The sequence below is a fragment of the Variovorax sp. GW822-FHT04E09 genome, from assembly GCF_058800845.1.
The window spans coordinates 166,006-219,281 of sequence record NZ_JBXAMR010000006.1 but is presented as its reverse complement, the minus strand read 5'-3'; the positions used below and the strand labels follow the sequence as shown (position 1 = coordinate 219,281).

The window sequence follows — 53,276 nt, the reverse complement described above, 5'->3', positions numbered from 1 at the left end:
GCAAGGGCCGGCGCCTGAAAGAGACCGCGGCCCTCGCGCGCGCCGCGCTCGCGTCGCCGCACGACGAGCTGCGCTGCAAGGGGCTGTGGGTGATCGGCTGGCTCGGCGGCACGACCGACATCGCCAAGGTCGTGCCGCTGCTCACGCACGATGCCGTCGCCACGAACCGCCGATGGGCCGCGAGCGCGCTGATGCAGATCGTGTTCAACCGCCGCAGCGCTGCGCCCAAGGCGCTCGAGCCCTTGCGCCAGGCGCTCGACACCGAGACCGATCCGGTCGTGCTGGGCGGCATCCTGGTCGCGGTGCAGGAGATCGCGGGCAAGAAGTTCGGCCTGAGCTCGAGTTCACACGAGCCGCCCTCCGAAGAGAAACTGCAGGCCGCCTTGGCCAAGGCGCGGCGCATGTTCGCGCGCGCGGCTGCGGCCTGACTGGATCAGGGCGCGGGCGTGCCCAAAGGCTTGGCTTCCTTGCGGATCTGCAACCACTCGGGGTGGATCTGCCGCGCCATGCGCTGCGGCTCGCGCTCGTCGAGCGCCGCCGGCGCGAGCCCGAAGCCGGCCAGGTCGCCGCGCGTCCACAGCCAGTAGCCCGCGTTGGCGGCGAGCAGGGCGATGAGGACCAGGCGCAGCTTCATGCCCTCACTCAGAAAGACATGCCGCGCGGGCGCACGCTCACTTCGTCGCTCGAGATCAGTTGCAGGCCGGCGTCGGTGCGCACCTGCAGCTCACCGCCCCAGGCCACGCCTTCGCACAGGCCGGCGGTGCCGTCGCTGAGCGTCACCTCGCGCCCGCGCAGCACGTCGCGCGCCGCAAAGCGCTCGGCAAAAGGCGCGAAGCCGTTCGCCTCGAAGGCAAGCACGCTGCGCACCAGCGGCTCGGCCAGCGACAGCAGCACCTCGGGCGCGGACGCGTCGGGCTGCCACTGGCGCAGCCAGGCCGGCGGCGTGCGCATGCCGTCGCCCTCGCGCGGGCCGATGTTGATGCCGATGCCGACCACGAGGTAGCGCGCGGCATCGGGGCGCGCCGTCTGCGGCATCGCCGTTTCGATGAGGATGCCGACCAGCTTGCGGTCGTTCACCCAGATGTCGTTGGGCCACTTGAGGCCGACCTGGTGCGCGCCCGTCGGGTCGAGGCTTTCGGCCACGCTCACGCCCACGGCGAGCGACAGGCCCGACCAGTCGGCCGGCGCCAGCGGCATGCCGAGCGAAAAGGTGAGGGAGGCGGGCGCCTCGGGCTGCTGCGCGCTCTGCCAGGGGCGGCCGAGACGACCGCGCCCGGCCGTCTGGCGCTCGGCCACGAGCAGCACGGGGTCGGTGCGGCCGGCGCGCGCGCGGCGCATCAGCTCGGTGTTGGTGGAATCGATTTCGGCCACGGCCTCGACCGCGAAGCCGGGCAGCAGCGGCGCGACCGTCGCGGCGATCCGGTCTTCGAACCAGGCACTGGCCGGCGTCGTGGCCATCGTCAGTCTCCGGCGGCGGCCGGGGCGTCGCCCTTGGACTTCTTCTTGCCGTCGGCCTTTTTCTTGTCGGCCTTCTTGTCCGATTTTTTCTTCTCGGCTTTCTTTTCAGCCTTCTTCGCTTCCTTGGCCTCGGCCTTCTTCTTCTCGGCTTTTTTCTTGGCCTTCTTCTTTTTCTTCTTGTCTTTTTCCTCGTCCTCGTCCTTGGGCGTCAGCAGCGTGCCGCGGCACATCTCGGAGCCGCACCAGCACGGGAACTCGGACAGCAGCTTCTCGGTGTACGGCTCGTCGATGATCAGGCCGTAGTCGTAGTTCAGTTCCTCGCCGGCGGCGATGTTTCTCAGGGCCTTGATATAAACGCGCCCATCGACTTCGTCGGCCTCGCAGTTCGGCTCGCACGAGTGATTGATCCAGCGCGCGTCGTTGCCCTTCACATTGCCGTCGATCACGCGGCCGTCGTCGATGTGGAAGTAGAAGGTGTGGTTCGGCTGGGTCGGGTCGTGCGGGTGGCGGCGCAGCGCCTCTTTCCAGCTGATGACCTCGCCCTTGTATTCGATCAGCGTTTCACCTTCGGCCAGGTCCTGCAGGGCGAACACGCCGTTGCCGTGGACGTCCGAGCGGCGCATCTGGATGCGCCGGCCACCGGAGCGCGTGGCGGCGGACCGGGCCTCGGGCTCGGTCACGGGGACGGCTTCCTTGTCGCGGCCGGCGGAAAGTGGGGATTTGGAAGGCATCGCCGAAGTCTGTTAGGTTGAATATGCACACATGCGTGTGCGCGCGTGCGCACGCGGAAGCCGCAGAGTATAGAGAGCCCTCAGATGACAAAGACTTTGGTAATCGCAGAAAAGCCGTCGGTGGCCCAGGACATCGTCCGGGCCCTCACGCCGGTGGCCGGCAAGTTCGACAAACATGACGAGCATTTCGAGAACGACACCTACGTCGTGACCAGCGCCGTGGGCCACCTGGTCGAGATCCAGGCCCCGGAGGAATTCGACGTCAAGCGCGGCAAGTGGAGCTTCGCCAACCTGCCGGTGATCCCGCCGCACTTCGACCTCAAGCCGGTCGACAAGACCAAGACGCGCCTGAACGCCGTGGTCAAGCAGGCCAAGCGCAAGGACGTGACGCAGCTCATCAACGCCTGCGACGCGGGCCGCGAGGGCGAACTGATCTTCCGCCTCATCGAGCAGTACGCCGGCGGCAAGAGCCCGCTGGGCAAGCCGGTCAAGCGCCTGTGGCTGCAGTCGATGACGCCGCAGGCCATCCGCGACGGCTTCGATGCGCTGCGCACCGAAAAGCAGATGCAGGGCCTGGCCGACGCCGCGCGCTCGCGCTCCGAGGCCGACTGGCTCGTGGGCATCAACGGCACGCGCGCCATGACCGCATTCAATTCGCGCGACGGCGGCTTCTTCCTCACGACCGTGGGCCGCGTGCAGACGCCGACGCTGTCCGTCGTCGTGGAGCGCGAGGAGCAGATCCGCAAGTTCGTCTCGCGCGAGTACTGGGAAATCCACGGCAGCTTCGCGGCCAAGGCCGGCCAGTACCCCGGCAAGTGGTTCAACCCCGACTGGAAGAAGGCCAACGCGCCGCTGCTGGCCAACGGCGAGCCCGATGCCGAGCAGCGCGCCGACCGCGTGTGGAGCGAGCAGGAAGCCCGCGCCATCGCCGACGCCTCGCGCGGCAAGCCCGCCACGGTCACCGAAGAGAGCAAGCCCACCACGCAGGCCTCGCCCGCGCTGTTCGACCTGACCTCGCTGCAGCGCGAGGCCAACGGCCGCTTCGGCTTCAGTGCCAAGACCACGCTCGCGCTGGCCCAGAGCCTGTACGAACGCCACAAGGCGCTGACCTACCCGCGTACCGATTCGCGCGCGCTGCCGGAAGACTATCTGCCGGTGGTCAAGCAGACGATGGAAATGCTCGCCGGCAGCGGCATGAAGCACCTGGCGCCGTTCGCGCAGCAGGCGGTCGACGGCAACTACGTCAAGCCCAACAAGCGCATCTTCGACAACGCCAAGGTGTCGGATCACTTCGCCATCATCCCGACGCTGCAGGCCCCGAGCGGGCTGAGCGAAGCCGAGCAGAAGCTCTATGACTTCGTGGTGCGCCGCTTCCTGTCGGTGTTCTTCCCGAGCGCCGAGCACCAGGTCACCACGCGCATCAGCACGGTGGAACAGAATGGCAAGAAGTACCCCTTCCGCACCGACGGCAAGGTGCTGGTGAAGCCGGGCTGGCTCGCCATCTACGGCAAGGAAGCCCAGGACGACGAGAAGGAAGACGACAAGGACGGCAAGCGCCTCGTGCCGGTGAAGCCGGGCGAGATCGTGCAGAACGAGTCGGCCGACCTCAAGGGCCTGAAGACGCGCCCGCCCGCCCGCTATTCCGAAGCCACGCTGCTGGGCGCCATGGAAGGCGCCGGCAAGACCATCGACGACGACGAGCTGCGCGAAGCCATGCAGGAGAAGGGCCTGGGCACGCCAGCCACGCGCGCGGCCACCATCGAAGGGCTGATCGCCGAGAAGTACATGCTGCGCGAAGGCCGCGAGCTCATCCCGACCGCCAAGGCCTTCCAGCTCATGACGCTGCTGCGCGGCCTGGGCGTGGAAGAACTGTCCAAGGCCGAGCTGACGGGCGAGTGGGAGTACAAGCTCGCGCAGATGGAGAAGGGCGCGCTCAGCCGCGACGCCTTCATGCGCGAGATCGCCGAGATGACGGAGCACATCGTCAAGAAGGCCAAGGAGTACGACCGCGACACCGTGCCGGGCGACTACGCCACGCTCGCCACGCCCTGCCCGAACTGCGGCGGCGTGGTGAAGGAAAACTACCGTCGCTACGGCTGCACCGGCAAGAGCGGCACGGGCGAGGACGCCTGCGGCTTCTCGTTCGGCAAGTCGCCGGCGGGGCGCACCTTCGAGGTGGCCGAGGCCGAGCAGCTGCTGGCCAACAAGCACATCGGCCCGCTCGAGGGCTTCCGCTCCAAGGCGGGCTGGCCCTTCACCGCCGAGATCATCCTCAAGTACGACGGGGAAGAAGCGAAGAACTGGAAGCTCGAGTTCGACTTCGGCGACGACAAGAACGAAGACAGCGGCGAGATCGTCGACTTCAGCCAGCAGGACACCGTGGGCCCGTGCCCGGTCTGCGGTGCGCCGGTGTTCGATCACGGCAGCAACTACGTCTGCGAGAAGTCGGTGCCGACGAACGAGCAGCCGACCCCGAGCTGCACCTTCAAGACCGGCAAGATCATCCTGCAGCAACCGGTCGAGCGCGACCAGATGGAAAAGCTGCTGGCCACCGGCAAGACCGACCTGCTCGACAAGTTCGTGTCGATGCGCACGCGCCGCGCCTTCAAGGCCTTCCTCACGTGGAACGCCGAAGAAGGCAAGGTGACCTTCGAGTTCGCGCCGCGCGAAGGCGGCAGCAAGTTCCCGCCGCGCAAGACCTTCGGCAAGCCGGCCGCCAAGACCGCGGCGGCCAAGAAGGTGGCGGCGAAGAAGACGCCCGCCGCCAAGAAGGCACCGGCCGAGAAGAAGGCAGCCAAGCCGCGCAAGCCGGGCGCGGGCCTCAAGCCCAGCGACTCGCTGGCCGCGGTGATCGGCGCCGAACCGGTGGCGCGCACCGAGGTCATCAAGAAGCTGTGGGACTACATCAAGGCCAACAACCTGCAGGATGCGACCAACAAGCGCGCGATCAACGCCGACGCCAAGCTCAAGCCGGTGTTCGGCAAGGACCAGGTGACGATGTTCGAACTCGCGGGCATCGTGGGCAAGCACCTCTCGGCGCCCGACGCGGCCTGACGACGCATGCAGCGCAGACACCTCGCGGCCCTGTGTGCCGCCGCGCTGCTGGGCGGCGCGGGCCTGGCCCAGGCCGCCGCGTGGCCTGACAAGCCCGTCAAGCTGGTCGTGCCTTTCCCACCCGGGCAGGCCACCGACATCTTTGCCCGCGCGCTCGCCGAACAGCTCGGCAAGCGGCTGGGCCAGCCCGTGATCGTCGACAACAAGGCGGGCGCGGGCAGCAACATCGGCACCGAGTTCGTGGTGCGCGCGCCGCCCGACGGCTACACGCTGGTGGTGGCGGGCAGCGCGATGGCGGTGAACCAGACGCTCTACGCCAAGCCGGGCTTCGACCCGCGCAAGGACCTGGTCGGCATTTCGCTGATCGCGAAGGTGCCGCTGGTGTTCCTGGCCACGCCCGAGAGCGGCATCCGCACGCTGGCCGAGCTCACGGCGCGCGCCAAGGCCGAGCCCGGCAAGCTCAGCTACGCGAGCGCCGGCATCGGCGGCACGCAGCACCTGTCGGGCGAGATGTACAAATCGGCGGCGCATGTGTTCATCACGCACATTCCGTACCGGGGCAGCGGGCCGGCGCAGGCGGACTTCCTGGGCAACCAGGTGCCGCTGATGGTCGACTCGGTGACGGCCGCGCTGCCGCACATCAAGGCGGGCAAGGCGGTTGCGCTGGCGGTGACGTCGGCCACGCGCTCGTCGCAACTGCCCGAGGTGCCTGCGGTGCGCGAGACCGGCGTGGCCGGCACGAAGAACTTCGAAGCCGTGGGCTGGCTCGGCCTGATGGCACCGCGCGGCACGCCGTCCGAGGTCGTGGCGCGGCTGAACCACGAAGTGACCGACATCTTGAAGAGCGAGCAGATGGCGCGCTTCATCCGCGACCGGGGCTCCGAGCCGGCGCCGACGACCGGTGCCGAGTTCGACCGCTTCGTGGCGAGCGAGATCGGGCTCTGGGGTGCGGCGGTGAAGGCCTCGGGCGCGAAGCCCGAGTAACCCCTGCTCAGTTCTGCGCGACCGGCGGCAGCGCCGTCGCTTCCCCGCTGCGGTCGACCTCGGCCAGCAGCCAGTGGCGGAAATGGTCCAGCGTGGCCAGCTGGCCACGCCCCTCGGGGTAGCAGAACCAGTAGCCCTCGCTGCCCCGGTAGCCGCCGTTGGGCAGCGGCTCTTCCACCAGCCCCGACGTGATCTCGTCCTGCACCAGGCAGCGCGGCACCAGCGCGACGCCCATGCCGGCCATGACGGCGCGGATCATGGTCTGGAACTGGTCGAACTGCAGCCCGGCCAACGGGTCGAGCCCGCGCACGCCGTGCGCCTCGCTCCAGTGCAGCCACGACTGCGGCACGCTCACATGGCGCAGCAGGGTGCAGCGCGCCACGTCCTGCGGCGTGCGGATGGGGGCCTCGGCCTGCGCGGCGCGCGGGGCGATCAGCGCCACGTCCTGCCCCGCGAGGTAGTGCGAACGCGCGCCGGGCCAGTGGCCGTCGCCGAACAGGATGGCGCAGTCGAGCTCGGGCCGCTCGAAGTCGTAGCCGTGCACGAAGGGCACGAAATGCAGCGTGATCTGCGGGTGCCGCTGCTGGAAATCGGGCAGGCGCGGAATCAGCCACTTGGCGCCGAAGGTGGGCAGGGTCGACAGGTGCAGCGCGCCACCGCCGTCGCCGCTGGTGATGAGCTCCAGCGTGGCCGCCTCCAGCTGCGCCAGCAGGGCGCGCACCGCCTTCTCGTAGCGCTCGCCGGCCGGCGTGAGCGCCAGGCGCTTGCGGCTGCGCTCGAACAGCGGCGCGCCGATCCAGCGCTCGAGCTCCTGCACCTGCTTGCTGACCGCGCCCTGCGTGAGGTGCAGCGCCTCGGCCGCACGCGACACGCCACCGAAGCGCACCACGGTGGAGAAGGCGCGCAGCAGGTTCAGGGGCGGGTTGAGGCGTCGCAGCGGCATGGGGGAGCCCATCAAGTCATTCCAGATTGGAATGATATCGGGTATATCCTTTGCTTCAGGTGAGCTGCAGCTTTGCACATTCACTCATCGTTCCATTGGAAGAACCCTCATGCAACGTCGTCATTTCCTCTCCACCCTGGCTGCCGTTTCTTTCGCCCCAGGAATATCCTTTGCCCAAGGCAAGCCGATCCGCCTGGTCGTGCCTTTCCCGCCCGGTGGCGCCACCGACATCACGGCCCGCGTGCTCTCCGAGCCCCTGGCCAAGATCCTCCAGCAGCCCGTGGTGATCGACAACCGCGCCGGCGCGGGCGGCTCGATCGGCATGGCCGAGCTGGCGCGCGCCACGCCCGACGGCCTGAGCTTCGGCGTGGCCACGCTGTCCACGCACGGCGTGAACCCGGCCGTGTACCAGAAGCTGCCCTACGACCCGATCAAGGGCTTCGCCGCCGTGACCGAGCTGGTGAAGGCGCCAGGCGTGATCGTCATCAACCCGGCCGTGCTGCCGGTCGGCAGCTTCGCCGAGCTCGTGAAGTACCTGAAGGCCAACCCCGGCAAGGTGTCGTACGCGTCGCCGGGCAACGGCACCATCGGCCACATGTGGGGCGAGCTGTTCAAGAGCAGCACCGGAACCTCGATGGTGCACATCCCCTACCGCGGTGCGGGCCCGGCCATCAACGACGTGCTCGCGGGCCAGGTGCCGGTGTACTTCGACCAAGTGGCCTCGTCGCTGCCGCACGTGAAGGCCGGCAAGCTGAAGGCGCTGGCCGTGTCCTGGAGCGGCCGCCTCGACGTGTTGCCCGAGGTGCCGACCTACGGCGAGCTGGGCTACGCGGCCAGCAACGACCCCTCGTGGTTCGGCATGATCGCGCCCGCCGGCACGCCGCCCGAGCTGGTGCTGCGCATGCAGCAGGCCGTGGCCACGGCGCTGAAGGACCCCGCGGTGCGCGAGCGCCTGGCGCTGCAGGGGCTGTACGCCTCGGGCACCACGCCGGCCGAGTTCACGAAGCAGATCGCGAGCGAGATCGAGAAGATGAAGAAGGTGGCCGCCTTCGCGCGCATCCGATTGGACTGACCGACACCGCCTATGCATCCAGTCCTGAAACTGATTCAAACCCGCGCCCAGGTGACGAGCGTCGCCGGGCACACTCCGCTGGTGCTGGACTCTCCGCACAGCGGCACCGTCTACCCCGAGGACTTCCGGCCCGTGTGCGAGCTCGCCACGCTGCGCCGGGCCGAGGACACCCACGTCGAGAAGCTCTACGCTTTCGCGAGCGACATGGGCGCCGCCTGGATCGAGGCGCACTTTCCGCGCAGCTACCTCGACGCCAACCGCGACATGACCGAGGTCGACACCACCATGCTCGACGGTCCGTGGACCGACCCGGTGTCGACCGACCCGCGCGTGCTGTCGAAAGTGCGCCTGGGCAAGGGCCTGATCTGGAAGCTCACCGACGAGGGCCTGCCGATCTACGACCGGCCGCTTACCGTGGCCGAGGTGCGCCAGCGCATCGACCAGTGCTGGCGCCCGTACCACGCGGCGGTGGCGCAGGCCATCGACGAAGCGCATGCGCGGCACGGCTACAGCATCCACATCAACTGCCACTCGATGCCCGCCATCGCGGGCAGCCACGCCACCGACTTCCCGGGGCTGGCGCACGCCGACTTCGTGATCGGCGACCGCGACGGCAGCACGGCCGACCCGGCGCTGTCGCACAAGTTGTGCGCGCACCTGCGCGCATGCGGCTACAGCGTGGACTACAACCACCCGTACAAGGGCGTGGAGCTGGTGCGCCGCCACGGCGACCCGGCGGCGAACCGGCACAGCATCCAGGTCGAGATCAACCGCAAGCTCTACATGGACGAGGCCACGCTGGCGCTCGACGAGGCCGGCGCCGCGCGGCTGCAGGCCGACCTGCGGTCGATGGTCGAAATGCTGCTGGCGACCGACCCGCGCGTTGCGGGCTGAACACCGCCGCCCCTGCGGCGGCTGGTGTCTTTGTTACAGGGCGGCCGGAGCCCCCGGCCTATAGTGGGACGTCCTTAGTTTTCTGGAGTCCTGCCGTGAAGTCGATCCTTGCCGCCCTCGCCGTCCTTGCGACCGGTCTGCTGGTCTCGGGCTGCGCCGGCACCGCGCCGTCGCCGTCTTCTTCCTCCACGTCTTCATCGGGCAGCGGCGTGACGGTGTTCGGCACCATCGACGCCGGCGTCAGCGGCACGACGAACAAGTCGTCGCGCTGAGCCAGAGCCTCAGGCGACTGTCGCCAGGTAGCCCCGCAGCGCATCGCGCAACTGGCGTGACAGCGTCTGCAGGTCGGGCCGCCCGCCCGTGCCGATGTGGGTGTGCGCGACCAGGCCGTAGATGATGGTCTGGCACACGCGCGCCGCTTCCTTCTTCTGCGGGCCGTCGGCCCCCACGTCGCCCGCCGCGTCGAGCACGCCCACCCATTCGGCCACGAAGCGGTCGTACATCTTGCGGTAGGCCTCGGGGCTGGAGAGGTGGCGCTCCAGCAGGTAGTGCGCGCCCCAGGCCACGGGCTGCGCGCGGTGCGCGTCGAGCTGCGCATCGATCACCTCATCGACGATCTCGCGCCACGGCCGGCCTTCGTTCGCGGCCACGACCGCACGCATGTCCAGCAGCAGCGCCTTGGAGCGCAGGTGCAGGCACACGCGCGCCAGGTCTTCCTTGTTCTCGAAGTATTCGTAGAAGCTGCCCAGGCCCGTGCCCGCCACGGCCACGATCTCGCGGATCGTGATGGCGGCGTAGCCCTTCTCGACCAAAAGCCGAACAAAGGCTTCCTGCAGCGCCTGCGAGGTGTGGCGCGCGCGGGACTGGCGCGGCTTCCTCCTCGGGGCGGCGGCGGGTGCACGGGCGCCGGTCATGGCCGCCGAACCCGAACACCTCGCGGGCGGGTTGTTCCTAGAATTTTTGATCCCATCGAAAGGCATTCTGCAATGACCTCGCACGACCGTGCCCCCGAGACAACGCCCCCCGCCGTCTACACCGGCGAGGGCGACACGTGGCAGCCCGACGCGCTCTCGCGCGGCCCCTGGGACCCGCGCGCGCAGCACGGCGGTGCGCCTGCCGCCTTGCTCGCCCACATCGCCGAACGCGCGGCGCCCGGCCCGGGCTGGCAGCTGGCGCGGCTCACGCTGGAGCTGGTGAAGCCGGTGCCGGTGGCGCCGCTGGTCACGCGCACGCAGTCGCAGGCCTCGCGCGCCACGGTGCGCGTGGGCATCGACCTGCTCGCGGGCGACACGGTGGTGGCCCGCGCGCATGCGCTGCTGCTGAAGACCTCGCCGCTGACGCTGCCGGCGAACCTGCCCGCGGGCGATGCGCCGCGCGAACTGCGCCCGCTGCCCGAAGACTGCACCGAGCGCCTGCGCATTCCCGGCCTGCCCGACGGCCTCTCGTTCCACCAGACCGCCGTCGAGTCGCGCCTGGCCCAAGGCGACATCGCGCAGCCCGGCGCGGGCGCCGCGTGGTTCCGGCTCGCGGTGCCGCTGGTGCGCGGCGTGGCCACCTCACCCGCGATGCGCGCGGCGGCGGCGGCCGACTTCGGCAACGGCCTGAGCTGGGTGTTGTCGCCCGCCGACTTCCTGTTCTCGAACGCCGACCTCAGCCTGAACCTGTTTCGCGTGCCCGAAGGCGAGTGGATCGGCCTGCGCGCCAGCACCGAGATGCACGCCGGCGGCGCGGGCCTCACCGTGTCCCACCTGTACGACACGCGCGGCCTCATCGGCCTTGCGACCCAGACGCTGGTGGTGCGCGAACGCGCCGCCGCCACCTGAACACGCCCCTCTTTCACCGCTTCACGGAGACAACGCCATGACCACCACCGGCATCCACCCCGACAACCAGGTCCCCGAGCTCAAGGACTACAACGTCTACACCAGCGACCCCGCCCTGCGCGGCGCGGTGGGGCGCGGCGGCGCCGCCTGGCGCGACGACGAGCTGGTGCGCCAGGGCGCCGAGTACGGCGCCGAGGCCACGCTGCGCGCCGCCGAGGACGCCAACCGCCACGAGCCCGAGCTGCACACCCACTCGCGCACCGGCACGCGCATCGACAGCGTGCAGTTCCATCCCGCGTGGCACACCATGATGTCGATCGCGCGGCGCAACGGCATCGCCAACCTGCCGTTCTTCGACGAGCGGCCCTCGGCCTGGGTGGGCTACGGCGCCTCGCTGTACATGCACAGCCAGATCGAGTCGGGCTCCACCTGCCCGACCACCATGACCAAGGCCTGCATCCCCGTGATGCGCCGCAACGCCGCGCTGTACGCCGACCTGCGCGACAAGCTCGCCGCCCACGTGCACGACCCACGCGACATCCCGCTCGAGGGCAAGACCTCGATGACCGTCGGCATGGGCATGACCGAGAAGCAGGGCGGCAGTGACGTGCGCACCAACACCACGCGCGCGGTGCCGGCGGGCAGCGGTCCATGGGGCAGCGAGTTCCTCATCACCGGCCACAAGTGGTTCTTCTCGGCGCCGATGTGCGACGGCCACCTGGTGCTGGCCAAGACCGACGAGCACGGCTCGTCGTGCTTCTTCGTGCCGCGCTGGCGGCCCGACGGCAGCAAGAACGCGATCCACATCCAGCGCCTGAAGGACAAGGTCGGCAACCGCTCCAACTCCAGCAGCGAGGTCGAGTTCAAGGAGGCCTGGGGTGTGCTCGTGGGCGACGAGGGCCGCGGCATCCCGACCATCATCGAGATGGCCACCGTGACGCGGCTGGACTGCGCGCTCGCCAGCGCCGGCTTCATGCGCCAGGGCTTCGCGCAGGCGCTGCACTACACGCGCAACCGTTTTGCCTTCGGCAAGGCGCTGGTCGACCAGCCGGTGATGACCGAGCTGCTGGCCGACATGGCGCTGGAAACCGAAAGCGCCACGCTGCTGGCGATGGAACTGGCCTCGCGCTTTGGCTCGCCCGCGCCGCTGGACACCGCCTGGCGCCGCCTGCTCACGCCCGCCGCCAAGTTCTGGAACTGCAAGCGCGCGGTGGCGCTCACCGGCGAGGCGATGGAGGTGTTCGGCGGCAACGGCTATGTGGAAGACGGCCCGATGGGCCGCCTGTTCCGCGAGGCGCCCGTCAACTCGATCTGGGAAGGCTCGGGCAACGTCATGTGCCTTGATGTGCTGCGCGCCGTGTCGCGCAACCCCGACGACGCGCACCTCGTGCTCGACCACCTGCAGGAAGTGACCGCCGGCGAAGCGCGCCTGCAGACCGAAGTGCAGGCCCTGCGCCAGATGGTGCAGCTGGCGCCGCAAGACCTGGAACGCCAGGCGCGCCGCTTCACGCAGCGGCTGGTGCGCGCGGCGCAGGCCGGCCTGATGCTGCAGCACGCGAGCCCGCTCGCGGCGGCCGCGTTCGTGTCGAGCCGCTTCGATCCCGACTGGGGCCCCGTGACCGGCATCAGCGCCGGCACGAGCGACCCCGCCGCGCTGGTGCGCGCCGCCTGGCATTGAGACGACACCGATGGATTTCGTTTCCCTGCTCGACCAGCACGCCCGCACCCAGCCCACGCACGAATGCCTGCGCGCAGCAGGCCGCGCCTGGACCTACGCCGAGTTCGCCGAGCTCTCGCGCCGCGCCGCCACCGTGCTGCGCGACCAGGGCGTGGGCCCTGGCGACAAGGTCGCGCTGCTGTGCTTCAACACGGTCGGCTTCGTCGCCGCGATGTTCGGCGCCTGGCGCCTCGGCGCGGCCGTGGTGCCGGTCAACCACAAGCTGCAGGCGCCGGAGATCGACTACGTGCTGGCGCACGCCGGCGTGCGCCTGTGCGTGGCCGACGGCACGCTCGCCACGCAGGTCGCCGCGCGCATCGCGCACCGCTGCGACTGGCTCGCGACCGACAGCGCCGCCAACGGCCTGCCGATGTTCGACGACCTGACGGCGCAGGCCGCGCCACTCGGCGATGAGGCTCCGGCGCCCGGCACCGACACGCTGGCCCAGGTGCTCTACACCTCGGGCACCACCGGCAAGCCCAAGGGCTGCCTGCACAGCCACCGCAACGTTTTCATGGCGGCGGTGTGCACGGCGGCGGGCATGTCGCTGTCGCGCAACGAGCGCACGCTGGTCGCGATGCCCGTGTGGCATTCGTCGCCGCTCAACAACTGGCTGCTGGGCACGCTGCTCATGGGCGGCACCGTGGTGCTGCTGCGCGAGTACGCACCCAAGGCCTTTCTCGACACGCTGGCCGAAGAACGCATCACCTTCACCTTCGGCGCGCCCATCGCCTTTTTGGCGCCGCTGTCGGTGGTGCCCGACGTGCAACGCTACGACTTCAGCGCGATGCGCCTGTGGGCCTACGGTGGCGGCCCGCTCGGCGCCGACATGGCGCGCAAGCTGGCCGACAGCTACCGCAGCGACCGCTTCGTGCAGGTCTACGGCATGACCGAATCGGGCCCGCTGGGCACGGTGCTCTACCCGGAAGACGCGATCGCCAAGGCCGGCTCGATCGGCCGTGCGGGCGTGCCCGGCGTGGCCATCGAGGTGCGCCACCCCGACGGCCGGCGCTGCGGCGCGGGCGAGGTCGGCGAGATCCACCTGCGTTCGCCGGCCGTGATGCAGGGCTACCTCGACAACCCGCAGGCGAGCGCCGAGGCCTTCGACGCGCAAGGCTGGTACCGCACGGGCGACCTGGCGCGGGTGGACGAAGACGGCTTCCTGTTCATCGTCGACCGGCTGCGCGACATGATCATCACGGGCGGCGAGAACGTCTATTCGAAGGAAGTGGAAGACGCGCTGGGCGCCCACCCCGACGTGCAGGACGTGGCCGTCATCGGTCGCCCGCACCCCGAGTGGGGCGAGACCGTGACGGCGGTGCTGGTGGCGCGTGGCGGGCGCGCACTCGAGGCGCGCGAGCTGGTGCGTTTTCTCGAAGACCGGCTGGCACGCTACAAGATCCCGCGCATCTTCGAAGTGCGCGAGAGCCTGCCGCGCACGGCGACGGGCAAGCTGCTCAAGCACCTGCTGCGCGACGCGGGCTGAGCGTTGGACAGTACGGTCGTTGATCGGCCGCACACCAGCGCTGCGTCCCGTGCGCAGGACACCGGGTGCTTCCCGCAGCGAAATCAAGGAGGAGGCCGCAGGCCGGGGGACATTCGCGGAGGGAAGTACCCGGTGGCCTGTGCACGCGCCCCGAACAACAGCCGTCAGCGCCGCAACAACGCCTGCCGCAGCAACCGCGCCGCCCGGTTGCGAATGCGCCCCTGCATCTCGCGCATGCTGGTGCGCGGTGCCACGCGGGCGGTGGCGCAGGCCCACAGGAAGTCGTGCAGGATCGGTGTGTCGTCCACGGTCTCGGTGCTGCCGTACTTGTGGAACTCGGGGTGCCACTGGGTCGCCGCGATGTAGCCGCGCCCCTTCTCGGGCCGGCGGCGAATCGCCTCGGGCACGCGGTCGGGCAGACTCCAGGCCTCGATCTCGAAGCCGGGCGCGAGCCCCTTGATGCCCTGGTGGTGGATGCTGTTGACGCGCGCCGTGCGCACCTCGGGGTACAGCTTCGCCAGGCGCGTGCCTTCGACGATCTCGATCTGATGGAAGTTCTGGTCGTAGGTCACCGGGTCGCGGTGGCGCAGCGTCTCGGGGTGGCCGTGCTGCTCCTCGATGTCCTGGTAGAGCGTGCCGCCGAAGGCCACGTTGATCAGCTGCAGGCCCCGGCACACGCCGAAGATCGGCTTGCCGGCCTGCTCGAAGGCCTCGACCAGCGCCAGGTCGTACAGGTCGCGGATCTGGTCGCCGATCCAGGCGTCTTTCAGCGGCTCCTCGCCGTAGCTGCCGGGCCACACGTCGGCGCCGCCGTGCATCACCACGCCGTCGAGCCACTCGGCGTAGTGCGACAGCTTGGTGTCGCCGCGCGCCGTCTCGCCCGTGGGGCAGGGCACCATCACCACCATCGCGCCGGCCGACATGAGCCAGTGGGCGATCGATTGTTCGACGTACTGCAGCGTCTTGTTCGTGAAAAGCGAGCGGGCCGGGTCGGCGTGCGAGAAGCAGGCGGACAAGCCGATCTTGAGCCGGGCGGCGACAGGCTGAGACATGTCGATGGGTTCCCTGTGGACAAAGTTCATTGTGCGCCCATCGAACTTCGGTCGTGTGTCAGCCGAACCCCCGAAGTATGCTGTGCGGCGCATCAGGAGACACGCATGAAGACGATCAAGGGGCCGGGCATTTTCCTGGCCCAGTTCGCGGGCGACACGGCCCCGTTCCACTCGCTCGACGCCATCGCCGGATGGGCCGCGGGCCTCGGCTACCAGGGTGTGCAGATCCCCAGCTGGGACACGCGCCTCATCGACCTGAAGCGCGCCGCCGAGAGCAAGACCTACTGCGACGAGATCAAGGGCACGTTGGCCGGCCACGGCCTGGAGATCACCGAGCTCTCGACCCACCTGCAGGGCCAGCTGGTCGCGGTGCACCCGGCCTACGACGCGGGCTTCGACGGCTTTGCGGCGCCCGAGGTGCGCGGCAACCCCGTGGCGCGCCAGCAGTGGGCGGTGCAGCAGCTGCACCACGCGGCCAAGGCCTCGGCGAACCTCGGGCTCACGGCGCACGCGACCTTCTCGGGCGCACTGGCCTGGCCGTACCTGTATTCGTGGCCGCCGCGCCCGGCCGGCCTCATCGAGGAGGCCTTCGACGAACTGGCGCGCCGCTGGCGCCCGATCCTCGATGCCTTCGACGCCGTGGGCGTCGACGTGGGCTACGAGATCCATCCCGGCGAAGACCTGCACGACGGCGTGAGCTACGAGATGTTCCTGGAGCGCGTGGGCAACCACCCGCGCGCCTGCCTGTTGTACGACCCGAGCCACTTCGTGCTGCAGCAGCTCGATTACCTGGCCTACATCGACCATTACCACGAGCGCATCAAGCTCTTCCATGTGAAGGACGCCGAGTTCAACCCGACCGGCAAGCAGGGCGTGTACGGCGGCTTCCAGAGCTGGATCAACCGGGCGGGCCGCTTCCGCTCGCTGGGCGACGGGCAGGTCGACTTCAAGGCCATCTTCTCGAAGATGGCGCAGTACGACTTCCCGGGCTGGGCGGTGCTCGAATGGGAGTGCTGCATCAAGCACCCGGAAGACGGCGCGCGCGAAGGCGCCACCTTCATCCGCGACCACATCATCCGCGTGGCGGACCGCGCCTTCGACGACTTCGCGGCGGGTGGGGCCGACGTGGCGGCGAACCGGCGGATGCTCGGGATCGGCTAGCTCGTCGAACGGATCGCGTCGTCGAGTATTTCCAGGCCGCGGTCGATTTCCTCCGGCTTCACGTTCAGCGGCGGCGCGATGCGCCACACGGCCGCCATGCCGCCGACGGCCACGATGTTCATGCTCAGGCCGCGCGCCATGCAGGCGTCGGTGATGGCGCGGCCGCGCTCGGCGTCGGGTTCGCGGGTCTCGCGGTCTTTCACCAGCTCCACGCCCTGCAGCAGGCCGTGGCCGCGCACGTCGCCGATCACCTCGTGCCGCGCCTTCAGCGTGGCCAGGCCCCGGCTCAGCCGCTCGCCCATGGCGGCGGCGCGCTGGTTGAGCCCTTCTTCCTCGAGCACGTCGAGCACCGCCAGCCCGACCTCGGCCGGCAGCGGGTCGGACACGTGCGAGGTGACGTGCACAAAGCCCTTCTCGTGGCAGTCCTGCTCGATCGCCTCGCTGGTGACCGTGGCGCCGATCGCCAGGCCGCCGCCCAGCGTCTTCGAGACGGTGAGGAAGTCGGGCACCACGCCCATTTGCTCGAACGCGAAGTTGCTGCCCAGGCGGCCGAAGGCGGTCTGCGCTTCGTCCAGGATCAGCAGCATGCCGCGCTCGCGGCACTTGGTCTGCAGCTTCGGGAAGTAGCCGACGGGCGGCACGATCACGCCGCCCGAGCTCAGCATCGGCTCGGCGATGAAGGCCGCGAGCGAGCCGCTGGACTGCGCATCGACCATGTCGAAGCCGACGTCGAGGCAGGTGGTGTCGCAGGCGTCGCGGCAATGGCGGATGGGGCAGCGGTAGCAGTTCGGCGCGGGGATCGACATGGTGCCGGGCTTGCGCGGCCCGTAGTCGACGTGGTGCCGGCCCGCGAAGGTGAGTGCGGCCATGCCGCCGTTCACGCCGTGCCAGCCGCCGTTCAGGCCCACGATCTCGTAGCGGCCGGTGGTCACGCGGGCCATGCGCGCGGCGGCCTCGTTGGCCTCGCCGCCGGTGGACAGGAACAGCGATTTCGACAGCGACGGCGGCAGCATCGCCGCCAGCCGCCCGGCCAGCGCCGGCACGGCCGGCCCGACGAAGCCGCTGTACAGGTGCAGCGCGCCTTCGCAGGCCTTCTCGATGGCCGCGACGATGCGCGGGTGGTTGTGGCCGATGGTGGCGCACATCTGGCCCGAGGTGAAGTCGAGGATCTCGCGCCCGTTCGCGTCCCACAGCGTGGCGCCGCGCGCCTTGACGATGACATGCGGGCTCAGCCCCATGCCGTAGCGCACGAGGTGCTTGCTGACCACGGGGTCGTAGGTTGCGCCTTCGGCCATCGGATGCTCCTTGTTCGTCGGGGGAGCCCCAGCGTAGCCATCGGCCGCGAAATCCGGTGTCGTTGTGCGGGCCCGAAAACGAAGCCGATTGCGCGCACCTTGCGCCACACTGGCGGCACCATGAAAACCGGCACCCTCGATCGCATCGACCAGTGCATCCTGGCCGAACTGCAGGCCGACGCGGGCCTGCAGAACCAGACGCTGGCCGAGCGCGTGAACCTCTCGCCCTCGGCCTGCCTCAAGCGCGTGCAGCGGCTGCGGCGCGCGGGCGTGATCCGCGAAGAGGTGGCCATCCTCGATGCGGCGCGCGTGGGCTTTCCGGTGCTGGTGATCTCGCGCGTGTCGCTGCGCAGCACCACGCGCGAGGCGATCGGGGCCTTCGAGCGCAAGGTGCATGCGCTGCCGCAGGTGCTGCAATGCCACTGCGTGGCCGGCGAGACCGACTTCGTGCTCGTGATCTGCGCGCGCTCGCTGCCCGACTACCAGGCCTTCGCGCAGGAGCAGCTGGGCGACGCGCTGGAGCTGGAGAACTACTCGAGCGACATCGTGCTGTCGACCACCAAGTTCACGACGCGGCTGCCGCTGGACAGCGCCTGAGCCAACGCCCTACAGCAGGCGCACCAGCCGCCGGATGGCGCCGTCGATCTGCGGCTCGGCGATCAGGCCAAAGCCGAAGGCCAGCCCGTTGGGCGCATCGGGCGCCTGCGGATCGAGCGCGAAGCGCGACAGCGGCGGCAAGGTGATGCCGGCCGCCGCGGCGCGCTCGACCACCACATGGTCGCGCGCGCCGCCGTGCAGCCAGGCCGAGAGGTGCAGGCCGGCATCGGACGGGATCGCCTCGAGCCGGCCCGCGCCGTGGCGCGCCAGCGCGTCGAGCAGGGCGCTGCGCCGCGCACCGTAGAGCTTGCGCATGCGGCGGATGTGACGCGCCAGGTGCCCTTCGGCAATGAAGGCCGCGAGCGCCTCCTGCCCGAGCACCGGGCCGTGCCAGTCGGCCAGCTCGCGCGCCCGCACCAGTGCCGCGCGGGCCCAGGGCGGCGCCACCACGAAGCCCAAGCGCAGCGCGGGGAACAGGCTCTTCGAGAAGGTGCCGACGTAGAACACCGAGCCGGCGCGGTCGAGCGTCTGCAGCGCGTCGAGCGGGCGGCCGGCAAAGCGGAACTCGCTGTCGTAGTCGTCCTCGATGAGCACGGCGTTGCGCGCGCGCGCAAAGGCCAGCAGGGCGGCCCGGCGCGGCGGCGACATCGCCACGCCGGTGGGGAACTGGTGCGAGGGCGTCACGCAGACCACGCGCGCCTCGGGCGGGATGCGGTCCACGCACAGGCCTTCGTCGTCGGTCGGCACCGTGACCACCTTCGCGCCGGCCGCCAGCATGGCCTCGCGCAGCGAGGGATAGAACAGCTGCTCGACCGCCACCACCGTGCGCCCCGGCACCACCAGGATGCGCGCCAGCAGCCCGAAGGCCTGCTGCGCGCCGGCGGTGACCACGATGTCGTCGGCCGTGCAGCCGACCGCGCGCGTGAACGACACGTGCGCCGCAATCGCCTCGCGCAGGGCGCCCTGGCCCTGGGGGTCGGCGTAGTCGGCGGTCTGGCGCGCCACGCGGCGCAGCGCGCGGTCGGACAGGCGGCGCCAGATGTCGAACGGAAAGGCGCCGACGTCGGGCAGGCCGACGCGGAAGTCGTCGCGCGCGGCCCGCGGCTGCAGCGTGGGGGCGAGGTCGGCGCCGGGCACGTTGAGCGGCACCAGCCGCGGATCGCGCCGGGGCGCTGCGCCCGCCTCTTTCGGCGCGGCCCGGCCGCGCCGCAATGCGGGCAGCATGTCGGCCACGTAGGTGCCGGACCCCGGGCGCGCCAGCAGGTAGCCCTCGCTCAGCAGCAGGTCGTAGGCCGCCAGCATGGTGTTGCGCGACACGCCCAGCCGCTGCGCCAGCGCGCGCGTGGCGGGCAGGCGCGCGCCGGGCTGCAGCCGGCCGTCGAGGATGGCGTCGCGCAGCTGGCGGTGCAGCGCGCGCAGCAGGTCGCGCGAACCGGCGGCCGGCAGGCGCAGGGCAAGCTCGAAAAGTGGCTCCATGATCTTTGCCGATTGTGGTTCTTTTGAAGAGCCGCCTGCAATCCTATTCTGAAGGCCTTGGAACACCCACCCATGGAGTCCTTCACCATGCACACCGCTCCTGAAACCCCGCAGCAACCGCCGGCCGAACGCCTGCCCCTGGGCCTGGCCTGGCTCGCGCTGGGCGCCTTCGCCATCGGCACCGAAAGCTTCATGGTCGCCGGCCTGCTGCCGATGCTGGCGGCCGACCTGCAGGTCAGCGCCGCGCAGGCCGGCCAGCTGGTGCTGCTGTTCGCGCTGAGCTATGCGATCGGCTCGCCGCTGATGGCCGCGCTGCTCGCGCGCTTCGGGCGCCGCCCGCTGCTCATCGCCAGCCTGGCGACCTTCGCGGGCCTCACGGCGGCGGCCTCGATGGCGCACGGCATCGCGCAGCTGGCCCTGGCGCGCGTCGCGCTCGGGCTGGTGGCGGGCGTGTTCCTGCCGACGGCCAGCGCGGTGGCGGCGGCGATGGTCTCGCCCGCGCTGCGCGGCCGGGCGCTGGCCATCGTGACCGGCGGCGGCACCGTGGCGGTGGCGCTCGGCGTGCCGCTGGGCGCCTGGATCGCGGGCTGGGGCGGCTGGCGCACGGCCTACCTGCTGATCGCCGCGGTGGCGGCGCTGGCCACCTGGGGCCTGTTCGTGGGGCTGCCGCGCACGCTGGCGCAGGCCCCCACTGACGCGGCCCCGCGCACCTCGGCCTTCGCCGTGGCGCGCGAGCCCAGCGTGGCGCCGGCGCTGCTGGCCACCGTGCTGTGGGCCACGGGCGGCTTCAGCTTCTACACCTACATCGCGCTGTTCCTCGGCCACACGCTGGGCTTCGGGGCCGAGGGCGTGGGCGCGGTGTTCTTCGCGATCGGCGTGGCCGCGGCGCTGGGCACCGCGACCGGCGGCTGGGCCACCGACCGTTTCGGCGCCGACCGCATGGCGCGGGGCTTCGCGCTCGCGCTGGTGGTGATCATGGGCGGGCTCTCGTTCGCCGCGCAGATGCTGCCGCGCGGGCTGGCGCTGCCGCTGATCGTGGGCCTGTCGGCGCTGTGGGGCTTCGCCGGCTGGGGCTTCGGCCCGGCGCAGGCGGTGCGGCTGATCCGGCTGGCGCCCGATCGCGCACCGATGACGCTGTCGCTCAACGCCTCGGCGGTCTACCTGGGCATCGCGGCGGGCTCGGGGCTGGGCGGCGTGACGATCGCGTGGTTCGGCGTGAGCGCGGTGGGCTGGGTGGGCGCCGCCGCCCAGCTGGCGGGGCTGGTGCTGCTGTGGCGCGCGGCGCGGTGGGCCCGGTCCGCGGCGCCTGCGGCACCGACGGCGCCGGCCTGCGCCTGATCCAGCGGCGAGTTGCTATATTTTCAATAGCTACCTTCGCAGGACGGATGGCCCTTCGGGGCCTTTTTCATGCGGGCGTTGTTTTTAAGACAAGCAACTGTCATGCCCTGCAAGCTATAATGTCGGGTTCGTTTCGATACCACGACGAAGAATTTCGTCACCCCCGCCGGCCGATCTGCGTTGCCATCTGAATCCGGGATCCAGGATTCATCAGGCTTCTCGTTTCCAGCCCTCGGGCCACGCCGGCTTTCACAGTGTGTTGGAGCGCCAGACCGGGCGCCCATGAATGCCACCACTGCCTTCGTTCCTGTTGAAGCGAATCGCGCGTGCGGCGCGTCCGTTCTCACTAATTTTTCGGCATTGCGCGCCCCGCACCGGCACGCAGCGCCCCAGGCTTCATGGACACTTTCGCAACAGCATCGCGGTGGGCAGGTTTCTGCTTCCCGCACCGCAACGACAGATTCCTGGACGCCGGCTGACCCGCCGGCCGACTGAAACCAACACGCCCATCTTCATCTCCAACACACATCGAACGATTCAGAGGTAATCACACATGCCCAAGGAAGAACTGATCGAAATGAACGGCGCAGTGACCGAAGTCCTGCCCGACTCGCGCTACCGCGTCACGCTCGACAACGGCCACCAGCTGATCGCCTACAGCGGCGGCAAGATGCGCAAGCACCACATCCGCATCCTGGCCGGCGACAAGGTCTCGCTCGAGCTCTCGCCCTACGACCTGACCAAGGGCCGCATCACGTTCCGTCACCTGGAACGCCGCGGCCCCCCGCCGACCAACTCGGGCAACAACACGCCCCGCCGCTGAGCGACGCCCGGCCGGCCTTGCAGAGCGCCCTCCCGGAGGGGGCCCTGCAAGGCCTTTGTCTTTTCCGGGCCGTCACTTTTTCCCCTTTGCGTTTTCCTGTCTGTCTGTCTCCGGCTGCCGAACGATGAACTCCACCACCTCCCCAGCCGGCGGCCTCCAGGCCGAACCCCACGGCTTTGCCACGCTGGCGCTGTCGCCCCAGATGCTGGCCAACCTCACCCAGCTCGGCTACACGCAGATGACGGCCATCCAGGCCGCCGCGCTGCCGCCCGCCCTGCTGGGCAAGGACCTGATCGCCCAGGCCAAGACGGGCAGCGGCAAGACCGCCGCCTTCGCGCTGGCGCTGCTGTCCAACCTGAACCCGCGCCGATTCGCCATCCAGGCGATGGTGCTGTGCCCCACGCGCGAGCTGGCCGACCAGGTCACGACCGAGATCCGCCGCCTGGCGCGCGCCGAAGAAAACATCAAGGTCGTCACGCTGTGCGGCGGCGTCGCGCTGCGCGGGCAGATCGCCAGCCTGGAGCACGGCGCGCACATCGTGGTGGGCACGCCGGGCCGCATCATGGACCACCTGGAGCGCGAGAACCTCGACCTCTCGGCGCTCAACACGCTGGTGCTCGACGAGGCCGACCGCATGCTCGACATGGGCTTCTTCGACGACATCGTGAAGGTGGCGCGCCAGTGCCCCAAGGAACGCCAGACGCTGCTGTTCTCGGCCACCTACCCCGAAGGCATCGCCAAGCTCGCGCAGCAGTTCATGAAGAACCCCGAGCAGATCACGGTGCAGGCCCAGCATGAAGGCAGCAAGATCCGCCAGCGCTGGTACCAGGTGAAAGACAGCGAGCGGCTGCACGCCGTGAGCCTGCTGCTCGACCATTTCCGTCCCGTGAGCACGCTGGCCTTCTGCAACACCAAGCAGCAGTGCCGCGACCTCGTCGACGTGCTGCAGGCGCAGGGCTTCAGCGCGATGGCGCTGTTCGGCGAGCTGGAGCAGCGCGAGCGCGACCAGGTGCTGGTGCAGTTCGCCAACCGCAGCTGCTCGGTGCTGGTGGCCACCGACGTGGCGGCGCGCGGGCTGGACATCGCGCAGCTCGAAGCGGTGATCAACGTCGACGTGACGCCCGACTCCGAAATCCACATCCACCGCGTGGGCCGCACCGGCCGCGTGGGCCAGCAGGGCGGCTCGGAAGGCCTGGCGCTGAACCTGGCCAGCATGAACGAGATGGGCTTCGTCGGAAAGATCGAGTTGCTGCAGGGCCGCGAGTCCGAATGGCACCCATTGGCCGAGCTCACGCCCGCCAAGGGCGCACCGCTCACGCCGCCCATGGCCACGCTGCAGATCGTCGGCGGGCGCAAGGAAAAGATCCGCGCCGGCGACGTGCTGGGCGCGCTGACCGGTGACTGCGGCTACACCAAGGACCAGGTCGGCAAGATCAACGTCAACGAGTTCTCGACCTATGTCGCGGTGGACCGCGGCATTGCCGAAGAAGCCGCCCGCAAGCTCGGCAACGGCCGCGTGAAAGGCAAGAGCGTCAAGGTGCGCCTGCTGACACCGCAGTCGACCTGACATCCCTCCCATGCTCCTGTTTGGGCGCTTGGCAGACGAAATCTGCCGATGTGGCCTAATCGGGGGTCGAACATCTTTTTTATCCGAGCTTTCCATGCCCAAGAAAATCCGTACCGAAGCCGACCGTCTTGCCAGCCCGAAGCCGACGCCCATGCCCGGCTACACCGTGCCGCGCAACGGTGGCGGCCAGAAGATCAGCCTCGAGCGCGGCACCGCCACGCGCAGCAAGAAGAACCCGGGCAAGCGCCCGAGCAAGGGCGGCTGATCCAGCCCCCGCGGCTCTTTCTTCGGAGCCACGACGAACGCGCCCCCGGGCGCGTTTTGTCATTAGGGCCTGCCCTGCATCACGCGCCGCCATGTCCGACGACAACCAGATCTACATCCCGCCCTCGTTCTTCGCGGTCTACAGCGACGCGCGCCAGCGCCTGCGCGAACCGATCGACGTGGTGCGCGCACGCTACGAGATCTGCGAAGACCTCGCCGGCCACCTCGTGGGCCATGCGCAGATCCAGCACCACACCGAGGTGCCGGTCGAAAGCGAGATCCTGCGGCGCATCCACGCCGGGCTGGCCACGCCGGAATCGGGCGTGTCGGTGCCCGAGGCCGGCTGGATCGTGCAGCGGCTGGCCGAGCTGCTGGGGTGGGAAGCGCCCGAGATCGCCGAGCCGGCGGGCGACTAGCCCCCGCGCACCTCACCGCGCCGCGAACCGCTCCAGCAGGAAGTCGACAAAGGCCCGCGTCTTCGCCGCCAGGTGACGCGAGGGGTACACGGCGTACACCGGCGTGCGGTCGGCCTCCCAGTCGGCGAGCACGGCTTCGAGCCGGCCCGCCGCCAGCTCCTGCTCGACATAGATGCGCGGCACCAGGCTCAGGCCGAAGCCGGCGAGCAGCGCGTCGCGCACGGCGATGCTGGAGCTGACCTTGTAGCGCCCGTCGATCGGCACCGCCACGCTGCGCCCGGCGCGGCGGAAGGTCCATTTGTTCGCGTGGCCCGACAGGGTGAACTGCACGCACTCGTGGGCCTTCAGGTCTTCGGGCGCGGCGGGCCGGCCGTGGGCCGCGAAGTAGCCGGGCGCGCCGCACAGCACGTGGGTCATGGTCATGAGCTCGCGCGCGACCAGGCTCGAATCTTCCAGCCGGTCGCTGCCGCGGATTGCGAGGTCGTAGCCCTCGCCGATCAGGTCGGTGCGGGTGTCCTGCAGGTTCAGCTCGAGCCGCAGGTTCGGGTGGCGCGCCAGGAAGGCGGGGATGTGCGGCGAGATGCAGGTCAGCGCGAAGGTCAGCGGCGCGCTCACGCGCAGCACGCCGCCCGGGCTCGCGCCCACGGGCGCCAGCGCGGCGTCGGCCTCGTCCAGGTCGTCGAGGATGCGCGCGAGCCGCTCCACGTAGGCCGCGCCAGCCTCGGTGAGGCTCATGCTGCGCGTGGTGCGGTTGATCAGCCGCACCTTCAGGTGCGCCTCCAGCTCGGCGATGTTCTTGCTGACGGCCGCCGCCGACAGCCCCAGCTGCCGCGCGGCGCCGGCGAAGCTGCCCGCCGCGGCGGTGGTGCGAAAGACCTTGAGGGCGGTGAGATGGTCCATGGGCCGGCGCTCGATTGACGACTGTCAGTAAAGAATCAATTCATTATTCGAGCATTCACAACCACAGGTCAACGCCCTAGATTCGAGCCATGACCTCCCGCACCACCGACCTCCTGCTCACCGCGATCGCGCCCGCGGTCTGGGGCAGCACCTACATCGTGACCACCGAGCTGCTGCCGGCGAACTACCCGCTGACGGTGGCGCTGCTGCGCGCGCTGCCGGCCGGCCTGCTGCTGATGCTCATCGTGCGCCAGTTGCCGCCCCGGGCGTGGTGGGGACGCATCCTGCTGCTGGGCGCGCTGAACTTCTCGGTGCTGTGGGCGATGCTGTTCCTGGCCGCCTACCGGCTGCCGGGCGGCGTGGCGGCCACCATCACCTCGGTGCAGCCGCTGTTCGTGGTGTTCCTCGCGGGCCTGCTGCTGGGCGCGCCGGTGCGCGCGCTGTCGGTGGCGGCGGCCGTGATCGGCATGGGCGGGGTGGCGCTGCTGGTGCTCACGCCGAACGCCGCGCTCGACGCGCTGGGCATCGCCGCGGCGCTCGCGGCGGCGGTGTCGATGGCCTTCGGCACGGTGCTGAGCCGCCGCTGGCAGCCGCCGGTGTCGGCGCTGACCTTCACGGCCTGGCAGCTGACGGCCGGCGGCCTGCTGCTGCTGCCGGTGGCGCTGTGGCTGGAGCCGCCGCTGCCCGCGCTCACGGCGATGAACTGGGTCGGCTTCGCCTGGCTCGGCCTGGTCGGCGCCGCGCTCACCTACATCGTGTGGTTCCGCGGCGTGGCGCGGCTGGAGCCCTCGGCGATCGCGCCGCTGGCCTTCCTGAGCCCGGTGACGGCGGTGATCCTGGGCTGGGCGTTGCTGGGCCAGAGCCTCTCGGGCTGGCAGATGGCGGGCATCGGCATCGTGATCGCGAGCATCTGGCTGAGCCAGCAGGCGCAGCGCGGTGGGCAGCCGGTGGCGACGGTGCCTGTGCCCAGCCGCTGAAGGCTTACGCCACTGGCGCTGCCTGGCGCAGCAGCTGCAGGTAGCCGGGCTGCACTTCCATGCGCGCCGTCGCGCCTTGGCGCTGCAGCAGGCGGTGCGCCTTCGGCAGCGCCCAGCAGGGCAGGTTGGTGAACATATGGTGCTCGCAGTGGTAGTTGACCCAGTAGGGCGCCACGAAGATGCGTTCGAGCCAGCCGGCGTGCGTGGTGCGCGCCTGGCGCAGCGGGTCGGCCTCGTTCTGCGCCACCAGCGCATGCTCGGCGATGTTGCGCACGCGGCTCACGAGCGGCAGCCAGGTCGCCATCGGCAGCAGCCACATCAGCACCCAGGCCCACCACACGCCGGCCAGCGTGAAGGCCAGCAGGCCCAGGCCGTTGCCGATGAGAAAACGCCTGTCCTTCGCGAGTTCGCGCACGAACACGCGCAGCGCCGATTCGCCCGGCGCGCGCTGGCGCAGGGCGTCGGCGATGTGGCCGAAGCGCTGCTTGTAGAAGGTCTGGCCGCTGAGGTCGCGCGCGACCTTGCGCCACATCGAGTCGCGCGAGATCGGGAAGGGCGCAGACAGCACGAGGTCCGGGTCTTCGGTCTGCTGCACGAAGCGGTGGTGCTGCAGGTGATACGGCCGGTAGTCGCGCAGCGTGGGCGAGCACAGCCAGTAGCCGACCCAGTCGTTCACCTTGCGATTGCGGTGCAGCCCCGCGTGCGCGGCGTCGTGCATGAGGATGAACAGGCCCAGCTGGCGCGTGCCGACGATCGGCACCATGAGCGGAATCGTCCACGGCCACACGATGCCCACGAGCATCGCGGCGCCGATCACGCCCCAGCAGTGCGCCACCAGCCACAGGCCTCGCCAGGACGAGCGCGCGGTGAGCGATTGCCACTCGTCGGGGGTGAAGAAGTCTTCGGGTCGAGCGCGGGGTGCAGCGGCCATCGGGCCAGTATGCGGCGAAGGCGCCGGCAGATCACGCGTAGTTCCCCGGTGTGGGCGGGGGCAGGCGAGGCCCTTCGGCCTACTTGTCGATGATTTTGCGGGCGAAGACTTCGAGGTAGTCCATGAGCCGCTCGGCGCCCGCGATGGCCGCGGCCTCGTCGCCGGTGGCGATGCCCTGCGCCAGTTCGAGGTGCGCGTTGGCGCCCTCGACGATCTCGCCCTCGTGCTGGTAGGCGTACCAGAAGCGCCGGCACTGCACGATCAGCGGCACCACCGCCTTCACCGCCGAGTCGTTGTGGCTCGCCTGGTGGGTGACGAGGTCGAGCGCGCGGTCGGCCTGCATGTAGTCGTTCAGGTCGCCGCGGCCCGCGGCCTCGACCATGGCCTCGGCGCAGCGCACGATGGCCTGGCGCTGCGGCGCGGTGGCGCGGCGCGCGGCGCAGGCGGCGATCAGCTGCTCGAGCACGCGGCGGGTCTGGATCACGTCGAGGTGGTCGGCCAGGTCGATGGTCGACACCAGCAGGCCGCGGCGCGGCTGCTGCACGATGAGGCCGATCGACACCATGCGCATCAGCGCCTCGCGCACCGGCGTGCGGCCCAGGCCCGTGCGCTCGGCCAGCTCGGCCTCGACGATCTGACTGCCGGGCTCCAGCTGCATGGTGGACAGCAGCGCCTCGATGGCGTCGTAGGCTAGGTCGGCCGCGCGGCGCTTGGGCGGGGGTCGGGGAGCGGTCTTCGGGGCAGCCATGGTGGGGGTGTGGATGTGCTCGTGCGTGTGCGGATGCGTGGCCGTCATTGTCGGGCGTCGCCGGGGGCTGCAAGCCCGGCCAGTGTCTCGATGCGCACCGGCACCAGCGGCGGGCGCGGCGCGGGCGGCGTCCAGCCGAACAGGAACTGCGCCGCGTCGCCGCACACGCGCCCCTGGCAGGCGCCCATGCCGCAGCGGCGGTGCAGCTTGGCGTCGGTCCAGCCGGTGCAGGCCGAGAGCGCGGCAAACGGCACGTCCTCGCAACGGCACACGAGCGTGTCGGGACGGGGCAGGGCCTTGAGGTCGTCGGCCAGCGCGAAGCGGCGGTGCAGCTGGGCGGCGAAAGCGTCCCAGCGGGCGCGCTCGCGGTCGTGGGTGCGGGCCTTCGCGGCCTCGCCGACGGCGGCGTGACCGGCGATGGTGCCCTGCACCAGCGCGCGCTCGCTGCCGCCGAAGCCGGTGCATTCGCCGGCTGCGTAGATGCCTGCGACGCTCGTGGCCTGCAACGCATCGACCGCGAGCCCCGGCCCCGCGAGCGCGCAGCCGAGCAACTGGCCCAGCTGCGTGTTGGGCGTGAGCCCGAAACCGCAGGCGATGCGATCGCAGGCCATCTCGACCTCACGATCACCTTGGCGCAGCCGCACCGATTCGACCTGCGTCGTGCCCTGTGCCGAGACGATGCGCGACGCCGTGCGGTACTGCGTGTCGGCCAGCGTGAGCGCCTGCACGGCCTTGCCGGGCCAGCGCACGAGGCTGGCACCGAAGGCCGCGACCGAGGCGAACGAGGCCTGCTCGGCGATGCGCAGCACCTGCGCGCCCGCCGCCTTGGCGGTGGCTGCAGCGGCCAGCAGCAGGGGCCCGCTGCCCGCGATGACGATGCGTTCGCCCTCGACCGGCAGGCCCGCCTTGATCAGCGCCTGCAGCCCGCCCGCGCCCGTCACGCCGGGCAGCGTCCAACCGGGGAAGGGCAGCAGCAACTCGCGGGCGCCGGTGCACAGGATGAGCTTTGTCCATCGCATGCGCGTCGCGCCCTCGGCGTCTTCGAGCAGCAGTTCATGCGAAGCAGGCGCGGCGACCACACGCGTGCCGCTGCGCACGCGCAGGTTCGCGTGGCGTGCGAGCGCCTCGCGCCACTGGCGTGCCGCCGGTGGCAGCGACGCGCCGGGGCCGTCGCGCCAGATCTGTCCGCCGGGTGCGGGGTTGTCGTCGATCACCACGACCGACGCGCCGCTGGCCGCCGCCGCCACGGCCGCGGCCATGCCCGCGGGGCCCGCGCCGACGACCAGCACATCGCAGGTGTCGAACGCCACGCCGCTCATGCCGTCGTCTCCACGCGCATGCCGTCGGCGCACACGGTCTGGCAGGCGAGGCGTCGCCGTCCATCGATCTGCACGCGGCATTCCTGGCACACGCCCATGCCGCAGAGCGGCGCACGCGGCTGGCCCGTGACCGAGGTGCGCGCCGCGCCCATGCCGCCCGCAATGCGCAAGGCAGCGGCGACCGAGCTACCCGCCTTCACGCGCACAGGCTGTCCGTCGATGTGCAGCAAGGTTTGAGCGCTCATGCCCGCTCCCGCAGGCCGCGCGGCGCATACGGCGCGGCGTCGAAATCGGGCGTTGCACCAGTCATCAGCGCCGCGAGCACGTGCGCGCTGCCCGGCGCCGTGGTCACGCCCAGCCCTTCGTGCCCGACCGCGAGCCAGAGCTTCTCGCGCCACGGATGCCTGCCCAGCAGCGGCAGGCCGTCGGGCGAGGCGGCGCGCAGGCCGGTCCACGCGCGCACGGCATTCAGGTCGGCGAGCCCCGGCAGGTAGTCGAGCGTGCGTTGCAGCATGCGCGCGAGCATCGGTGCCTCCACGGCCAGGTCGGTCGTGTCGAACTGGCGCGACGAGCCCACCAGCAGCTGCCCCGTGGGCCGCGGCTGCACGTTGAAGGCGACCGAGTCGCCGTCGCTGTGGTGCGCGCTGGTCACGTAGCCGAGTTCGACGAGCTGGTGGCGCACCGTGCCCGGGTAGCGGTCGGTGATGAGCAGGTGGCCCTTCTTCGGGCGGATCGGCAGCTCGGGGCACAGCGTCGTCGCCTCGATGCCGTTGGCGAGCACGACCTGCGGCGCGCGGCGGCGGCTGCCGTCGGCCAGGCGCAGCGTGCCGTCGTCCTCGATGGCCTCGACCTTCGCGTGCTCGACCTGCACCAACGCCGCGTGCTGCGCGAGCAGCCAGCGCGCGGCGTTCGGTGCATAGAGGATGCCGTCGCCCGGCACTTCGAGTGCGCCCGACAGGCCGGGGCGCAACGCGGGCTCGGCGCGTGCGAGTTCGGCCGCGCCCAGCAGGCGGCTCTCGATGCCGAGCGCGCCCAGTCGCTGCTGCTTGCGTTCGGCCTCGGCCATTTCCTCGTCGTTCGCCGCGATCCAGAGCGTGCCGCAGGGGCTGTAGGCGCAGTCGGCGCCCAGGCGCGGCGCGAGCGCGCGCCATTGCGCGACCGAATGGCGGCTGAGTTCGAGCTCGGCCGCGTTGTCGTCCATCACCACCAGGTGGCCCATGCCTGCGCCGGTGGCGCCGCCCAGGCGCGCGTCGAGCACGCGCACGCGGCGCCCGGCCTGCGCCAGCGCATGGGCACACGCCGCGCCGACGATGCCGGCGCCGATGACGATGACGTCCGCGTCCATGCGCCCCGGTGTCAGAGGCGGATGCCCCAGCCGAAGGGGTCTTCGTCGTCGATGAGCAATGTGGCTTCGGCACTGATGTGCGCGCGGCCGCGCAGCGTGGGAACGACCTGGTCGCCGTCCATCGCGTAGCTCGCCTCGAAGACGCTGCCGATCACGCTGGCCTGCCGCCACACCGCGCCCGGCGCGAGCTTGCCGTCGGCCGCGAGGCAGGCGATCTTGGCGCTGGTGCCGGTGCCGCAGGGCGAGCGGTCGTAGGCGTTGCCGGGGCACAGCACGAAGTTGCGGCTGTCGGCGCCTTCGTCATCGTTCGCGAAGAGTTCGATGTGGTCGATCTCCGCACCGTTCGCGCCCGTGATGCCCTGCGCCGCCAGTGCCTTGCGCAAGGCGGCGGTGTAGTCGGTCAGCGCCGCGAGGTTGTCGCTCGCCACGCGCTGGCCGTGTTCGCTCACGAGGAAGAACCAGTTGCCGCCCCACGCCACGTCGCCGCGCACCGTGCCGTGGCCCGGCAGCTCGACCGCCATCTGGTGCAGGTGCCGGTACGCGGGCACGTTGCGCACGCTCACCGAACCGTCTGCGTGCAGCGTGGTCGTGACCGTGCCCACAGGCGTCTCGATGCGGTGCTCGCCCACGCCGATGCGCCCCATGTGCGCCAGGCTCGCGACCAGCCCGATGGTGCCGTGGCCGCACATGCCCAGGTAGCCGGCGTTGTTGAAGAAGATCACGCCCGCCGCGGCATCGGGCGACACCGGCTCGCACAGCAGCGCGCCGACCACGACGTCGCTGCCGCGCGGCTCCAGCACGGCGGCGGCGCGCCACTTGTCGTACTGGTCTGCGAGCAGCGTGCGGCGCTCGGCCATGGAGCCTTTCCCCAGATCGGGAAAGCCGCCGATCACAAGGCGCGTGGGCTCGCCGCCCGTGTGCGAGTCGATGACCTGGATGCGTTGCATGGGTGTGAGGCTCACTCAGTAACTGGCGATCGGCACGGGGGCCGCGTTCTTGAAGGTGAAGACGGTGATGGGCGCCTGCTTCATGTTGCCCTTGTCGTCGTACGCGTAGGTGGCGGCCACGCCCTTGTAGGTGGCCTTGTAGAGCTCGGCGCCGACCTTGTCGGGGTCGATGGCGTTGGCCTTCTTCATCGACTCGCCGATGAACAGCACCTGGTCGTAGTACGAGGCGGCGTACGCGTCGGGATCGATGTTGAAGCGCTTCTTGAACTTCTCCTTGAACGCCGGGCCGCTTTGCGCCTTCTCCAGCATGGAGCCGCCCTGCGCGCAGAACACCAGGTCATTCACCGCGTCGCCGCCGATCTTGCCGGTGGCCGGGCTGCACACGGTGTCGCCGCCCAGCAGCTTGCCGGGCACGGCCAGCTGCTTCATCTGGCGCGCCATGGGCGCGGCCTGCGGCGCGTAGCCGCCGAAGAAGATCGCCTCGGGCGCCTTGCCCTTCATGTTGGTCAGGATGGCGGTGAAGTCGACGGCCTTGTCGGTGGTGAACTCCTGGCCGACGATGGTGAGGCCCTGTTTCTTCGCTTCCTTGGTGAACTCTTCGGCGAGGCCCTGGCCGAAGGCCGTGCGGTCGTCGATCACGCCGACCTTCTTCACCTTCAGTTCCTTGGCCGCGTACACGGCCATGGCGCCGCCGATCTGGTTGTCGCTCGCGATGATGCGGTACAGGTTCTTGTAGCCGCCCTGCGTGACCTTCGGGTTGGTGCCCACGGTGGACACCAGCGTGCCGCCGTCGCTGTAGATGCGCGAGGCCGGAATGGCCACGCCCGAGCAGTACGGGCCCATGACGAACTTGACGCCGTCGTCGACGAACTTCTGCGCCACGCTGACGCCGGTCTTGGCGTCGCACTGGTCGTCTTCGGAGACCAGCTCGAACTTCAGCGTCTTGCCGCCGACGCTGAGCTTCTTCGCATTGAGTTCTTCGATGGCCAGGCGGATGCCGTTTTCATTGTCCTTGCCTGCGAAGGCGTTGGGACCCGACAGCGGACCGCTGTGGCCGATCTTGACCACCTGCTCCTGGGCCTGCGCGGGACTGGCCACGGCCAGGGCGACCAGGCCCGCGAGACTGAATGAGGAAACCATGCCTGCTTGTGACTTCATGCTTCTTCCTAGGGTTGGGAACAATGAAAAACGACAGGGCCCGGCTGCATGGAGACCTGTCTCAGTTTAAATATATTAAGTACATATCTTGTAGATATCTGCGGGGCAAGCGCTCTTTCGGTCGCTGGGGTTCTGTGATATCTGTGAACGAACGGGCCGTTCAGGGCGGCGATCCCGCCGACGGGGAGCCTTGCTCCGCGAATGTCCTCCGGCCTGCGGCCTCCCCCTTGATTTCGCTGCGCAAGGCACCCCATCGACGTGCTCGTTGGGCAGTACGGTGATTGATCAGCTGAGAACCGACAGCGTGCCCCGTGCCCGGGACACTGGGTGCTTCCCGCAGCGAAATCAAGGAGGAGGGGCGAAGCCCCGGGGGACATTCGCGGAGGGAAGTACCCGGTGGCCCGGGCACGCGCCCCGGACAGGAGCACCAACCCGGACAACAACAAAAGGTCAGTCGACCTTCGCCCCTGAAGCCTTCACCACCGCCCCCATCGCATCCCAGTCCGCACGCAGCAGCTTCTGGAAGGCTTCGGCACTCTGGCTGCGCGGCTCCACGCCCAGGCGCTTGAAGCGTTCCTGGATCGCCGGATCGGCCAGCACCTTGTTGGTCGCCGCGTTGATGCGCTCGACCTCGGCCTTCGGCGTGCCCGCCGGTGCCAGCAGGCCAATCCACGAATCGAAGGCATAGCCCGGCAGGCCGCTCTCGCCCACCGTCGGCAGCTTCGGCAGGAAGGGGCTGCGCGCCTGGCCCGTGGAGGCCAGCAGCTTCACGCGCGCGTCGTCCTGGAAGCCCATCACGCCGATGCTCGACGAGATCACCGCCTGCACCCGGCCCGCAAGCACCTCGTTCACGGCCTCGCCGGTTGACTTGGTCGGGATGTGCGTCATCTGCAGGCCCGCCTTCGCGAGGAACGACGCCATCGCCAGGTGCGTGGCGCTGCCGTTGCCGGCCGAGGCGTAGTTGTACTTGCCGGGGTTGGCCTTGACCTCCTTGATGAAGTCGGCCGTGGTCGACACGTTCATGCCGCTGGCCACCGCCAGCACGTAGCCCGCATTGCCCACGTTGGCCACGCCGACGAAGTCCTTCAGCGGGTCGTAGGGCAGCTTGCTGTACAGGAAGCCCGCGATGTTGTGGCTGGCCGCCGCCAGCACCAGCGTGTTGCCGTCGGCCGGCGCCTTGGCCGCCACCGCCGCGCCCACCGTGCCGCCCGCGCCCGCGCGGTTCTCGACGATGGCGCTGCCGCCGAGCGCGACGCCCAGCTCGTTGTTGAAGGCGCGCGCCACCGTGTCCTGCACGGCGCCCGTGCCGAAGGGCACGATGATGTGGATCACGCGTTGCTGCGCGTGCGCGGCGCCAAGGCCGCCCAGGGCCACGGCGGCTGCAAGCGCAGCCAGCGAACGTCGGGTGAACAGGGGAAAAGTCATCGAGGTGGCCGCTTTCATCGTCAACAAAAAAAGTCGTTTTTCAGGTGCCCGACGGCAGCCAGCGCTGCACCAGCTTCACGAAGTAGCTGGCACCGATCGGGATGATCTCGTCGTTGAAGTCGAACGAGGTGTTGTGGATGATGCAAGGGCCGGGCCCGTGGCCATCGAGCCGGTGGTCGCCGTCGCCATTGCCCAGGAACGCATAGCAACCGGGCCGCGCGAGCAGCATGTGCGCGAAGTCCTCGGCGCCCATCACGGCGGGAAAGTTGTCGGTGACCATGTCGTCGCCCACCACCTCGCGCATCACGCCGGCGGCAAAGCGCGCCTCGGCCGGATGGTTCACGGTCGGCGGCGAGGAGCGGTTGAAGTACACCTCGGCCGTGCAGCCATGCGCCGCCGCCACGCCGGCCGCCACTTCGCGCAGCCGCGCCTCGAGCTTGTCGATGGCCTCGATGGAAAAGGTGCGGATCGTGCCGCCCACCGTCGCCACATCGGGAATCACGTTCGGCGCATCCGAACCCTGCAGCTGCGTGACCGCCAGCAGTGCGCGCTCGGTGCTGGGAATGGTGCGCGCCACGATGGTCTGCAGCTGCTGCGCCAGCGTGACCACCGCGGCCACCGGGTCGATGCCGGTGTGCGGCATCGAGGCGTGCGTGCCGCGCCCGCGCACGGTGATCTTGTAGGTGTTGCTCGATGCCATCAGCGCGCCTTCGTTGAGCGCGAAGCGGCCGACGTCGCCGACGGGAAAGTTGTGCAGCCCGAAGACCGCGTCGCACGGAAAGCGCTCGAACAGGCCCTCGTCGATCATCTTCTTGGCGCCCGCCTTGCCCATCTCCTCGGCAGGCTGGAAGATGAAATGCACGGTGCCGTCGAAATCATCGGGCCCTTGTTGCGACAGATGCCAGGCGGCGGCCAGCAGCATCGTCGTGTGGCCGTCGTGGCCGCAGGCGTGCATGCGGCCGGGGTTCGTCGACTTGTGGGCGAACTCGTTGGCTTCGTGCAGCGGCAGCGCGTCCATGTCGGCGCGCAGGCCGATGGTGCGGGCCCCCGTGCCCTTGCGCAGCACGCCGACCAGGCCCGTGCCCGCGATGCCGCGGTGCACCTCGATGCCCCATTCGGTCAGCAGGTTCGCGACCTTCTCGGAGGTGCGGTGCTCCTCGAAACCAAGTTCGGGGTGCGCGTGGATGTCGCGCCGGATGTCGATGAAGCGGGTGGCGTGGGCGGCGAAGGCGTCGACGAGATTCATGGCGGGCGGCTGCGGGATCGTTCGCGAAAAACAGAAGCGAACGATTCTGGCGCAGCCGCTCGCGCGGCGCATGCTGGCTTACGCGCGGTTCAGGCTAGCGGAGCCGGCCTTCCTCGCGCAGCTTCGCGCCGATGCGGCGGATCTCGGCCTCGCCCCGGTCGAGCGTCGCGCGGCTCGTGTGCACCGAGTAGTGGCCCATCACCAGCTCGTGCGGATGCGGCACCGCCGAGCCGAGCACGAAGGCCGTGTCGCCCTGCGCCACGACGTCGATGGCCGCACCGGATTCCTCGAACACCGCGAGCTCGCCCGTGCCGATGGGACCGCCGGTGCCGTCGCCCGCGTCGAGCCGGCCCGCATTCACCGCCACCCAGCCCACCGTGTGGCCGGCGGGCGGCGTGTAGCGCCAGCGTTCGCCGTCCTTCAGTTGCACGGCCAGGTAGTTCATCGGCGAGGGTGCTGGAATGGGGCTCTGCGCCGCGCCATGGCGCCCGAGCAGCACGCGCGCCGGGCCTTCCTGCGGCACCTGCGAGGGCGCGAGGTAGATGCTCTGCGCGGGCGCGTTTTCCTCCGCGGCCGGCAGCGCCACCCAGAGCTGGAAGCCCTGCACGCGCTTCACGCCCGGCGCCGGTGCGCCCGTGTGCCACACGCCGTTGCCGGCGCGCATCCACTCGACGCCGCCGCCGCGCAGCACGCCCTGTTCGCCGGTCGTGTCCTCGTACAGCGTGTCGCCTTCGATGAGCCAGGTCAGCGTGGCGATGCCCGAGTGCGGGTGCAGGCCGAAGCCCTTGTGGCCGCCGTCGACATCGAAGCCGAACAGGTCGAGGAACACGAAGGGCTTGAGGTACTCGCCCAGGTCGCCGGGGCTCATGAGCCGCGCGATCGGCCCATGCTTCGCGCCGCGCGTGCGGTAGACGATGGCGCGGGTGTCTGTTGCCACGGCGGTGGTCATGCGGCCTCCCTGGCGGTCTTCAGTGCGCGGGTCCACCACGCCATGTCGTCGAGCAGGCCCGTGGCCGACTGCGCCAGGTGCGGGAAGTCGTCGAACGACTTGCCCTGCTGCCAGATGCCGAGGAACTCGACCATGCCGATGTGCACCGCGTGGCGCACCGGCGCCATCTGCATCTCGACCGCGACCAGCCGCAGCTGCTCCACGGCCCGCGCCGCGCCCACGCCGCCGTAGCCCACGAAGCCGATTGGCTTGCGGATGAACTCCTTGTAGGCCCAGTCGATCGCGTTCTTCAGCACCGCGCTCGGGCCATGGTTGTACTCGGGCGTGACGATGATGAGCCCGTCGAAGGTGGCCAGCTTGGCCTGCCAGCGCTGCGCGGCCTCGTTCTTCACCGGCCCCCAGGCGGGCGCGCCGGCTTCGTTGAAAAAGGGCAGCGGGTGCTCGCGCAGATCGACCAGCTCGAAGGCGAGGTCGGTGCGCTGCTTCGCGATCTCGTGGATCCAGTGCGCGGGCTTCTCGCCGAAGCGGCCTTCGCGGGTCGAGCCGATGACGATGCCGATGCGGGGTTGTTGTTGCTGTCCGGTCATGGGGTGCGTGCTCCTGAATGAAATGAGGTGGTCGAAGGCCGGAAAGGCCATGGACTGAAGGTTAGGCACGCACGCATTGATCGACTAGACGGTAGAGTCGGATTGCACTCGTCCACCAACAGAAGGAATAGGCCCCGCCATGCTCGACCTCAACGACATCGCCGTCTTCGTGCAGGTGGTGCGCCACGGCAGCTTCGCCGAGGCCGGCCGCCGACTGGGCCTGCCGCCCAACACCGTAAGCCGGCGCATCCAGCAGCTGGAGGCGCAGCTCGGCACCCGGCTGCTGCAGCGCTCGACGCGCAAGCTCACGCTCACCGGCGCCGGGCAGGCCTTTCACGAACAGTGCGCGGAGGCGGTCGACGGGCTGGTCGAGGCCGGGCAGGCGCTCATCACTGGCAGCCAGGAACCCAGCGGCCGCGTGCGCGTGGCGGCCACGGCCGATTTCTTCGACTTCTTCCCCATGGCCTGGGTGGCCGACTTCCTGGCGGCGTACCCGCTGGTGCGCGTCGAGTTCGTGCTCAGCGACGCAAAAGCCGACCTGATTGCCGAGCAGATCGACATCGCCTTCCGCGGCGGCGCCCTGGCCGACTCGGGGTACGTCGCCCGCCAGCTGCTCGGCCCGCGCACCGACGGCCTCGTCGCCAGCCCCGCCTACCTGGCCGCACGTGGCACGCCCGCCACGCTGGGCGAGCTGGCCGATCACGACTGCGTGACCCCCGCCCACCCCAGCGGCCGCACCACGTGGCGCCTGACCGGGCCCGAGGGGAAGGAAGAAGAAGTGCAGGTGGGCGGTCGTTTCAGCGGCAACACCGCGCAGGCACTGCGCAAGGCCGCCATCGCCGGCCTGGGCATCGCGCTGCTGCCGCCGGCCATGGGGCGGCTCGATGTGGAGGCCGGGCGGCTGGTGCCGGTGCTGCCGCAGTACCAGCGCACCGGGCACGGGCTGAGCGTGGTCTACCCGAGCCGCAAGCACCTGCCGCGGGCGGTGTCGGCGTTCATCGGGATGGTGACGCAGAAGCTGCGGGAGGAGGAGGCGTTGCCGGATGTGTGGCGGGCGCGGATGACCTGACTTCGGACGCAGATCGATTTCCACAGAAAATGCCCGCCATGAAAATCGAAAAAGACACCGTCGTCACCCTCAAGTACAAAGTCGCCGACGCCCAGGGCAAGCTCATCGAAGCCAGCCCCGAGCCGATGGCCTACCTGCATGGCGGTTACGAGAACACCCTGCCCAAGATCGAGCAGGCGCTCGACGGCCAGGAAAAGGGCTACCAGACCACGCTGAACCTCGCCCCCGAAGACGCCTTCGGCCTGCGCGACGAGGCGCTGGTGCGCACCATCCCCAAGACCGAGTTCCCACCCGGCGTGAAGGTCGGCGGCCAGTTGCAGGGCCGGCTCGACGACGGCACCGAGCACGTCTTCACCGTGACCAAGATCAAGGGCCCGGTCGTGCTGCTCGACGGCAACCACCCCTGGGCCGGCAAGGCGCTGAAGTTCAGCCTGCAGGTGACGGACGTGCGCGCGGCGCTGCCGGTGGAGATCGAGCACCGGCATGTGCATGGGGCGCACGGGCACCATCACTGATTGACCGACCGTTGACGAATGCCGCAGGCCGCGTGGCCCGGCGTTCGTTTCGCCTGTTGTTTCTTCTTAGTTCTTCTTCCAGAACCTCGGCGCCTCGCTGATCGTCTCCAGCGCCTTGCGGCACGCCTTCGCACCTGCCGCGCGTCGCGCGCTGAACCAGCCGACCGCGAACCACGCACGCGGGTCGCGCACCGCGACCTCGCGGTACAGCGCGAGCGCCACGGCTTCGTCGTTGAATTCGCCCAGCGCGTCCTGCGCGGGGCGCAGTGCTTTCAGGTAGCGCTCGGCCGCGTCCTTCTTCTTTTTGCCGCCTTCCGCCTCGGCGAACAACGGCGCCACGAACTCCGCCAGGTAGCGCAGGCGCTTGAGCCGCTTGCGCGCGCGGTGCTGGTGTTCGGTGGCGAGCGATTCGAAACGCCGGCCGTCGCGCACCGCCTGTTTGTGCAAGCGCTGGAGCCGCTCGCGCAGCAACTGAAGGGCCGCGTCGGCAGCGAGCGGCGTCGGGCCCGTCGACTCGGGTGCGGCAGCGGTGAAGCCGATCAGCGACACGAGCACGTCCTGGAACGCGGCGGCGCGCACGATGTCGCCGGGTGTCAGCGCCGGCGCGGCAGCCGCATCGCTGGCATCGCCCGCCAGCGGATCGACCTCCGGCGCACCCGCCTCACGCAGCCGCGGCTGCGCGAGCTTCACGACCTGTTCGCGGTCGCGCAGTTCGCCGAGCGCGCGGAAGGCGTCGACCAGCGGCGGCTCCCAGGTGGCGGCATCGAAGCGGCTGGCGTCGGCATCGAGCCCCGCCAGTTCGCGCAGCGCGGTGCGCAGGCGGCGGATGCCGATGCGCAGCTGGTGCATCTGTTCTTCGTCGGTGCTGCCCGCGGCGATCTCGCTGGCGTTGGGCAGCATCTGGTCCAGGCACGACGCGACCACGGCCTGCTGGAGGGCGCGGCCGTCGCGGCTGTGAGCGGAAAAGCGCGGCGCTTCGGCCTTCACGGCGGGCACCGTCTCCTGTTCGGCCAGCAGGCGCATGCCGCGTTCGGCCTTCGAGACGGTGCTGAACCACAGGCCGTGCTGCTGCGACCAGCGCCGCGCGAGCGCCACGAGCCCCTGCACGTCGCCGCTCTTGAGTTCGAGCTCCAGCTCGCACACGGGCGAGGCGCGCTGCGCGGGCGTGCCCGCGTGCGCGACGACCTTGCCGACGTCCAGCGCCATCTCGACCACGGCGCCGGCCGGGCCGCTCACGCGCAGGTCGCGCGTGAGCCGCACGATGTCGGTCGACTGGCGCTCGACCAGCGGCACAGGGGCACCATCAGTCGGTTGCAGCAGGCGGGCCAGCCGCTCGCCGACGGGCGTGCCGGCGTGGCGCGCGGGGTCGATGGCGGGCGCGGTGGCGCCGGTGCCCAGGTCGACGTTGTGCTCGAGCCGGTGCAGCGCGTTGTCGCCGGCGGCCTTGACGGTCTGCACCCAGCGCCGGCCCTCCTTGCGCAGCCGCAGCACCATGCCGTCGGCAACGAGGCGCTGGTCGGCGGTGTCGAAATAACGGGCCTGCAGGCGCGTGCGCACGACGGCGCCGCGCCGCAATGCGGCTTCGACGGCCTTCAGGCGGCCGGCGGGAATACAGAACTTGAACTCGATTTCCATGGTGTTCATGATGCCCGCTCTTTTTCCCCCTCAACGAGGTGGTGCCGGCCGATTTCCGGTGCTTCGAAAAATCATGTGGACACCGTCCATTTTCTTTGGTATCTTTTGTGGACGGCGTACACAAAGACGCCGACACACACCCGATCCACCCTTCATCGATACAGGAAAGACACCATGGCCACCAAGCAGATCTTCGTGAACCTCCCCGTCCGGAACCTCGACAAGAGCAAGGCTTTCTTCGGCGCGCTGGGCTACACCTTCAACCCGCAGTTCACCGACGCCAACGCCGCCTGCATGGTCATCCACGAAGGCAGCATCCACGCGATGCTGCTGATGGAGGACTACTTCAAGACCTTCACGAACCAGGGCATCGCCGACGCCCGCAAGGAGAACGAGGTGCTGGTGTGCCTGTCGTGCGAGAGCCGGGCCGAGGTCGACGATCTGGTCGCCAAGGCGGTGGCCGCCGGCGGCACGACGCCGCGCGAGCCGAAGGACTACGGCTTCATGTACGGCCACGGCTTCCAGGACCTGGACGGCCACATCTGGGAACTGGTCTACATGGACCCGAACGCCGAGATGCCCTCGCAGTGAACGCGGGGGCCGGACGATGCCCATCGTTCCATATGCGCTCTTGATCGTTGCGCGCAAGGCACCTACCGAAAGGCGGCGCCGCCCCGATATTCCTGGTTCCGGCACGGCCCGCATGACGGCCGTGCCTGCCTCACCAAGGAATACCGACATGTCCGACAGCAACGACAACCACAGCGCGTCTCCCATCGTCCAGGTCCAGCCGCTCGGCTTCCCGTGGCAGACGCTGGACCCCTTCCTGTTCTGCGTCTACCACGACGACGCGTACCCGAAGGGCAACGGCCGCATGGGCCCCGAGGCCTCGCTGGCCGGCCGCCAGATCGGCCAGGACTTCAGCCGCAAGGACGGCTGGAGCATGTACCACGGCGAGACGGTGCCGGGCTTTCCCTCGCACCCGCACCGCGGCTTCGAGACGGTGACCATCGTGCGCAAGGGCCTGGTCGACCACTCCGACTCGCTGGGCGCCACGGCGCGCTTCGGCGGCGGCGACGTGCAGTGGCTCACGGCCGGCAAGGGCATCGTGCATTCGGAGATGTTCCCGCTGCTGGACGCCGGTGCGCCGAATCCGCTGGAGCTGTTCCAGATCTGGCTCAACCTGCCGGCGAAGAACAAGATGGCCGAGCCGCACTTCACGATGTTCTGGTCGGAGGCGATTCCGCGCTTCGCCTCGGACGACGCGCAGGGCGGCCGCACCGAGGTGGCGGTGATCGCCGGGCGCTTCGGCCGCGATGACGCGCAGGCCCAGGCGGCCATCGACCCGCTCGCGCCGCCGCCCGATTCGTGGGCCGCGCAGGCGGGCGCCGACCTGGCGATCTGGACGCTGCGCATGACGCCCGGCGCGCGCTGGACGCTGCCGCCCGCCACCGGCGAGGGCACGCGGCGCATGCTGTATTTCTTCAAGGGCGCCACCGCGCAGGTGGCGGGCCGGCGCGTGGACGGGCCGGTGGCCATCGAGCTGCGCGCCGACACGGCCGTGGAGTTGTGCAACGGCCCCGAGGGCGACGGCGAGTTCCTGCTGCTGCAGGGCCGCCCGATCGGCGAGCCGGTGGCGCAGTACGGCCCCTTCGTGATGAACACGCAGGCCGAGATCGCGCAGACGATGGCCGACTACCGCCGCACCCAGTTCGGCGGCTGGCCCTGGGCCGACCCGGCGCCGGTGCATGGCGCCGAGGCCGCGCGCTTTGCGCGGCATCCGGACGGGCGCGAGGAAATGCCGGGGGCCTGATCGTTCGGCTGCCGGGGCTGCGCGGTCCTCAGTAGCCGCGCAGCACCTCGACGCTCAGCGCGGTCATGCTCGGGATGAACTCGATCACGTCGGTGCGCGCGACGCCGCCCTGCACGAAGGGGTCACGCGCCAGCACCGCCTCGAGCCCCTCGCGGTCGCCCGAGCGCGCGAGGATCACGCCGCCCTTGCGCGGCACCTGGCGCCCCGAGGCCACGAACAGGCCGCTGGCGTAGTGCTTCTTGAGCCAGGTGACATGCGCATCCATCAGCGCGTCGAGTTCCTCGAGCGGACGGATGTAGGTCAGGGTGACGATGAACATGGCAAAGGCAGGTCGATGCGGAAGATGACCCGATCCTATGACCTCGACACGACCGTGGCGGGGCGAGAGTGTGTCTCGCGGGTAACTGTCGCATGCGGCATGTGCATGCCGGCCTTGTCGCCCACCGGACCTGCGCGCCGGCGTGCGATCTCGTAGATTCGGTCGTTCCATTCCTCAGTTCATGTCACTTCACCGGAGACCCTGTTCCATGATCCAAGTCGTTGCCGTCATCACCGCCAAGCCTGGCCAGCGCGCCCTTCTGCTCGAAGCCTTCAAGGCCAACCGCGCCGCCGTGCTCGCCGAAGAGGGCTGCATCGAATACGCGGCCACGATCGACGCACAGGGCATTCCCCCGTCCAAGGCCAGCTTCGGGCCCGACACCTTCGTGGTGATCGAGAAGTGGGCCTCGCTGCCGGCCCTGCAGGCGCACGCGGTCGCGCCGCACATGGCGGCCTTCAGCGCCCAGACCAAGGAGCTCACCGAGAGCAAGCGCATCCACGTGCTCGAACCGATCTGAGTCTTTCGCGCCGCCTTCGCGCGCGGCGCGATGCCTGCTACCCTCGCGCCGGGGAGAAGAAGACATCTCGGACGAGGGGGTTCAAGACATGGCGATCGTCTCCAGACCGCAGGGCGTGCGCTGGCGCACCGGCGCGCTCCTGCTGGCGGCACTGGCCACGGGCTGCGCACAGCTCGGCGCGCCGCCCTATGCCGCCGACTACGAAGCGCTCGACCGGCTCGAGGCCCACAACCCCGGCAAGGTCGCGGTGGCCAAGGTGCAACCCACCGACCCCAACGACAGGATCAACACCCTGGGCCTGCGCCGCGCCAGGCTGGTGTCGCCCAGCGGCACCTTCGCCCAGTACCTCGAAGACGCGCTGATGCGCGACCTGGGCGAAATCTCGGTCTACGACCCCAAGGCGCCGACCCGCATCGCAGCGCGCATCCTCGTCAACGAACTCGACCTGGGCGTGATCAACGGCTCGGGCCGCATGGACGTCGAAGTCACCGTCACGCGCAACGCCGCGCAGACGCTGCGCAAGACCTACCGCGGCGAGATCGCCTTCGATTCGAGCTACGCCAACATCGTGGCCGTGCCCGCCGGGCAGGCCGCGTACCCGCGCTTGGTGCGGGCGCTGCTGCGGCAGGTGTATGCCGATCCGCAATTCGTCGCGGCCATCGCGCCGCCTGCGCAGTAAGGACGGGAACGCACCATGACGCTTCTTTCTTTCCTGACGCCCCGGCTGGCTGCCGTGCTGGCAACCGCCGTGCTGCTGGCGGGCTGCGCCCACCCGATCACGATGATCACCGAGACCGCACCGCCCCGGTCGGCCGCCCACCTCATTCCCAAGAAGGTGGCCTACGTGATGACCGACGCGCAACGCGACCTGCAGGTGACCACCGCCGGCGGCAGCGGCGACCGCGTGAGCTACTACCCGTACCGCGACCTCGAGAAATCGATCCGCGACGCGCTGCGCGCGGTCTACCGCAACGTGGTCGTGCTGCGCACCGCCGGCGATGCCAAGGCCAACGAGGCGGCGGGCGTGTCGCTGGTGTTCACGCCGCAGATCAGGACCGATTCGAGCTCGTCCTCATGGATCACCTGGCCGCCCACCGCCTTCACGGCCGAGGTGGCCTGCGTGGTGACGGACACCGCGGGCGCCGAAGTCACGCGCGTGCGCGCGGTCGGCAACGGCACGGCGGAGTTCGGCGAGTTCAACGGCGACTACGGCCTGGCCGCACGGCGCGCGGCCACGCGGATGACGGCGCAGCTCAGCAGCGAGATACGGCGCAACGAGAAGCTGCGCTGAGCCGTTCGACGATCACTCGCCCAATAAAAAACGCGCCCGAGGGCGCGTTTTTCGTTGAAGCCGCGAAGTCTTACTTCGACACGACCTTCACCATCTCCAGGCACTTGTTCGAGTAGCCCCATTCGTTGTCGTACCAGCTCACGAGCTTCACGAAGGTGCCGTCGAGCGCGATGCCGGCTTCGGCGTCGAAGATCGAGGTGCGCGGGTCGCCGCGGAAGTCGGTGGCGACGACCTTGTCTTCGGTGTAGCCCAGCACGCCCTTCAGTGCGCCTTCGCTCTGAGCCTTCATTTCGGCGCAGATCTCGGCGTAGGTGGCGTCCTTGACGAGTTCAACGGTCAGGTCGACCACCGACACGTCGGAGGTCGGCACGCGGAAGCTCATGCCGGTGAGCTTCTTGTTCAGCTCGGGGATCACCACGCCCACAGCCTTGGCCGCGCCCGTCGACGACGGAATGATGTTTTCCAGGATGCCGCGGCCGCCGCGCCAGTCCTTGTTGCTCGGGCCGTCCACGGTCTTCTGCGTGGCGGTGGCGGCGTGCACGGTGGTCATCAGGCCGCGCTTGATGCCCCACTTGTCGTTCAGCACCTTGGCCAGCGGGGCCAGGCAGTTGGTGGTGCAGCTGGCGTTGCTGATGATGGCTTCGCCGGCGTACTTCTTGTCGTTCACGCCGTAGACGAACATGGGGGTGTCGTCCTTCGAGGGGGCCGACAGGATCACCTTCTTGGCGCCTGCGTCGATGTGCTTCTGCGCGGTTTCCTTCGTGAGGAAGAGGCCGGTCGACTCGAGCACGATGTCGGCGCCGACTTCGTTCCACTTGAGCTGCGACGGGTCGCGCTCTTGCGTCAGGCGGATCTTCTTGCCGTTGACGATCAGCGTGTTGCCTTCGACCGTGACTTCACCCTTGAAGCGGCCATGCACCGAGTCGTACTGGAGCATGTAAGCCAGGTATTCCGGCTCGAGCAAGTCGTTGATGGCAACGATTTCGATGTCGTTCTTGAAGTTCTGCACGGCTGCGCGCAGCACGTTGCGACCGATGCGGCCGAAGCCGTTGATACCGAGTTTGATAGCCATCTGACTTGCTCCTAAGGTTGAAAAACTTTTGATCGGACGGGAAGAGGACGAACCGCGCGACGCTCAGTCGCGCAGGGCCGCTTCCACGGTGGCGGCCACGTTCTCCGCCGTGAAACCGAAGTGCTTGAACAGCACGGGCGCGGGGGCCGACTCGCCGTAGCTGTCGATGCCGACCACGGCCGCGCAGCCGTACTTCCACCAGCCGTCGGTGCAGCCCATTTCGACCGCGACGCGCGGGATCTTCTTGGGCAGCACGGCCTTCTTGTAGGCCAGGTCCTGGCGGTCGAAGGTGGTGGTCGAGGGCATCGACACCACGCGCACGGCGATCTTCTTGTCGGCCAGCAGCTTCTGGGCGGCCAGCGCGAGCTGCACTTCGGAGCCGGTGGCGATGATGACGGCGGCGGTCTTCTTGTTCTTGAGGCCGACGTTCTCGGGCTCGGACAGCACGTAGGCGCCGCGGCTGATGTCGCCCAGGTCGCTCTTGGCGGCGTAGGCGATGTTCTGGCGGCTCAGCAGCAGGGCGGTCGGGCGCGTCGCGTTCTGCAGCGCGACAGCCCAGGCCACGGCGGTTTCGGCCGTGTCGCCCGGACGCCAGACGTCCAGGTTCGGGATGAGGCGCAGCGAAGCAGCGTGCTCGATCGACTGGTGCGTCGGGCCGTCTTCACCCAGGCCGATGGAGTCGTGCGTGAACACGTGCACCACGCGGCGCTTCATGAGCGCGGCCATGCGGATGGCGTTGCGGCTGTAGTCGCTGAAGGTGAGGAAGGTGCCGCCGTAGGGGATGTAGCCGCCGTGCAGCGCCACGCCGTTCATGATGGCGGCCATGCCGAATTCGCGCACGCCGTAGTTGATGTGGCGGCCGATCTCGCCGTGCGGCGGTTCGACGGCATCGCCTTGTGCGGCTTCGTCTTCGCCGCCCTGGGGCACCACCGGTGCGGGGGGCGCGTTCAGCACGACGGCGCCGGTCTTGGCGTCGAAGCGCAGCGCGGCGGTGCTCTTGGTGTTGGTGAGGTTGGAGCCCGTGAGGTCGGCGCTGCCGCCGAGCATTTCGGGCAGCGCGGCCGTGAAGGCTTCCAGCGCGAGCTGGCTGGCCTTGCGGCTGGCCACGGTTTCGCCCTTGGTGTGGGCGGCGACCACGGTGTCGAACGCGACCTGGTGGAAGTTCTTGGGCAGCTCGCCCTTCATGCGGCGCGTGAACTCGGCGGCGAGTTCGGGGTACGCGGCCGTGTAGGCGGCGAAGGTGTCGTTCCAGGCGGCTTCGGTCTTGGCGCCTTCGGCCTTGTGGTCCCAGTCGGCGTACACCTCGGCCGGGATTTCGAAGGCGGGGTAGGGCCAGCCGATGGCTTCGCGCGTGAGCTTGATTTCTTCCGCGCCCAGCGCCTCGCCGTGCGCCTTGGCGGTGCCGGCGCGGTTCGGGCTGCCCTTGCCGATGGTGGTCTTGCAGACGATCAGCGTGGGCTTGGTGGCTTCCTTCTTGGCCTTGGCGATGGCCTTGGCCACTTCCTTGGCGTCGTTGCCGTCAATCGGGCCGACGACGTTCCAGCCGTAGCCCTTGAAGCGTTCTTCGGTGTTGTCGATGAACCAGGGCTTGACCTGGCCGTCGATGCTGATGCCGTTGTCGTCGTACAGGGCGATCAGCTTGTTCAGGTGCCAGGCGCCGGCCAGGGCGCAGGCTTCGTGGCTGATGCCTTCCATCATGCAACCGTCGCCCAGGAAGGCGTAGGTGTGGTGGTCGACGATGGCCAGGTCCTTGCGGTTGAACTCGGCGGCCAGCAGCTTCTCGGCCAGCGCGAAGCCCACGGCGTTGGTGATGCCCTGGCCCAGCGGGCCGGTGGTGGTCTCGACGCCGGGGGTGACGTCGACTTCGGGGTGGCCGGCGGTCTTGCTGTGCAGCTGGCGGAAGTTCTTGATCTCGGCCAGGGGCAGGTCGTAGCCCGTGAGGTGCAGCACCGCGTAGATCAGCATCGAGGCGTGGCCGTTGGACAGCACGAAGCGGTCGCGGTCGAACCAGTGCGGGTTGGCGGGGTTGTAGCGCAGGTGCTCGCCCCACAGGGCGACGGCCATGTCGGCCATGCCCATCGGTGCGCCCGGATGTCCGGAATTGGCTTGTTGAACGGCATCCATTGCCAGCGCGCGGATCGCGTTGGCCATCAGGGCTTGGTTTGCCATGGGCAGTGGGCTTTCGGGGGAAAAGGGTGGGTGGGGGATACGGGAGAACCCGAGATTTTACCGGGCGAGCCGCGCCCGGCCTCGATACAGGGCCAACACCCCGCTGATGCTCTCTTGTGTCGCAGGCCCGGCTGCTAGAGTTGCCCCCCATGCAAGGGCTGCACCTCACCGCCGATCTCCACGACTGCCAATGCGGCCTCCAATGGCTCACCGACGGGCGCGCGCTCGGCGAGGTCTGCACCAAGGCCGTGGCCGCGGCCGGGCTGCAGGCCGTGGGCAAGCTGGTCCACGGCTTTCCGGCCACGCCGCAGGGGCCGGGCGGCGTGACGGCCACGCTGCTGCTGGCCGAATCGCACCTGTGCATCCACACCTGGCCCGAGCAGCGCGGCGTGACGCTCGACGTGTACGTCTGCAACTTCGGCGCCGACCACTCGGCCAAGGCGCACGCACTGATGGCCTGCCTGGTGGCGCTGTTCCAGCCCCGCCACAGCGAACGCAACGAACTGCAACGCGGCCGTGTGGCCGGGTCGGTGCAGTGATGGCGGTGCGCGCGATGATCCTGGCCGCCGGCCGCGGCGAACGCATGCGGCCGCTGACCGACGCCACGCCCAAGCCCCTGCTCGAAGTGCGCGGCAAGCCGCTGATGCAGTGGCCGATGGAAGCGCTGGCCGAGGGCGGCTTCACCGAGCTGGTGGTCAACACCGACTGGCTGGGCGCGCAGGTCGCCGCCCGGTTCGGCGCGCGCCCCGTGCTGGACGGGCGTGGTGCGCTGTCCATTTCGTATTCCGACGAGGGCCGCGACTTCGGCGGCGCGCTTGAAACAGCCGGCGGCATCGTGCGCGCGCTACCCCTGCTGGGCGAGGTGTTCTGGGTGGCGGCGGGCGACGTGTTCGCGCCGGGCTTTCGCTTCACACAAACGGCCGTGGATCGCTTCCTGGCCAGTGGCAAGCTCGCCCACCTGTGGCTGGTGCCGAACCCGGCGCACAACCTCAAGGGCGACTTCGGCCTCTCGGGCGACGGGCTCGCACTGAACCAGGCGGCCGAGAAGTACACCTTCTCGACCATCGGCCTGTACCGCGCCGCGCTGTTCGCGCCGCCGTACTGCGACATCCCGGCCGGCAACCCGGGCGGCGTCAAGGCCCCGCTGGCACCGATCCTGCGCGCCGCAATGGACAACCAGCAGGTGAGCGCCGAGCTCTACACCGGCGACTGGACCGACGTGGGCACGCCGCAGCGCCTGCAGCAACTCAACGCCGGGGTCGCGCCGGCAGCGGGCGCATGACGCTCGCGCCGCTGCCCGACGCCCTGCGCCTGCTGCCGCAGCGCCTGCAGGACCTGGCCCTGGCGACCGCCGCCGAACGCAACGACGGCGCGCCCGAAGACCCGCTGACCGTGCCGCTCTACGTGAGCGACTTCACGCGCCTGAGCCTCGCGCCCATGCGCCAGGGCTGGCACGTCGAATACTTCGGCGACACCTGGGGCGATGCCTTCGACGAAACCCTGGCCTGCCTGAGCCGCCAGGACGTGGCCGACTGCATCACCTCGCTGTCGTTCAGCGGCCCCGACAGCGGCGCCAACGGCTCGCGCGAATGGATGTTCACGCCGCTGCTCGAGAGCCCGGTGATGTTTCCCCGCCTGCGCTCGCTGTTCATCAAGCCGACGCAGCCGGAAGACCACAACCAGTCGCTCGTCTGCACCAGCGACGGCATCCTCGAAGAGGGCGGCGACATCGCGCGCTGGGTGCGCAAGACGCCGCACCTGAGCGAACTGACGGTGCCGAACGCGCCGAACGCCGACTTCTTCGCCGTGCCGCTGCCGCAACTGACCAGCCTGTGCGTCGGCGCCCATTTCGCCACGCAGCACTTCATCCGCCACCTGGCCGCCGCAACGCAGCTGCCGGGCCTCAGGCTGCTGGACTTTTCCGAATCCACCGAGCAGCAGATGGCGTGGCCGGCCGACCGGACGCCCGGCGGCATCACGGCCTTCGAAGACTACGAGGCCTTGCTGCACAGCCCCGTGGGCGCGCAGCTGCGCGTGCTGAGGCTGCGCAACACCTGCCTCGACCTGGCCCAGCTGCAGCAGCTGCAGGGCGTGCGGCAGCGGCTGCAATTCATGGTCATCCAGTCAACGATCGGCGGCTACGTCAGCCACTTTGCGCAGGATGTGTTCCCATGGCGGCATCTGGTACCCGAGGACCCCGGACTTGCACCGTATCGAAAGTGAAATCCCATGCTCAATGACACCACGATCTACGCCGAGCGCCGCGCGCGCCTCGCTTCGCAACTGGGCAAAGACGGCATCGCCATCGTCCCGACCGCGCCCGAGCGCCAGCGCAACCGCGACAGCGACTTCCTGTTCCGCCACGACAGCTACTTCTACTACCTGACCGGTTTCACCGAGCCCAACGCCTGGCTGGTGCTGGCGGGCGACGGCCGCGCCACGCTGTTCTGCGCGCCGAAAGACCTGGAACGCGAGATCTGGGACGGCTACCGCCTCGGCCCCGACGCCGCCCCCGCCGCGCTGGGCGTGGACGAGGCCTTCTCGGTGAACGACCTCGACGCCAAGCTGCCGAAGCTGCTCGAGAACCGCTCCACCGTGTGGTTCCCCTTCGCCACCCACAAGGGCCTGGAAACCCGCATCGACGGCTGGCTGCAGTCGGTGCGCGCGCGCGTGCGCTACGGCGCGCTGTGCCCCGAGGAGCAACGCGACCTGTGCGGCCCGCTCGACGAGATGCGCCTGGTCAAGGACGCGCACGAGCAGGACATCATGCGCCGCGCCGCGCAGATCAGCGCCCGCGCCCACATCCGCGCGATGCAGCTGTCGGCGCGCATGCTGCGCGAGGGCAAGGACGTGCGCGAGTACCACCTCGATGCCGAGCTGCTGCACGAGTTCCGCCTGGGCGGCTCGCAGTACCCGGCCTACGGCTCCATCGTCGCGGCCGGCGCCAACGCCTGCGTGCTGCACTACCGCGCCGACGCCGCGCCCGTGCGCAAGGGCGAGCTGGTGCTGATCGACGCCGGCTGCGAACTCGACGGCTACGCCAGCGACATCACCCGCACCTTCCCGGCCGACGGCAAGTTCAGCGGCCCGCAGCGCGCGCTGTACGACCTGGTGCTGGCCAGCCAGGACGCCTCGGCCGCCGCCACCAAGGCCGGCAACCGCTTCAACGACCCGCACGACGCGGCCGTGAAGGTGCTGGCGCAGGGCATGCTCGACCTGGGCCTGCTCGACGGCAACAAGGTCGGCAGCGTCGACGACGTGATCGATTCGCGCGCCTACTTCCAGTTCTACATGCACCGCACCGGCCACTGGCTGGGCATGGACGTGCACGACTGCGGCAGCTATGTCGAACCCACGCAGGTGGGCGAGGTGAGCGAGCGCAAGGACCCGCTGTCCAACGAACTCATCAAGAACCGCCCGAGCCGCATCCTGCACCCGGGCATGGTGCTGACGCTGGAGCCCGGCATCTACGTGCGCCCCGGCGAGGGCGTGCCCGAAAAATTCCACAACATCGGCATCCGCATCGAGGACGACGCGATCGTCACGGCCACGGGCTGCGAACTGATTTCGCGGGGGGTGCCGGTGAAGGCGGATGAGATCGAGGCGTTGATGCGCGCCTGAGCGCGGATCAGCCGGGCAGCGCGCAGAACAGCGCCTGCCCGATCGCGAGCACCGCGGCGCCCATGGCAATGCGCGGAAAACGGTGCGGCAACCCGCTCAACAGCCCGACCGTCGCCAGCGCTGCCGCAGTCAGCGCCCCGAGCCACAGCACCCACCCCACCGACCCGCCCGCCGCCTCCAGGCTGGCCCACAGCGACAAGCACAGCAGCGCCGTCCCGCCGAGCTGCAGCCATCGGCGCCAGGCGCCCGGCGTGTGGCCGCGGCCGAAGACGTCTTCGCTGTGGCGGTCCATCGCGAGGCTCAGCGCGCAGAAGCCGGCCAGCGAGGCGGCGAACACCAACCCGAGCAGCGGCATCACGATCCCTGACCCGAGGCAGCAAGTTCCGTTGGCGGCGGCGGCTTGACGGCTTTCTTGGGTGCCGCCAAAGCCTTGCGGCGCTTGCGCTCCACCAGCCAGGTCGCGCCCGCCAGCCCCAGGCCGAGCGCGATCGCCACGAGGTCGAAGCCCGCCACCGAACTCGGGCCGCTGCGCAGGCTCACGGTGAGCGGCGCGGGGCCGGTGAAGGCATTGAGCACCGGCAGCAGCGCGAACAGCAGCGCGCCGAGCGCGAGCTGCGTCTGCCACATGCGCAGGGTGGGGCGCAGCAGGCCCAGCAGGGCGGTGGCGCCCCAGACGATGAAGAACCAGCGGATCTCGGCCTCGTTGCGGCCGGCCACGTCGACCGGCAGCAAGCGGTTGGCCCAGAAGAAGGCGGCCATCGCCACGGGCAGGCCCGCGATGGCGCCGAGGTTCAGTCCGTCGACCAGCCGCAGGCCGAAGCCGATGCGACCGCCCTGCTTGAGGGTCTTGGCGTATTTCTGGCGCTCCTTCACGGCCCACAGCAAGAGGCCCGTGGCCACCATCAAGCAGCCCGCCAGGCCCGAGACGAAGAACAACGCGCGCAGCAGCGGATCGGCGAAACGGCCGATGTGCAGGCCGTAGAGCACGCCGCGCGTTTCGGCCGCGGCCTTGGGCACGTCGCCGAAGGTGCCGATGAGCGCGCCGGTCGTGCCGTTGAACTGCATGCTGGGCTGGTCGTACGACAGGTGCCGGCCTTCGGCCCGCGTGAGCGAGACCACGGCGTTGGCGTCGTTGGGCTGGTGCACCACGATGCGGCCCACGGGCGCGCCGTCCCAGTGGGCGGTGGCCTGCGCCACCATGGGCGCGAGGGGCGCCAGCGCGGCCTTCGTGCCCGAGGCCTTGATCTGCGTGCGCACGCCGCCCGGGAAGGCCTCGGCGAAGAAGGTGTCGTTGCCGCCGTGCGCCTTGTAGGCCACCTGCGGGCCCCACGGCATGTACATGAACATCAGCGTGACCAGCCCGGTGTAGGTGATCATGGCGTGGTACGGCAGCGCGAGCACGGCGGTGACGTTGTGCGCGTCGAGCCACGAGCGCTGGCCCTTCTTCGGGCGGAAGGTGAAGAAGTCCTTGAAGATGCGCTTGTGCGTGACGATGCCGCTGACGATGGCCACGAGCATGAACATCGCGCAGAACCCGACGATCCAGCGTGCCCAGAGCGCGGGCATGTAGTGCAGGTCGAAGTGCAGGCGGTAGAAGAACTCGCCGCCGCGCGTCTCGCGCGGCGCGGTGATCGCCTGGCCGGTGGCCGGATCGAGCATGGCGCGGTCGAAGCTGCGGCGCCGGTCCACGGGCGGCGAACCGGGTGGCGGCGGCGGCTTGGCCCACAGCAAGCTCACGCCGGGCTCGCGCTCGGTGGGCAGGGTGATGAACCAGCGCGTGGCATCGGGCGCGTGGCGCTGCATGAAACCCAGCGCGTTGTCGGCGGCCACCGGCTGCGGCACCGTGCCAGGCGTCACGGCATGCAGCTCCGGCTTCATCCAGAAGGTGATCTCGTCCTTGAAGTACGAGGCCGTGCCGGCCGCGAACACCATGAAGAGCACCCAGCCGACCAGCAGGCCCGACCAGGTGTGCAGCCAGGCCATCGACTGACGGAATCCTTCCTTCATGCGGCACCTCCGCCGCCCTGGGTCCACAGCAGCAAGAGCAGGCCCTGCAGCGCCGCCGCGATGGCGAGGCCGGTCCAGGCGCGCCACGCCGAGCGCGCGGCGAAGACCCACATCACGGCCACGGCGTAGACGAGGAAGGAGGCCAGCGTGCCGGTCAGCGCGGCTTCGCTGCGCGCCATGCCGAAGAGGACGGGCAGGCCCAGCGCGAGCACGGCGGCCGACAGCGCGGCGACGCCGTAACCGCCCGCGATGGCGGCGACGGCCCGCGACGCGACGCCCATCCGGTAGCGGAGGCCGGCGCTCACGACGGGCGCCGGACGACGTGCAAGGTCGTTCGGAAATTCATGGGACAGAGGGAGAGAGGAAACCTGGAGAATGAGAATCATACTCATCTTCTCGGTTTTTCTCGCCCCCGCCCATCCCGCGAGCGGGGCCTTGAAAGGCGGGCGCCGCCGTACGCCTTACTTCGCCTGCAGCAGCGCGCCGGCTTCGAGCAGCACCAGCTCGTTGTCGTCGGCCTTGTTCGGCTCGCGGCTGGTGGAGAAGGGCAGGTTGTTGTCGTTGC

The 53,276-nt window shown here is 69.8% G+C and carries 56 protein-coding genes (2 of these 56 only partly in view); 28 read left to right on the top strand and 28 right to left on the bottom strand.

What is annotated here, in order from left to right:
- A protein-coding gene (locus tag AC1RL8_RS23770; RefSeq protein ID WP_492687072.1) for a HEAT repeat domain-containing protein crosses the window boundary here: on the top strand, window positions 1-428 show its 3' portion. 298 nt of this gene lie to the left of the window's left edge; only the last 428 of its 726 coding nucleotides appear in the window; its start codon lies beyond the left edge, outside the window; the stop codon is at window positions 426-428.
- Window positions 429-433: 5 nt separating this feature from the next.
- On the opposite strand, the gene AC1RL8_RS23765 is transcribed toward AC1RL8_RS23770, so the two are convergent.
- The 3 genes from AC1RL8_RS23765 to AC1RL8_RS23755 are packed head-to-tail and all read right to left on the bottom strand — an operon-like array spanning window position 434 to window position 2,189.
- The gene (locus AC1RL8_RS23765; protein WP_492687073.1) at window positions 434-634 is read right to left on the bottom strand and encodes a sporulation protein; all 201 of its coding nucleotides are present in this window, start codon (window positions 632-634) and stop codon (window positions 434-436) included.
- A gap of 8 nt (window positions 635-642) precedes the next feature.
- On the bottom strand, window positions 643-1,458 hold the full coding sequence (locus tag AC1RL8_RS23760) for a biotin--[acetyl-CoA-carboxylase] ligase (RefSeq protein ID WP_070063300.1): 816 nt from the start codon (window positions 1,456-1,458) through the stop codon (window positions 643-645).
- A 2-nt stretch (window positions 1,459-1,460) separates the two neighbouring features.
- Window positions 1,461-2,189, bottom strand: coding sequence for an SET domain-containing protein (locus tag AC1RL8_RS23755; protein ID WP_492687074.1), 729 nt, complete (start codon window positions 2,187-2,189; stop codon window positions 1,461-1,463).
- An 84-nt stretch (window positions 2,190-2,273) separates the two neighbouring features.
- Here AC1RL8_RS23755 and AC1RL8_RS23750 point away from each other — a divergent pair, with 84 nt between their 5' ends.
- Window positions 2,274-5,243: a DNA topoisomerase III gene (locus AC1RL8_RS23750; protein ID WP_492687075.1), complete on the top strand. Its 2,970-nt coding sequence runs from the start codon at window positions 2,274-2,276 to the stop codon at window positions 5,241-5,243.
- A 6-nt stretch (window positions 5,244-5,249) separates the two neighbouring features.
- The gene (locus AC1RL8_RS23745) at window positions 5,250-6,227 is read left to right on the top strand and encodes a tripartite tricarboxylate transporter substrate binding protein (RefSeq protein ID WP_492687076.1); all 978 of its coding nucleotides are present in this window, start codon (window positions 5,250-5,252) and stop codon (window positions 6,225-6,227) included.
- A gap of 7 nt (window positions 6,228-6,234) precedes the next feature.
- Here AC1RL8_RS23745 and AC1RL8_RS23740 read toward each other — a convergent pair whose 3' ends face one another.
- The gene (locus tag AC1RL8_RS23740) at window positions 6,235-7,170 is read right to left on the bottom strand and encodes a LysR substrate-binding domain-containing protein (RefSeq protein ID WP_447748385.1); all 936 of its coding nucleotides are present in this window, start codon (window positions 7,168-7,170) and stop codon (window positions 6,235-6,237) included.
- 109 nt (window positions 7,171-7,279) lie between these two features.
- On the opposite strand from AC1RL8_RS23740, the gene AC1RL8_RS23735 reads away from it, so the two are divergent.
- From AC1RL8_RS23735 to AC1RL8_RS23725, 3 genes are all read left to right on the top strand, one after another.
- A complete protein-coding gene (locus tag AC1RL8_RS23735) occupies window positions 7,280-8,242 on the top strand; it encodes a tripartite tricarboxylate transporter substrate binding protein BugE (RefSeq protein ID WP_062480391.1) in 963 nt (320 codons plus the stop codon).
- A gap of 12 nt (window positions 8,243-8,254) precedes the next feature.
- Window positions 8,255-9,136: an N-formylglutamate amidohydrolase gene (locus AC1RL8_RS23730; RefSeq protein ID WP_492687077.1), complete on the top strand. Its 882-nt coding sequence runs from the start codon at window positions 8,255-8,257 to the stop codon at window positions 9,134-9,136.
- A gap of 95 nt (window positions 9,137-9,231) precedes the next feature.
- The gene (locus AC1RL8_RS23725; RefSeq protein ID WP_167481182.1) at window positions 9,232-9,408 is read left to right on the top strand and encodes a hypothetical protein; all 177 of its coding nucleotides are present in this window, start codon (window positions 9,232-9,234) and stop codon (window positions 9,406-9,408) included.
- Window positions 9,409-9,417: 9 nt separating this feature from the next.
- Here the strand turns inward: AC1RL8_RS23725 and AC1RL8_RS23720 are convergent, their stop codons facing one another.
- Complete coding sequence (locus AC1RL8_RS23720; RefSeq protein WP_492687078.1) at window positions 9,418-10,050, bottom strand: TetR/AcrR family transcriptional regulator; 633 nt, start codon at window positions 10,048-10,050, stop codon at window positions 9,418-9,420.
- Between the two features lie 72 nt (window positions 10,051-10,122).
- Here AC1RL8_RS23720 and AC1RL8_RS23715 point away from each other — a divergent pair, with 72 nt between their 5' ends.
- From AC1RL8_RS23715 to AC1RL8_RS23705, 3 genes are read left to right on the top strand one after another with little or no spacing between them, the layout of a single operon-like run.
- Window positions 10,123-10,959 carry a thioesterase family protein gene (locus tag AC1RL8_RS23715; RefSeq protein WP_492687079.1) on the top strand — a complete coding sequence of 279 codons (837 nt, stop codon included), beginning with the start codon at window positions 10,123-10,125 and terminating at the stop codon, window positions 10,957-10,959.
- A gap of 37 nt (window positions 10,960-10,996) precedes the next feature.
- Window positions 10,997-12,637 carry an acyl-CoA dehydrogenase family protein gene (locus AC1RL8_RS23710; RefSeq protein WP_492687080.1) on the top strand — a complete coding sequence of 547 codons (1,641 nt, stop codon included), beginning with the start codon at window positions 10,997-10,999 and terminating at the stop codon, window positions 12,635-12,637.
- 10 nt (window positions 12,638-12,647) lie between these two features.
- Window positions 12,648-14,162, top strand: coding sequence for a class I adenylate-forming enzyme family protein (locus AC1RL8_RS23705; RefSeq protein WP_492687081.1), 1,515 nt, complete (start codon window positions 12,648-12,650; stop codon window positions 14,160-14,162).
- Window positions 14,163-14,326: 164 nt separating this feature from the next.
- On the opposite strand, the gene AC1RL8_RS23700 is transcribed toward AC1RL8_RS23705, so the two are convergent.
- The gene (locus AC1RL8_RS23700) at window positions 14,327-15,214 is read right to left on the bottom strand and encodes a gamma-glutamyl-gamma-aminobutyrate hydrolase family protein (RefSeq protein ID WP_095948354.1); all 888 of its coding nucleotides are present in this window, start codon (window positions 15,212-15,214) and stop codon (window positions 14,327-14,329) included.
- A 105-nt stretch (window positions 15,215-15,319) separates the two neighbouring features.
- Here AC1RL8_RS23700 and AC1RL8_RS23695 point away from each other — a divergent pair, with 105 nt between their 5' ends.
- Window positions 15,320-16,375: a sugar phosphate isomerase/epimerase family protein gene (locus tag AC1RL8_RS23695; protein ID WP_492687082.1), complete on the top strand. Its 1,056-nt coding sequence runs from the start codon at window positions 15,320-15,322 to the stop codon at window positions 16,373-16,375.
- On the opposite strand, the gene AC1RL8_RS23690 is transcribed toward AC1RL8_RS23695, so the two are convergent.
- Window positions 16,372-17,670 (bottom strand): aspartate aminotransferase family protein, encoded by a 1,299-nt coding sequence (locus AC1RL8_RS23690; RefSeq protein WP_492687083.1) that lies wholly within the window; start codon window positions 17,668-17,670, stop codon window positions 16,372-16,374. The two genes, AC1RL8_RS23695 and AC1RL8_RS23690, sit on opposite strands and share 4 nt — an antisense overlap.
- A 120-nt stretch (window positions 17,671-17,790) precedes the next feature.
- Between AC1RL8_RS23690 and AC1RL8_RS23685 the strand changes: the two genes are divergently transcribed.
- A complete protein-coding gene (locus AC1RL8_RS23685) occupies window positions 17,791-18,267 on the top strand; it encodes an Lrp/AsnC family transcriptional regulator (protein WP_159274176.1) in 477 nt (158 codons plus the stop codon).
- A gap of 9 nt (window positions 18,268-18,276) precedes the next feature.
- Here AC1RL8_RS23685 and pdxR read toward each other — a convergent pair whose 3' ends face one another.
- A complete protein-coding gene (gene pdxR, locus AC1RL8_RS23680; protein ID WP_492687084.1) occupies window positions 18,277-19,743 on the bottom strand; it encodes a MocR-like pyridoxine biosynthesis transcription factor PdxR in 1,467 nt (488 codons plus the stop codon).
- 87 nt (window positions 19,744-19,830) lie between these two features.
- On the opposite strand from pdxR, the gene AC1RL8_RS23675 reads away from it, so the two are divergent.
- From AC1RL8_RS23675 to AC1RL8_RS23655, 5 genes are all read left to right on the top strand, one after another.
- Window positions 19,831-21,081 carry an MFS transporter gene (locus AC1RL8_RS23675; protein WP_492687085.1) on the top strand — a complete coding sequence of 417 codons (1,251 nt, stop codon included), beginning with the start codon at window positions 19,831-19,833 and terminating at the stop codon, window positions 21,079-21,081.
- Window positions 21,082-21,634: 553 nt separating this feature from the next.
- Window positions 21,635-21,904, top strand: coding sequence for a translation initiation factor IF-1 (gene infA, locus AC1RL8_RS23670; RefSeq protein WP_062482563.1), 270 nt, complete (start codon window positions 21,635-21,637; stop codon window positions 21,902-21,904).
- A gap of 124 nt (window positions 21,905-22,028) precedes the next feature.
- The gene (gene dbpA, locus AC1RL8_RS23665) at window positions 22,029-23,471 is read left to right on the top strand and encodes an ATP-dependent RNA helicase DbpA (protein WP_070063311.1); all 1,443 of its coding nucleotides are present in this window, start codon (window positions 22,029-22,031) and stop codon (window positions 23,469-23,471) included.
- A gap of 94 nt (window positions 23,472-23,565) precedes the next feature.
- Window positions 23,566-23,736: a hypothetical protein gene (locus AC1RL8_RS23660; protein WP_167395080.1), complete on the top strand. Its 171-nt coding sequence runs from the start codon at window positions 23,566-23,568 to the stop codon at window positions 23,734-23,736.
- A gap of 91 nt (window positions 23,737-23,827) precedes the next feature.
- Window positions 23,828-24,151, top strand: coding sequence for a hypothetical protein (locus tag AC1RL8_RS23655; protein WP_095747332.1), 324 nt, complete (start codon window positions 23,828-23,830; stop codon window positions 24,149-24,151).
- A 12-nt stretch (window positions 24,152-24,163) separates the two neighbouring features.
- Here the strand turns inward: AC1RL8_RS23655 and AC1RL8_RS23650 are convergent, their stop codons facing one another.
- Window positions 24,164-25,051, bottom strand: coding sequence for a LysR family transcriptional regulator (locus AC1RL8_RS23650; protein ID WP_492687086.1), 888 nt, complete (start codon window positions 25,049-25,051; stop codon window positions 24,164-24,166).
- 89 nt (window positions 25,052-25,140) lie between these two features.
- Here AC1RL8_RS23650 and AC1RL8_RS23645 point away from each other — a divergent pair, with 89 nt between their 5' ends.
- A complete protein-coding gene (locus AC1RL8_RS23645; protein ID WP_492687087.1) occupies window positions 25,141-26,028 on the top strand; it encodes an EamA family transporter in 888 nt (295 codons plus the stop codon).
- Between the two features lie 4 nt (window positions 26,029-26,032).
- Here AC1RL8_RS23645 and AC1RL8_RS23640 read toward each other — a convergent pair whose 3' ends face one another.
- The 11 genes from AC1RL8_RS23640 to AC1RL8_RS23590 all read right to left on the bottom strand — a co-directional run bounded on the left by AC1RL8_RS23640 (window position 26,033) and on the right by AC1RL8_RS23590 (window position 36,683).
- A complete protein-coding gene (locus AC1RL8_RS23640) occupies window positions 26,033-26,959 on the bottom strand; it encodes a fatty acid desaturase family protein (protein ID WP_492687088.1) in 927 nt (308 codons plus the stop codon).
- Window positions 26,960-27,038: 79 nt separating this feature from the next.
- Window positions 27,039-27,707, bottom strand: coding sequence for a GntR family transcriptional regulator (locus AC1RL8_RS23635; RefSeq protein ID WP_062482582.1), 669 nt, complete (start codon window positions 27,705-27,707; stop codon window positions 27,039-27,041).
- A 44-nt stretch (window positions 27,708-27,751) separates the two neighbouring features.
- Window positions 27,752-29,026 (bottom strand): FAD-dependent oxidoreductase, encoded by a 1,275-nt coding sequence (locus AC1RL8_RS23630; RefSeq protein WP_492687089.1) that lies wholly within the window; start codon window positions 29,024-29,026, stop codon window positions 27,752-27,754.
- Window positions 29,023-29,271 (bottom strand): (2Fe-2S)-binding protein, encoded by a 249-nt coding sequence (locus AC1RL8_RS23625; protein WP_492687090.1) that lies wholly within the window; start codon window positions 29,269-29,271, stop codon window positions 29,023-29,025. Before AC1RL8_RS23625 ends, AC1RL8_RS23630 begins: the two co-directional genes overlap by 4 nt.
- The gene (locus AC1RL8_RS23620; RefSeq protein ID WP_492687091.1) at window positions 29,268-30,371 is read right to left on the bottom strand and encodes an NAD(P)/FAD-dependent oxidoreductase; all 1,104 of its coding nucleotides are present in this window, start codon (window positions 30,369-30,371) and stop codon (window positions 29,268-29,270) included. Before AC1RL8_RS23620 ends, AC1RL8_RS23625 begins: the two co-directional genes overlap by 4 nt.
- A gap of 11 nt (window positions 30,372-30,382) precedes the next feature.
- The gene (locus AC1RL8_RS23615; protein WP_492687092.1) at window positions 30,383-31,318 is read right to left on the bottom strand and encodes a 4-hydroxyproline epimerase; all 936 of its coding nucleotides are present in this window, start codon (window positions 31,316-31,318) and stop codon (window positions 30,383-30,385) included.
- Between the two features lie 15 nt (window positions 31,319-31,333).
- Window positions 31,334-32,476 carry a branched-chain amino acid ABC transporter substrate-binding protein gene (locus AC1RL8_RS23610; RefSeq protein WP_070063320.1) on the bottom strand — a complete coding sequence of 381 codons (1,143 nt, stop codon included), beginning with the start codon at window positions 32,474-32,476 and terminating at the stop codon, window positions 31,334-31,336.
- A gap of 450 nt (window positions 32,477-32,926) precedes the next feature.
- Complete coding sequence (locus tag AC1RL8_RS23605) at window positions 32,927-33,901, bottom strand: tripartite tricarboxylate transporter substrate-binding protein (RefSeq protein WP_492686736.1); 975 nt, start codon at window positions 33,899-33,901, stop codon at window positions 32,927-32,929.
- Window positions 33,902-33,941: 40 nt separating this feature from the next.
- Complete coding sequence (locus AC1RL8_RS23600; RefSeq protein ID WP_492686737.1) at window positions 33,942-35,147, bottom strand: M20 aminoacylase family protein; 1,206 nt, start codon at window positions 35,145-35,147, stop codon at window positions 33,942-33,944.
- Window positions 35,148-35,241: 94 nt separating this feature from the next.
- Window positions 35,242-36,096 (bottom strand): pirin family protein, encoded by an 855-nt coding sequence (locus tag AC1RL8_RS23595; protein ID WP_492686738.1) that lies wholly within the window; start codon window positions 36,094-36,096, stop codon window positions 35,242-35,244.
- Window positions 36,093-36,683 (bottom strand): NADPH-dependent FMN reductase, encoded by a 591-nt coding sequence (locus AC1RL8_RS23590; protein WP_062473622.1) that lies wholly within the window; start codon window positions 36,681-36,683, stop codon window positions 36,093-36,095. Before AC1RL8_RS23590 ends, AC1RL8_RS23595 begins: the two co-directional genes overlap by 4 nt.
- Window positions 36,684-36,822: 139 nt before the next feature.
- On the opposite strand from AC1RL8_RS23590, the gene AC1RL8_RS23585 reads away from it, so the two are divergent.
- Both AC1RL8_RS23585 and AC1RL8_RS23580 read left to right on the top strand, forming a co-directional pair.
- Window positions 36,823-37,752, top strand: coding sequence for a LysR family transcriptional regulator (locus tag AC1RL8_RS23585; protein WP_492686739.1), 930 nt, complete (start codon window positions 36,823-36,825; stop codon window positions 37,750-37,752).
- Between the two features lie 38 nt (window positions 37,753-37,790).
- A complete protein-coding gene (locus AC1RL8_RS23580) occupies window positions 37,791-38,267 on the top strand; it encodes an FKBP-type peptidyl-prolyl cis-trans isomerase (RefSeq protein WP_062473516.1) in 477 nt (158 codons plus the stop codon).
- 66 nt (window positions 38,268-38,333) lie between these two features.
- Here the strand turns inward: AC1RL8_RS23580 and AC1RL8_RS23575 are convergent, their stop codons facing one another.
- Window positions 38,334-39,911: a CYTH and CHAD domain-containing protein gene (locus tag AC1RL8_RS23575; RefSeq protein ID WP_492686740.1), complete on the bottom strand. Its 1,578-nt coding sequence runs from the start codon at window positions 39,909-39,911 to the stop codon at window positions 38,334-38,336.
- Between the two features lie 165 nt (window positions 39,912-40,076).
- Here AC1RL8_RS23575 and AC1RL8_RS23570 point away from each other — a divergent pair, with 165 nt between their 5' ends.
- Both AC1RL8_RS23570 and AC1RL8_RS23565 read left to right on the top strand, forming a co-directional pair.
- Window positions 40,077-40,493, top strand: coding sequence for a VOC family protein (locus AC1RL8_RS23570; RefSeq protein WP_095747343.1), 417 nt, complete (start codon window positions 40,077-40,079; stop codon window positions 40,491-40,493).
- 148 nt (window positions 40,494-40,641) lie between these two features.
- The gene (locus tag AC1RL8_RS23565; protein WP_492686741.1) at window positions 40,642-41,715 is read left to right on the top strand and encodes a pirin family protein; all 1,074 of its coding nucleotides are present in this window, start codon (window positions 40,642-40,644) and stop codon (window positions 41,713-41,715) included.
- Window positions 41,716-41,743: 28 nt separating this feature from the next.
- On the opposite strand, the gene AC1RL8_RS23560 is transcribed toward AC1RL8_RS23565, so the two are convergent.
- Complete coding sequence (locus tag AC1RL8_RS23560; protein ID WP_062473524.1) at window positions 41,744-42,034, bottom strand: YciI family protein; 291 nt, start codon at window positions 42,032-42,034, stop codon at window positions 41,744-41,746.
- Window positions 42,035-42,242: 208 nt separating this feature from the next.
- Here AC1RL8_RS23560 and AC1RL8_RS23555 point away from each other — a divergent pair, with 208 nt between their 5' ends.
- From AC1RL8_RS23555 to AC1RL8_RS23545, 3 genes are all read left to right on the top strand, one after another.
- Window positions 42,243-42,551 carry a putative quinol monooxygenase gene (locus AC1RL8_RS23555; protein ID WP_159274194.1) on the top strand — a complete coding sequence of 103 codons (309 nt, stop codon included), beginning with the start codon at window positions 42,243-42,245 and terminating at the stop codon, window positions 42,549-42,551.
- A gap of 88 nt (window positions 42,552-42,639) precedes the next feature.
- A complete protein-coding gene (locus tag AC1RL8_RS23550; protein WP_492686742.1) occupies window positions 42,640-43,230 on the top strand; it encodes a hypothetical protein in 591 nt (196 codons plus the stop codon).
- A gap of 15 nt (window positions 43,231-43,245) precedes the next feature.
- Window positions 43,246-43,842 (top strand): hypothetical protein, encoded by a 597-nt coding sequence (locus AC1RL8_RS23545; RefSeq protein WP_492686743.1) that lies wholly within the window; start codon window positions 43,246-43,248, stop codon window positions 43,840-43,842.
- A gap of 70 nt (window positions 43,843-43,912) precedes the next feature.
- Here AC1RL8_RS23545 and gap read toward each other — a convergent pair whose 3' ends face one another.
- Together gap and AC1RL8_RS23535 are read right to left on the bottom strand one after the other, a co-directional pair.
- Entirely contained in the window at window positions 43,913-44,914 is a 1,002-nt protein-coding gene (gene gap / locus AC1RL8_RS23540; protein ID WP_056575024.1) for a type I glyceraldehyde-3-phosphate dehydrogenase, read from the bottom strand.
- A 63-nt stretch (window positions 44,915-44,977) separates the two neighbouring features.
- A complete protein-coding gene (locus AC1RL8_RS23535; RefSeq protein WP_062473533.1) occupies window positions 44,978-47,083 on the bottom strand; it encodes a transketolase family protein in 2,106 nt (701 codons plus the stop codon).
- Between the two features lie 149 nt (window positions 47,084-47,232).
- On the opposite strand from AC1RL8_RS23535, the gene AC1RL8_RS23530 reads away from it, so the two are divergent.
- Genes AC1RL8_RS23530 through AC1RL8_RS23515 form a run of 4 tightly spaced genes read left to right on the top strand, consistent with a single transcriptional unit; the run spans window position 47,233 to window position 50,704 of the window.
- On the top strand, window positions 47,233-47,622 hold the full coding sequence (locus AC1RL8_RS23530; RefSeq protein WP_062473535.1) for an S-adenosylmethionine decarboxylase family protein: 390 nt from the start codon (window positions 47,233-47,235) through the stop codon (window positions 47,620-47,622).
- A gap of 14 nt (window positions 47,623-47,636) precedes the next feature.
- A complete protein-coding gene (locus tag AC1RL8_RS23525) occupies window positions 47,637-48,365 on the top strand; it encodes a nucleotidyltransferase family protein (protein WP_492686744.1) in 729 nt (242 codons plus the stop codon).
- Window positions 48,362-49,306: a hypothetical protein gene (locus AC1RL8_RS23520; protein ID WP_492686745.1), complete on the top strand. Its 945-nt coding sequence runs from the start codon at window positions 48,362-48,364 to the stop codon at window positions 49,304-49,306. The genes AC1RL8_RS23525 and AC1RL8_RS23520 overlap by 4 nt, the downstream gene beginning before the upstream one ends.
- A 6-nt stretch (window positions 49,307-49,312) precedes the next feature.
- A complete protein-coding gene (locus AC1RL8_RS23515) occupies window positions 49,313-50,704 on the top strand; it encodes an aminopeptidase P N-terminal domain-containing protein (protein WP_062473541.1) in 1,392 nt (463 codons plus the stop codon).
- A 7-nt stretch (window positions 50,705-50,711) separates the two neighbouring features.
- Here the strand turns inward: AC1RL8_RS23515 and AC1RL8_RS23510 are convergent, their stop codons facing one another.
- The 4 genes from AC1RL8_RS23510 to AC1RL8_RS23495 all read right to left on the bottom strand — a co-directional run.
- Entirely contained in the window at window positions 50,712-51,059 is a 348-nt protein-coding gene (locus tag AC1RL8_RS23510) for a DUF3325 domain-containing protein (protein WP_307582388.1), read from the bottom strand.
- Window positions 51,059-52,711, bottom strand: a complete 1,653-nt coding sequence (locus AC1RL8_RS23505; RefSeq protein WP_492686746.1) for a PepSY-associated TM helix domain-containing protein — start codon at window positions 52,709-52,711, stop codon at window positions 51,059-51,061. The genes AC1RL8_RS23510 and AC1RL8_RS23505 overlap by 1 nt, the downstream gene beginning before the upstream one ends.
- A complete protein-coding gene (locus tag AC1RL8_RS23500) occupies window positions 52,708-53,016 on the bottom strand; it encodes a DUF3649 domain-containing protein (protein WP_420906996.1) in 309 nt (102 codons plus the stop codon). The genes AC1RL8_RS23505 and AC1RL8_RS23500 overlap by 4 nt, the downstream gene beginning before the upstream one ends.
- A gap of 156 nt (window positions 53,017-53,172) precedes the next feature.
- Window positions 53,173-53,276, bottom strand: the 3' end of a protein-coding gene (locus tag AC1RL8_RS23495) for an esterase-like activity of phytase family protein (protein WP_492686747.1). Its footprint extends 1,249 nt past the window's final position; the window shows 104 of its 1,353 coding nt (coding positions 1,250-1,353); its start codon lies beyond the right edge, outside the window; the stop codon is at window positions 53,173-53,175.

Excerpts from the sequence above, each read along its gene's own strand:
- AC1RL8_RS23535 (WP_062473533.1), bottom strand. The coding sequence starts at position 47,083 with ATGGCAAACCAAGCCCTGATGGCCAACGCGATCCGCGCGCTGGCAATG.
- AC1RL8_RS23710 (WP_492687080.1), top strand. The coding sequence starts at position 10,997 with ATGACCACCACCGGCATCCACCCCGACAACCAGGTCCCCGAGCTCAAG.
- AC1RL8_RS23585 (WP_492686739.1), top strand. The coding sequence starts at position 36,823 with ATGCTCGACCTCAACGACATCGCCGTCTTCGTGCAGGTGGTGCGCCAC.
- AC1RL8_RS23740 (WP_447748385.1), bottom strand. The coding sequence starts at position 7,170 with ATGCCGCTGCGACGCCTCAACCCGCCCCTGAACCTGCTGCGCGCCTTC.
- AC1RL8_RS23560 (WP_062473524.1), bottom strand. The coding sequence starts at position 42,034 with ATGTTCATCGTCACCCTGACCTACATCCGTCCGCTCGAGGAACTCGAC.
- AC1RL8_RS23580 (WP_062473516.1), top strand. The coding sequence starts at position 37,791 with ATGAAAATCGAAAAAGACACCGTCGTCACCCTCAAGTACAAAGTCGCC.
- AC1RL8_RS23515 (WP_062473541.1), top strand. The coding sequence starts at position 49,313 with ATGCTCAATGACACCACGATCTACGCCGAGCGCCGCGCGCGCCTCGCT.
- AC1RL8_RS23640 (WP_492687088.1), bottom strand. The coding sequence starts at position 26,959 with ATGGCCGCTGCACCCCGCGCTCGACCCGAAGACTTCTTCACCCCCGAC.
- AC1RL8_RS23625 (WP_492687090.1), bottom strand. The coding sequence starts at position 29,271 with ATGAGCGCTCAAACCTTGCTGCACATCGACGGACAGCCTGTGCGCGTG.
- AC1RL8_RS23615 (WP_492687092.1), bottom strand. The coding sequence starts at position 31,318 with ATGCAACGCATCCAGGTCATCGACTCGCACACGGGCGGCGAGCCCACG.
- AC1RL8_RS23745 (WP_492687076.1), top strand. The coding sequence starts at position 5,250 with ATGCAGCGCAGACACCTCGCGGCCCTGTGTGCCGCCGCGCTGCTGGGC.
- AC1RL8_RS23550 (WP_492686742.1), top strand. The coding sequence starts at position 42,640 with ATGGCGATCGTCTCCAGACCGCAGGGCGTGCGCTGGCGCACCGGCGCG.
- AC1RL8_RS23555 (WP_159274194.1), top strand. The coding sequence starts at position 42,243 with ATGATCCAAGTCGTTGCCGTCATCACCGCCAAGCCTGGCCAGCGCGCC.
- AC1RL8_RS23685 (WP_159274176.1), top strand. The coding sequence starts at position 17,791 with ATGAAAACCGGCACCCTCGATCGCATCGACCAGTGCATCCTGGCCGAA.
- AC1RL8_RS23700 (WP_095948354.1), bottom strand. The coding sequence starts at position 15,214 with ATGTCTCAGCCTGTCGCCGCCCGGCTCAAGATCGGCTTGTCCGCCTGC.
- AC1RL8_RS23610 (WP_070063320.1), bottom strand. The coding sequence starts at position 32,476 with ATGAAGTCACAAGCAGGCATGGTTTCCTCATTCAGTCTCGCGGGCCTG.
- AC1RL8_RS23735 (WP_062480391.1), top strand. The coding sequence starts at position 7,280 with ATGCAACGTCGTCATTTCCTCTCCACCCTGGCTGCCGTTTCTTTCGCC.
- AC1RL8_RS23595 (WP_492686738.1), bottom strand. The coding sequence starts at position 36,096 with ATGACCACCGCCGTGGCAACAGACACCCGCGCCATCGTCTACCGCACG.
- AC1RL8_RS23630 (WP_492687089.1), bottom strand. The coding sequence starts at position 29,026 with ATGAGCGGCGTGGCGTTCGACACCTGCGATGTGCTGGTCGTCGGCGCG.
- AC1RL8_RS23715 (WP_492687079.1), top strand. The coding sequence starts at position 10,123 with ATGACCTCGCACGACCGTGCCCCCGAGACAACGCCCCCCGCCGTCTAC.
- AC1RL8_RS23730 (WP_492687077.1), top strand. The coding sequence starts at position 8,255 with ATGCATCCAGTCCTGAAACTGATTCAAACCCGCGCCCAGGTGACGAGC.
- AC1RL8_RS23590 (WP_062473622.1), bottom strand. The coding sequence starts at position 36,683 with ATGACCGGACAGCAACAACAACCCCGCATCGGCATCGTCATCGGCTCG.
- AC1RL8_RS23655 (WP_095747332.1), top strand. The coding sequence starts at position 23,828 with ATGTCCGACGACAACCAGATCTACATCCCGCCCTCGTTCTTCGCGGTC.
- AC1RL8_RS23530 (WP_062473535.1), top strand. The coding sequence starts at position 47,233 with ATGCAAGGGCTGCACCTCACCGCCGATCTCCACGACTGCCAATGCGGC.
- AC1RL8_RS23675 (WP_492687085.1), top strand. The coding sequence starts at position 19,831 with ATGCACACCGCTCCTGAAACCCCGCAGCAACCGCCGGCCGAACGCCTG.
- dbpA (WP_070063311.1), top strand. The coding sequence starts at position 22,029 with ATGAACTCCACCACCTCCCCAGCCGGCGGCCTCCAGGCCGAACCCCAC.
- AC1RL8_RS23565 (WP_492686741.1), top strand. The coding sequence starts at position 40,642 with ATGTCCGACAGCAACGACAACCACAGCGCGTCTCCCATCGTCCAGGTC.
- gap (WP_056575024.1), bottom strand. The coding sequence starts at position 44,914 with ATGGCTATCAAACTCGGTATCAACGGCTTCGGCCGCATCGGTCGCAAC.
- AC1RL8_RS23645 (WP_492687087.1), top strand. The coding sequence starts at position 25,141 with ATGACCTCCCGCACCACCGACCTCCTGCTCACCGCGATCGCGCCCGCG.
- AC1RL8_RS23620 (WP_492687091.1), bottom strand. The coding sequence starts at position 30,371 with ATGGACGCGGACGTCATCGTCATCGGCGCCGGCATCGTCGGCGCGGCG.
- AC1RL8_RS23575 (WP_492686740.1), bottom strand. The coding sequence starts at position 39,911 with ATGAACACCATGGAAATCGAGTTCAAGTTCTGTATTCCCGCCGGCCGC.
- pdxR (WP_492687084.1), bottom strand. The coding sequence starts at position 19,743 with ATGGAGCCACTTTTCGAGCTTGCCCTGCGCCTGCCGGCCGCCGGTTCG.
- AC1RL8_RS23505 (WP_492686746.1), bottom strand. The coding sequence starts at position 52,711 with ATGAAGGAAGGATTCCGTCAGTCGATGGCCTGGCTGCACACCTGGTCG.
- AC1RL8_RS23760 (WP_070063300.1), bottom strand. The coding sequence starts at position 1,458 with ATGGCCACGACGCCGGCCAGTGCCTGGTTCGAAGACCGGATCGCCGCG.
- AC1RL8_RS23750 (WP_492687075.1), top strand. The coding sequence starts at position 2,274 with ATGACAAAGACTTTGGTAATCGCAGAAAAGCCGTCGGTGGCCCAGGAC.
- AC1RL8_RS23650 (WP_492687086.1), bottom strand. The coding sequence starts at position 25,051 with ATGGACCATCTCACCGCCCTCAAGGTCTTTCGCACCACCGCCGCGGCG.
- AC1RL8_RS23525 (WP_492686744.1), top strand. The coding sequence starts at position 47,637 with ATGATCCTGGCCGCCGGCCGCGGCGAACGCATGCGGCCGCTGACCGAC.
- AC1RL8_RS23600 (WP_492686737.1), bottom strand. The coding sequence starts at position 35,147 with ATGAATCTCGTCGACGCCTTCGCCGCCCACGCCACCCGCTTCATCGAC.
- AC1RL8_RS23520 (WP_492686745.1), top strand. The coding sequence starts at position 48,362 with ATGACGCTCGCGCCGCTGCCCGACGCCCTGCGCCTGCTGCCGCAGCGC.
- AC1RL8_RS23720 (WP_492687078.1), bottom strand. The coding sequence starts at position 10,050 with ATGACCGGCGCCCGTGCACCCGCCGCCGCCCCGAGGAGGAAGCCGCGC.
- AC1RL8_RS23660 (WP_167395080.1), top strand. The coding sequence starts at position 23,566 with ATGCCCAAGAAAATCCGTACCGAAGCCGACCGTCTTGCCAGCCCGAAG.
- AC1RL8_RS23635 (WP_062482582.1), bottom strand. The coding sequence starts at position 27,707 with ATGGCTGCCCCGAAGACCGCTCCCCGACCCCCGCCCAAGCGCCGCGCG.
- AC1RL8_RS23605 (WP_492686736.1), bottom strand. The coding sequence starts at position 33,901 with ATGACTTTTCCCCTGTTCACCCGACGTTCGCTGGCTGCGCTTGCAGCC.
- AC1RL8_RS23695 (WP_492687082.1), top strand. The coding sequence starts at position 15,320 with ATGAAGACGATCAAGGGGCCGGGCATTTTCCTGGCCCAGTTCGCGGGC.
- AC1RL8_RS23510 (WP_307582388.1), bottom strand. The coding sequence starts at position 51,059 with ATGCCGCTGCTCGGGTTGGTGTTCGCCGCCTCGCTGGCCGGCTTCTGC.
- AC1RL8_RS23765 (WP_492687073.1), bottom strand. The coding sequence starts at position 634 with ATGAAGCTGCGCCTGGTCCTCATCGCCCTGCTCGCCGCCAACGCGGGC.
- AC1RL8_RS23570 (WP_095747343.1), top strand. The coding sequence starts at position 40,077 with ATGGCCACCAAGCAGATCTTCGTGAACCTCCCCGTCCGGAACCTCGAC.
- AC1RL8_RS23755 (WP_492687074.1), bottom strand. The coding sequence starts at position 2,189 with ATGCCTTCCAAATCCCCACTTTCCGCCGGCCGCGACAAGGAAGCCGTC.
- infA (WP_062482563.1), top strand. The coding sequence starts at position 21,635 with ATGCCCAAGGAAGAACTGATCGAAATGAACGGCGCAGTGACCGAAGTC.
- AC1RL8_RS23690 (WP_492687083.1), bottom strand. The coding sequence starts at position 17,670 with ATGGCCGAAGGCGCAACCTACGACCCCGTGGTCAGCAAGCACCTCGTG.
- AC1RL8_RS23705 (WP_492687081.1), top strand. The coding sequence starts at position 12,648 with ATGGATTTCGTTTCCCTGCTCGACCAGCACGCCCGCACCCAGCCCACG.
- AC1RL8_RS23545 (WP_492686743.1), top strand. The coding sequence starts at position 43,246 with ATGACGCTTCTTTCTTTCCTGACGCCCCGGCTGGCTGCCGTGCTGGCA.